Raw genomic sequence first — 54,930 nt, forward strand, 5'->3', positions numbered from 1 at the left:
AGCTCAAGGAGAAGGGCCTCCTGGTGGAGGACTAGGAGCATCTGTCAGGGCCGGTCACGCATCGTTGAAAGACGAGGTGGCCGGCCCCTTTGGCGTGTTCTTCAGAGCACAACAAAAGGCGCCTTGCCCGGACTCTTAAGTCTCTACGGGCAGGGCGCCTCAGTGGGTGCAGCTGAGGGGGAGTACGACGGCGGGTGGCCGGGTTGTGTGGCTACGCCCGCCGGGGCTGTTGGCTGGCGGCGTCAGTGGCTGGCTTAGTCCAGTCCGGAGTGCCCTGGCCGGGTATCCACCAAATGCCATTCGATGCTGTTGCCTGCGTGGGTGGGCATCAGGCTGCCTTCAAAGACGAACAACGGCTCGCCGATCCCGCCGAGCGGACGCCAAAAACCATTCCGGGGGCAATGGAATCCGGTCCGTGCGCTGACAGTTCCGCGGGTTGGATTCGACACCCATCCGGCTGTGCTGATCTTTTTCACCGTTGTTTCCTTTGAACTTGCCCGCAGAATCCGTGGGCTGGTTTCGAATTGTTTGCTAATTCGATATTAGGAAATTAAAACGGTCTTGAATAAGACCAAAGCTGTCTGTCCGGATAAGGCTTTGTTATGGATGGGCCGGGAGTTGCACGGGGTCGGTCCCGTACTTGTTGATCAGTTGTTGATGCAGCATCTCTTTGACCACCAGCAGTACGGCAGAAGCAGCCTCGGACAAGGGCTCGTGGTCCGGGGTGCACAGGGCGATCTTGCTCTGCAGGCCAGGTTCCACGATCCGCAACACTTTGAAGTCCTGGTCCGGGAACAGGGCGTCCGCGGCAGACTTGGGCAGAACTGTGCCGCCGAGGTTGGCGCGGATGAGCCGGGTGAGGGAGGGAACGGACTCCACTTCGCCCACCAATTTCAAGGGAAGATCCTGTTCTGCCAGGCCCTTCTCGATGAGCTGGCGCAGGGTGTGGTTCTTTTCCGGGAGGAACAGCCCTACTGTGCTGGCTTCGGCGAGGGTGACGGTGTCCTTGCCGTGATCGATGTCCACATCCGGGTGCACCACCAGATGAAGGTCTTCCACAATCATGGTGGTGAACTGCACGCCCCGAATCTTTCCGGGCTCGTAGATCAAGGCCATGTCCAGGCGGCCGTTCTTGATGGCCTCACTCAGTACGCCGCCAAAGATCTCGGTCAGATGGACCACGATGTCAGGGTACCGCCGGCCAACTTCGCTGATGATCTGGGGCGTCAGGCTACTGGCCATGCTGTAAGGCGCGATCGCAATGGAGACGCGGCCGGAGGGTGCGGCTCCGGAGGAGGCGACGTCCTGCCTGGCCTGTTCCACAAGTCGAAGAATCGACTGCGCGTGCCGGTACAGCGTGTGCCCGGCGGCGGTGGGCTCGACTCCTTGTTTGCTGCGGATCAGCAAACGCTGCTTGAGGTCGTTCTCCAGTGCCGATACCTGCTGGCTCAAGGCCGGCTGGGCCACGTGGAGCGCCGCCGCAGCCTTGGTGATGCTGCCGGAATCAACGATCTGCACGAAGTATGAAAGCTTGCGCGTATCCATGGGTCTGCCTTCCTGGAGGGCCACGTCCCCGGGTGGCATGCGTTAGGGAAATTCTATCCGGGCGACTGTGGGACCCAAGACACAGTACAGGGTGGTGCAGGTCATAACGGAGAGCTATCACGGGATAGCTATTAGGTCTTTGTGCAACGTGGTTGACCGGTGCGAGACTTTTGGAAAGAACTTCAGGCGACGCTTTGGGAATCCACTGGCGTTCGGTATTTACCGGAAATTCAATTCCACTGCAAAACCACGGAAAGAGAAACACGTGAACCCGACAATTGATCTTGTAGCGGATCTTGGAGAGGGATTTGGCGCCTACACCATTGGCGACGATTCCGAACTCCTGGAAATCGTTTCAAGTGCCAATATCGCATGCGGGTTCCATGCCGGTGATCCGGACATCATGGCCGCCACTGTTGCTGAATGCGTTCGCCGCGGAGTAGGCATCGGGGCTCACCCGAGCTTCCCGGATCTGCGGGGGTTCGGACGCCGGGACATGGGCCTCACTGCCACCGAAGTCCAAAACGATGTCTTGTACCAACTGGGTGCCCTGAACGGTTTCGCGTCCTTCCACGGCACCAAGGTCACGCACCTCGCTCCACACGGCCGGCTCGGCAACCTCGTCGCTGTCCGCTCCGACTATGCCCAGGCTGTGGCTGAGACCGCGGCCCGTGTGGACAACGAGCTGATCGTGGTGGCCCAGGAAGGCGAACTGGCCGTTGCTGCACGCAACGCCGGGCTGGACGTTGCGATCGTTGGCATCGTGGACCGGGCTTACCAGGAAGACGGCACGTTGGTTCCCCGCAGCCAGCCCGGTGCTGTGCTGCATGATCCCGCAGAGATCGTGGACCGCACGCTTCGTATGGTGATTGATGGCAAGATCCGCTGCGCCAACGGCGTGGACATGGACATCGACGTCGACACCGTCCTCCTTCACGGAGACAACCCCGGCGCTGTTGAGCTGGCGCGCCGGATCCGCTCCGAGCTCATCTCCGCCGGCGTCAGCATCGCACCGCTGGCCGAGGTCATGGATGCCAAGAGGAAGGCGGCCTGACATGTCCGTTCTTGCAGCGGCCCCCACCGAGATCTACGAATCGGGAGACTCCGCACTGCGTGTTGTCGCGATCTCCGAAGCCAGCGAACTCAACTGGCTGACCGTCCACGGACTGGCCGACTGGCTGGAAAGCTGCGGCGCTGAAGGCCTGCACGGCGCAGTTCCCACCTATGACTCCGTGCTTGTTGAGTTTGATCCCATCCTCGTTTCCGCACGCCAGGTGCGCGCCTTCGTCAAGCTTGGTCTTCTGGAACTCGGACGTTCCGCCGCCTCGGCTGCCGCTCCGCGGGAGTTCGACGTTCCCGTGGTCTACGGAGGCGAGTACGGTCCGGACCTGGAGCGCGTCGCCGATCACCAGGGCATCTCCGTGGAGGAAGTCATCCGCCTCCACACCGGGAAGACCTACACCGTTCGCTGCCTGGGCGCGCCTGCAGGCTCACCCATGATGGACGGCCCGGCATTCCCCAAGCCGGTGCCGCGCCTCAAGGACCCACGGCTCAGCGTTCCAGCTGGTGCAGTGGCCGTAGCCGGGCGACAGGCAGTCATCGCTCCCGCGTCGGCTCCCGGAGGCTGGTGTGTCATTGGACAGACCCCGCTTTCGGTCCTGAACATTCGCCGCGAACCGTTGGTGCCCTACAAGCCGGGTGACATCCTGCGTTTCCGGCAGATCCGAGCCGAAGACTTCAGCGGGTTCGTGGGCATGGAACTCGAGCCCCGCGCAGTGGAACCTCACGCGCTCGAACCCCTCACATCAGGGGCTCAGCCATGAGCGGCGAAATCCTGATCCAGCAGCCCGGTAACGCCGTCGTCACAGACCTCGGCAGGACCCGCGGCCCCCGCTTCGGTCTTCCCGTCAACGGCGCACTGGACCAGTACTCGGCCCGTGCCGCCAACATCCTGGCAGGCAACCTGGACAACCACCCCCTGGTGGAGATCACGGCACTCGACTTCCGGATGAAGGCCACCACCGACATCCTGATCGCCGTCACCGGCGCTCCGCTCACGCTCACTGTTGGTGGCCGCCCGTCCAGCCAGTGGGAACCGGTGTCAGTCCGTGCAGGAGAAACGGTCTCCATCCGCGGAATCCACCGCGGCCTCCGCGCCTACCTGGCCATTCACGGCTCCATCGAAGCTGAGACACTGCTGGGCAGTGTAGCTCCGGACACCGTGGTGGGCTTCGGGCTGCAACTCAAGGAAGGCACCCGCCTCCTGACCCGCAGGAGCGTTGGCCCCGTTCGTCAGCCGTACTTTGATCTTCCGCTCTTCCGGCTGGGCCTTGACCGGCCCCGCATGGACTCAGACTTGTTGGTCGATGTGACCGACGGGCCGGACGTCGCCGAGTTTGGCGAATCCGGTGAACTGCTCTTCACCTCGGAATACGCCGTCAGCGGCCGCAGCAACCACATCGGCCTGCGGCTCGGCGGGGAACTTCCGGAAAGAACCTCAAGCGGCGAAGTCCTTTCCCGCGGAGTGCCAGTGGGCGCCGTCGAGGTTCCTTCACGGGAAGAGCTGCTGGTACTGCACCGGGGACGCGGCGTCACCGCCGGGTATCCCGTCCTGGCAGTAGTCACCAGCACCGGACTGGATGTCCTGGCCCAAGCGAGGCCAGGGGACAAAGTCCGTTTTCGGAAAACCACAGTGGCAGAAGCAACTGCCGCCCATAGGCGCTCGCGGGCCCACCTTGAAACCCTCCGCGAATCCGTCAACACCGTCTTCGGACTCCTCGGCATCGGATGCCGTCCCCAGTGGCAGGACCTACCAGTTGCGGCATGCAGCTAAAACCCTGTCGTCACACCAGTAGGCGTTGCTACGCTCATCTCAGTAAGGAAAAGTCATGACCGCAAGCACCAACGCTGCGCCAGTGCAGCATGAGCGGCTCACCAGCCGCCAAACCCGCAAGGTTGTCACCGCAGGTTGTGTTGGCATCTTCGTGGAACTGTACGACAACGGCATTTTCGCCTTCATGGCGGGAACGCTGGCGCTCGTCTTCCTGGCCCCGGGCAACCCGGACAACGCCCTGCTCTTCGTTTTCGCCGGTTACGCGGTCTCGTTCTTCGTTCGTCCGCTCGGCGCCGTGGTGTGTGGCTACCTCGGAGACCGGATCGGCCGGCAAAAGCTACTGGTCTTCGTCATCCTCCTGATCAGTGTTGCCACCGCCGGTATCGGTTTGCTGCCCCCCTTTGCGGCCATCGGCGTGGCAGCCCCCATTCTGCTGGTCCTCCTGCGCCTCCTGCAGGGCTTCTCCGTCGGTGGCGAGGCTGCCGGCGCCATGACCTTCCTCGCTGAGCACGCCCCTGAAGGCAAGCGCGGCATCATTACCTCCTACGCCCAGATCGCCTCCTTCGCAGCACTGCTCACCGGTACTTTGGTGGCCTACTCCATGTCCCCGTGGCTCACCCAGGCAGCGATCGACGGCGGCGGCTTCGGTTCGTTCGCATGGCGCATCCCGTTCCTGGTGGCCATCCCCATGGGCATCATCGGCTGGTACATCCGCAAGGCCATCAGCGATACCCCCAATTTCGAGAAGCTGAAGGAAGAGGGCGGCCTCTCCAAGAACCCGCTCAAGGAAGCCTTCCAGTCCAAGGAACACCGCCGTGCCATGCTCCTGGCCCTCTTCATCCCGCTGATGAACGGCTCCGGCTACTACGTCCTGTTCTCCTACATGCCCACGTTCCTCAAGGGCAAGCAGCTGAACTTCACCATCGGCGAAGCCCTCCTGGTCACCGCCTGCAGCCTGGTGGTCATCTGCATCGCCATCCCGTTCATGGGCGCCCTGTCCGATCGCGTTGGCCGCAAGAAGGTCATCGCAGGCTCCGCAATCGCCATGGCAGTCCTCGGTATCCCGTCCTACGCCCTGATCGCCACCGGTCAAATGGGCTTGGCCATCCTGGGCGCCTGCATCATGGCCATCGTCTTTGCCGGCCACACCGCAGTCATCCACATCCTGATCGTTGAACTGTTCCCCACCCGTGTCCGCTACTCCGCCTACGGCCTCGGCTACAACATCTCCTCGGCCCTCTTCGGCGGCACCGCCCCGCTGCTCATGACCTGGCTGATCGGCAGCACCGGCAACATCTACATGCCGGCCTTCTACGCAGTCATCACGGCGCTGGGCACCCTCATTGCGGTCAGCACGGTCAAGGACCGCGCCCACGAGCCACTGCGCGACGCCTAGCCTCCACCCACCTCCGGCAAGTGCGCCGGGCTTCCACGTCCGGCGCACTTCGCTCACCGATTCCCCACCTTTTGGAGAACCCCATGTCTTTTTCTGACTACACCACCGCCCTGGTCACCGGAGCATCAACCGGTATGGGTGCAGCCATTGCTGAACGCCTCGCCAAGCGCGGCCTGACCGTTCACGCCGTGGCGCGCAACGAGGAACGCCTTGCCGAGTTGGCCGACCGCACCGGAGCCATCCCGCACGTAGTGGACCTGACCGACACAGCCGCGTTGGCCGCCGTCGTGAGCGACCTCAAGGTGGACGTCCTGGTGAACTGCGCCGGGGTTTCCCGGCCGGGCAACATCCTGGACTCGTCCGAAGAGGACATTGACGAACTGGTGGACGTGAACCTCCGCGGTCTCCTGCAGCTCACCCGACTGGTCCTGCCGGGCATGGTGGAGCGCGACCTCGGCCATGTCATCAACATCAGCTCGATCGCCGGCGTCTACAACTTCTACGGCCACACGGTCTACCACGCCACCAAGGCTGCCGTGCACCAGATCTCCCGCCAGCTCCGTAACGATACCGTCGGCAAGCGCATCCGTGTCACCGAAATCTGCCCGGGCCGCGTGGAGACCGAGATCTTCGGACGCAACATGGGCGGCACTCCCGAGGCCATGGAAGAAGCCTGGCAGACCTACTACGAGGGCTACGAGTCGCTCACCACGGACGACATCGTCAATGCCCTGGACTACGCCATCGAAACGCCGCGCCACGTCAATGTAGGCATGCTCGAACTCATGCCGACGTTCCAGGTGCCTGGTGGCCTGACGTTCGACCGGCGCTGACGTTCCACCGGCGCTGACCCCTCTCGGTCCAGGCGCCCCACAAGTTCCGGTGACACACACTCCCGTCACCGGATATATAGGCTGGCGGCCGCGTTAATCGCGGCCGCCAGCACCCGTATAAGCGCTGTTTACTACTCGAAAGCCACAGCCGATGAGAAGGGCACTGTGCCTCGCTGACCGGAAAGACTGGGATGCCGAGGACTTCGATAACCTCGACGATTACCGGCAGGAACCGCGGCGGCAGCAGCTGGTCTGCCTGGCGTGTGGGGGCAAGGCAATGTTCCGCTCCGCAGGGGTTGGCCGGAAGGCGACCTTCAGTGCACGGCATACCGCCGACTGCTGTCTGAACTCCCGGACGTGGACGGTGTTCCGGTACCTGCAATAGTGCCGTTGCCGCACGGGTAATGCCTGCCCTGAACCAACGCTGCGCGGCACTGAAGCGCCCGACGGCGCGTGGTTCAGTCTTCGTCGAGCGTTTCCGTCAGGTGGTGCGTGGGGATGCGGTCCCGGTCGTAGGTGATTTCTGTGTAGCCATGAGGCTGCGGGCGGCCGTCTGAGCCGAGGTTCACGAAGACGATTTCCTCGATGGTCAGGATGGCCTGACGCGTGATCATGTTGCGGACCTCCGCGCGCATGGTCAGCGAGGTACGGCCGAAGCGTTTCGCCGTCAGCCCCATCTCGATCAGGTCGCCTTGGACCGCCGAGCTCACAAAGTTAATCTCCGAGATGTACTTGGTGACTGCCCTGCCGTTGCCCAGCTGGAGGATGGCGTAGATAGCGGCCTCTTCATCGATCCACTTCAGCAGGCTCCCACCGAAGAGTGTGCCGTTGGCGTTGAGGTCCTCGGGCCGCACCCATTTACGGGTGCGAAAGGTGATGTCTGCTTTTTCCATATTCCGAGATTATCGAACTGCCGCGGCCTCCGCTTGATATTGCGTCCCCATCCCAGGCTCCTCCGCTACGCCATTGCTGTGTGCGAGGCACTGTGCGAATCGAGTCGCTTGGAGTAGCAATACGATTCGTTGACGCCTATGTACGGGCCGAAGTTCGGTACAGGGGCAAAACCGGCACTTTCGTAGAAGCTCCGGCCATCTGACTGTGCTGATCCGGCTTCGGCTGCAATCACGGTGGATCCGTGCGAATGAGCCTGGGCTTCGAGGGCTGCCAGAATGGAGCTCGCCACTCCCGAGCCCCGGGCGTAGGGGACCACATACAGCCTTTTGATTTCGGCCGTGTTCTCGTCCAGCATGCGGAGCCCGCCACATCCCAGTGGCTGTCCCGAGCATTTCTCATAGGCCACCACGAAGACCGCAGTGTCCGCTTCCGACGGTGGGGGTCCGGGCTCATGGTCGGTGCTTCCGAAACGTGAATCCAGTTCTGCCTGCTGCGCGGCTCGGAGGTCAGCGCCCACGGGGTTGGCCCACGTGACCTGCCGAATGTTGAGCCGTGGGTTCGTCTGCATTTGTGCCTCAATTCGCCGGGTTTCGTCGGAGGTGTCTATGCGACTTAAGCCTAGGGAGCTGTGGTTACCGTGGTGTTTCCTGCGCGTAAGCGTCGGGAGAATTGCTGCTGCCCCTGGGTTGGGGCGCAGAGAGGGCCTCGCAACGTCTCTTGCAGTACCTCTTAAAGCGCCTCGCCGGTTGGGTCGTCTACGGTTTGATCGGCCAGGGCCAAGCCGCCCACGGGAATTTGATCCCAGTGCAGTACCTTCCAGCCGTTCTTGGGATTGCCTTCAAGAGCCACGATGCCCGTGTTGGGGAGCTGATGCGTCTCGGCGAACACGGTGTCGATGTCCGTGGCCCGCCGGCCCGCCCAGCAACGAATGGCCGCGCCGTGGCTGACAATCGCGGCCGTCTGGTGTCCTGCGGCCGCAACTTTCTCTACGGAAGCATCGAAGCGGGCGAAGAAGTCGTGCCCGTTGAAAGCTCCGGGCATCCGAACGTCCAAGTCGCCATCCGTCCAGGCGAACACTGTGCTCATGTACCGTACGTGTGATTCGTGATCGGTCTTCTTTTCCAGCGCCCCCGCCTCGATTTCGTGGACTCCGTCCAGAATTTCCGGTTCCAATCCTGTTGCTTTTGCCAAGGGTGCAGCTGTCCGCTGGGTTCGCAGCAACGTCGAGGTGTACAAGGCTTGGATGCCTTCGTCAGCCAGGGCTTCCGGCAGGGCCGCCGCTTGACGCTCGCCCAGTTCGGTCAGTCCCGGTCCAGGGAATGCAGTGTCCAGCTGGCCTGCAACATTGCCGGGTGTTTGTCCGTGCCTGATCAACAGGAGCTTCATGGTTGCTCCGCTCCTCTACGTCGTAGCTGTTCGGCCTCTGGACGCTTTGCGCTCCTGCCCGGTTACACCAGCCAATCAGTCGTCTCAGTCCGGGAACAGCCCGACACGCCGTGTCGCGAACCCTCGGACGGGATGCTGAGGAAAGCAACTGGGAAGGAACGCACCTCTGCCTGCCGAGCTAGGCCTCCACCACGGGTTAAACGCCGACGGCGGGTTAAACACCGACGGCGGGCCGAGGCACCCTGCCCCGGCCCGCCGTCGTCGCGCGTTGTGAATTACTGCAGGTGATCCACCAACTTGTCGGCGATGCCCGTGTACTTACCCGGGGTCAGCGCCAGCAAGCGGGCCTCGGCGTCGGCCGAGAGGCCCAGGCCCTGGACGAATTCCTGCATGCGGGCGCCGTCAACGCGCTGGCCGCGGGTGAGGTCCTTCAGGCGCTCGTACGGGTTTTCCATACCTTCAACGCCGGCGATCGCTTCAGCGCGCATGACCATCTGGATGGCTTCGCCCAGTACTTCCCAGTTGGTGTTGAGGTCTCCGGCGAGGACTTCCTCAGCGACGTCCAGTGCCTTGAGTCCCTTGGCGACGTTGGAGATGGCCAGCAGCGAGTGCCCAAAAGCCACGCCGATGTTGCGCTGGGAGGAGGAGTCGGTGAGGTCGCGCTGCCAGCGGGAGGTGACCAGCGTTGCGCCCAGGGTATCCAGGAGCCCGTTGGAGATCTCCAGGTTGGCTTCGGCGTTCTCGAAGCGGATCGGGTTGACCTTGTGCGGCATGGTGGACGAACCCGTGGCACCGGCAACCGGAATCTGGCGGAAGTAACCGATGGAGATGTAGCTCCAGATGTCCGTGCAGACGTTGTGCAGGATGCGGTTGAAGCGTGCGATGTCGGCGTAGAGCTCGGCCTGCCAGTCGTGGCTTTCGATCTGCGTGGTCAGCGGGTTCCAGGTGAGCCCCAGGCCCTCCACGAAGGACTTTGCGACGGCTTCCCAGTCAGCGGTGGGGACAGACGCGACGTGTGCGGCGTAGGTGCCGGTTGCGCCGTTGATCTTGCCCAGGTATTCGGTCTTGGCGATGCGTGCAAGCTGGCGGTTCAGGCGGTGCGCAATGACAGCGAGTTCCTTGCCCAGCGTGGTGGGGGTGGCGGGCTGGCCGTGGGTGCGCGACAGCATTGGCACCGAGCGGTTGGCTTCTGCCATGTCCTCGATCTGCTTGACCAGGGCGGAGGCGTTGGGCAGCCAAACGTCCTCTACGGCACCCTTGATGCCCACAGCGTAGGAGAGGTTGTTGATGTCCTCGGAGGTGCAGCCGAAGTGCACCATGGCCGTCAGGTTCTCGATGCCGATGGCGGGCAGCCTGCGGCCGATGTAGTACTCAACAGCCTTGACGTCGTGGACGGTCACGGCTTCGATTTCGGCAAGTTCGTTGACCGATGCGGCATCGAACCCCGTGACGATGGCACGCAACTGCGCGTTCTGCTCGTCCGTCAGCGGGCCTGCACCCGGGAGTACGGACTGGCTGGTGAGGTGAATCAGCCACTCGACTTCGACGTGAACACGATCGCGGTTCAGGGCCGCCTCGGACAAGTAGTCGACCAGGGGTGCGACGGCGGCACGGTAGCGGCCGTCAAGGGCGCCAAGGGCGAGGGGTTCGGAAGCGAGGGAGACGCGGGGGGATTCAGCCATAGTGCCTATTCTTTCATGCTCCGCATCGAGGCCGGGAGTTGGTGACGGGGCTATGTGGAAGGTTGGCCAGGTTATCCACATACACGACAGCACCGCTTCCGTCCGATTCCAGCACTCCGTAGCGTCGTAGGGACCGATCACAGAACAATCAATGGAGTACACGGACATGAGCGTCGGCTTGATGCCTGCAGCCAACCCGCCCACCTTCGACCCCCTGGAATGTGCTTCCCGGAGCCATGAAGTCCAGAGGCTCGCCTGGCGTGTAAAGGCTTGCGTAGACCAGGCAGACACGGTTCTTGCTTCGCTGCGGCGGGCTCAGATGGACCACTGGCTCTCTCCCGCTGGACGTGCCTACCGCACCACCATTGCTTTGCACGCGTCAGCGCTGATGCGCGCCCGGGAGTCCTTGGATGCCGCAGTCGCCTCGGTGCTCCGGCACTCCCAAAACGTGTCCGTCTCGGGGGAGAGGGGTCCCTGATGTCTGACTCAGCTCCCGTCGGTGCCGGAGAAGCACCCCGGCCGCTGCCCCCGGCACCGGACGGGATCCTGGCCATCCGGGGAGGGGTGGCGGGGATGTCGTTCCAGCTCGAGGAACTGCTTCGGGGAGCCGGCCAGCTTGATGAAGTGGTCCAACAGCTCATCGGTATCGAAGAGGCAGCACGCCGGGTCCAGGACGAGTTGGAACCGTACCTCTACGACTCCTATGGCACAGGCTGCAGCGCGATCAATGCGGTGGCGGAGAGCCGGAAGGAAGTGGGACGGGTGCGTGAGGAGTTGGTGGAAGTAAGCACGAGCGTGCGGGCAAGCCACCGGGACTACATGCAGGCGGAGGACAAAAACGCCCGGCCCCACGCCCTGCGTCTCGACCAACTTAAGGGATCCGGCGCGCCTGGCCTCCTGGCGCTGGGGCGAGACCTCACTGAGGAGAACTACAACCGGTTCATCCCTGACGACTATATGGCGGCCGACCTCATACGCCCCCTTCTGGATTCGCCACTACTGGCCCAGTACCAACCCCGTCCGGTAAGCATCGAAAAAATGGATGAAACCGCCGAAGACGTGCAGCCGACTATGGCCGAAAGCCTCCGACGTCTCGAGAGGCTCCATGCCCGGAATGACGGTGAAATTGAGGTCATTCAATTCGATAACAACGGGTCGCCGTCATGGATGGTCCTGATTCCGGGAACCCAACCCAAGTCACCCGCCACAAACCCCTTTGATATCCAAGGAATCGGCGAAGCGCTGGGCTACGACTCTGAAGATGTCGTCCCAGCCGTTGGCCAAGCGCTCCGTGAGGCGGGTGCTGCCGCTGGGGACCCAGTAGTGGCAGTGGGGCATAGCCAGGGCGGCGTCCACGCCATGAATCTCAGCCAGAACAAGGCGTTTCTCAGTGAGTTCGACCTCAAGTACGTGCTGACCGCCGGAGCTCCTGTTGGTGGCATCACAGCTGAGCCGGGCATCAGTTCACTCCATCTGGAACACGTTCAGGACTGGGTCCCGGGAGCAGATGGCAGGAGAAACCCCGATACCAAGGACAGAGTGACTGTGACCCTGAAGGATGGGGTCAGGACACCAGCCGGGGAAGATCCGGGTTTGGGCCCGGGGCATGACCAGGAGAATTACGCGGCAGGGGCCGAGTTGGTCGCCGCCAGCCACGACGAGTCACTGGCAACCTCCACTGCTGCGTTCGCGGGTGTCGTGGGCGCCGGCGGGGTAGCCAAGGTGACGCGCTTCAAACTGGAAAGGGCGCCCATGCCAGGACCGTCGTCCGCGGCGCGGCCTGGTCCGCCTCCAACGGTCCGGGACACAAAGGCGGACGCTGGAACCCGGTAGGTGCTTCAGATTGCGGCGGACGTATTCCTGGCGCCGCCGTTAGCGCTTGCGGGCGCCAGGGATGAGTCCAGCCACCATCGAGATGATGCTGATGATGATCGAGGCCAGGATGGCCGTCCAAAAGAAGGAGTCGAGGGTGAGGTGCACCGGTGTGAAGGTGCTCAGCCATGCGGTCAGGTACAGCATGGCTGCATTGATCACGATCGTGAACAGGCCCAGCGTCAGGATGGTCACCGGAAGTGACAATAGCCTGACCAACGGACGGACGAAGGCATTCACGACGCCGAAGATCAGTCCGATGAACAGGTACGCGAGAACGATGCCGGCGGTGTCTGCGCCTTGGGTGAGGCCCGCGTTGGTGGCTGCCTTCTCGGTTGCCGTGGTGGTGATATCCATGCCTTGCAGCAGCCAAGTTGCCACCCACAGGGCAAGCCCGTTAATCAGGACGCGAATGATGAATGAACCCATGACCCCATGGTTTCATACGCACCTGTTAAACGGCTCGGCGGAGGCCGTGGGTTGGCAAGTAGGCTTGAAGCCATGACTACTACTGACAACGCACCGGAGGGCGTACTCCCTCGTCCGGTCGTGGACAGGCTCCCGAAGTACGCCGCAGGCAAACCGCCCGCTGCGATTGAGGGCCTCACCAGCTACAAATTGTCGTCCAACGAGAACCCGCTGCCCCCGATTCCTGCAGTGTTGCAGGCAATTGCGGACCAGTCCGATATCAACCGCTACCCGGACCCGCTCGCAACCAAGCTGCGAACGGCACTTGCCGGCTTCCTTGGTGTCCCGGCTGACGACGTCGTCACCGGTGCCGGCAGCCTCGGGGCGCTGAACCAGATCCTCGCCACGTTCGCCGGGCAGAATGATGACGGCAAGGCGGATGAGGTCATTTACGCTTGGCGTTCCTTCGAGGCGTACCCCATCTGCGTAGGTCTTGCCGGTGCCGTCAGTGTGCAGATCCCGCTGCTGGCTGACGGACGCCACGACCTCGAGACCATGGCGTCGGCCGTCACGGTGCGCACCAAGGTGATTCTCCTGTGCACTCCTAACAACCCCACTGGTCCAATCCTCACCGCAGAGGAAACGGAGCGTTTCATCCAGTCGGTGCCACCCAACGTAGTGGTGGTGATAGATGAGGCGTACCAGGAATTCGTGCGGGACCCGGATGCGGTGGACGGTATCAAGCTTTACCGCGACTATCCCAATGTGGTGGTCCTGAGGACCTTCTCCAAGGCGCACGGTCTGGCCGGGCTCCGTGTCGGATACAGCGTCTCCGGCCCCGCACTGACCCAGCACCTGCGGGTAACGGCAACCCCGTTTGCCGTTTCCCAGATCGCCGAGCGCGCCGCCGTTACCTCCATCGAGAATTTCGACCAGGTTGTGGAAAGGGTACAAAGCCTGGTGGACGAGCGCGACCGCGTCACAGCGGGCCTGCGCGAACTCGGGTGGTTCGTTCCGGAGGCCCAAGGCAACTTCGTTTGGCTCAATCTTGGCGAGCACAGTGCCGGGTTTGCAGCCTTGGCGGCGGAGCAGGCGTTGTCCGTCCGGGCATTCGCAAATGAGGGCGTCCGGGTAAGCATTGGCGAGGTGGAGGCCAACACCCGGTTCTTGAATCTCTGTGCAGGTTATACAAATGCTCCGCAGGGTTCCTAGCGGTTAACAAATGCGCCAACCTTACTTACTGCCGATAAAGTAAGGGACGAAAGCCAAAAGTATGCCCGCTCCGGAATACATTCCGGAGCGGGCATATATCCCAGCGACAGACATTGCCAGGCGCCCCCGCCACGGCAAGCAAGGAGACGGAATGGGCTCGACACAACTGCCCCCCGGGACGGAAGAAACTCTCGCGGCAACCTCCGCGGCAGCAGCCGCGCCAGGCGAACCGGTGGAAATGGTTCAGTTGCTAGGCCCTGACGGAAAATTGGGAAGCGATCCCGTCTTCTCGGATTACGCCAAGCGCATTGATCCGGAGAAACTGCGCGTTTTTTACGCCGATATGGCCCGGATCCGTCGCTTCGACCAAGAGGCTACCGCACTGCAGCGCCAAGGCGAATTGGCGCTTTGGGTGCCGCTCACAGGTCAAGAGGCCGCGCAGATCGGTTCCGGCCACGCAAGCCAGCCCCAGGATTACATCTTCCCCACGTACCGCGAACACGGCGTAGCGCTGGTCCGCAATGTTGACCTGGCTGAACTGCTCAAGCAGTTCCGCGGTGTATCGAACGGCGGCTGGGATCCACGGGAGAACAACTTCCACCTCTATACGCTGGTCCTTGCTGCCCAGACCCTCCACGCAGTGGGCTACGCCATGGGCATCCAGCGGGATCAGAAGCTCGCCGCCGCCACGGACTCCAACGACCCCAAGGCCGCCGTCATCGCCTACTTCGGCGATGGCGCCAGCTCCGAAGGTGACGTCCACGAATCCATGGTGTTTGCTGCCTCCTACGAGGCCCCCGTGGTGTTCTTCTGCCAGAACAACCACTGGGCCATTTCCGTGCCCACCGAGGTCCAGACGAAGGTTCCGCTGGCCAACCGCGCCAAGGGGTACGGTTTCCCGGGAATCCGCGTGGACGGCAACGACGTCATCGCCGTCCATGCCGTCACGGAGTGGGCGCTGGAGCATGCCCGTGAGGGCCGTGGGCCGGTGCTGATTGAGGCTTACACCTACAGGGTTGGTGCACACACTACTGCCGACGACCCCACCAAATACCGGGAGTCCGCCGAGGAAGCGGCATGGCGGGAGAAGGATCCGCTGGACCGCCTCGAGAAGTACCTGCGGGCAGAAGGCCTTGCCGACGAGGCGTTCTTCGAGCAGGTCAAGGCCGACGGCGACGAGTTGGCCACGTATGTCCGCAGTACCACCCATGGCCTCGAGGTCCCGGACATCCGTGAGGCGTTCGCCAATGTCTATGCCGAACAACACCCGCTGATTGCGGAGGAACTGGCTTGGTTCGAGGAGTACTCGGCCGGCTTCGAAAGCGATGAGGAGGCAGCCAACTGATGGCAACAATGACCATTGCCAAGGCCATTAACGAGGGTCTCCGGGCATCGCTGAACAGCAATCCCAAGTCCCTGCTGATGGGCGAGGACATCGGACACCTCGGCGGTGTCTACCGCGTTACCGATGGCCTCATCAAGGAGTTCGGCGACGAACGCGTTGTGGACACCCCCCTGGCCGAGTCCGGCATCGTGGGTACGGCCATCGGACTGGCCCTGCGCGGATACTCGCCGGTTTGCGAGATCCAGTTCGACGGTTTCGTCTTCCCCGCCTTTAACCAGATCACCACGCAGCTGGCCAAGATCCACTCCCGCAGCCTCGGCAAGCTGAGCGTTCCCGTGGTCATCCGCATTCCTTACGGTGGCGGCATCGGCTCCATTGAGCACCACTCCGAGTCGCCGGAAGCGCTGTTCGCCCACACTGCCGGCCTGCGCATCATTTCGCCTTCCAACGCCCATGACGCCTATTGGATGATCCAGAAGGCCATCGAGTGCCAGGACCCGGTGATCTTCTTCGAACCGAAGCGCCGCTACTGGTTGAAGGGCGAGGTGGACGTCCAGAACCCCGGTCTTTCTGAGGACCCCTTCAAGGCACACGTCGTGCGGGAGGGCACGGACGCCACCATCGTGGCTTACGGCCCCTTGGTGCCGGTGGCCCTCGCGGCCGCCAACGCTGCCACCGAGGACGGGCGCAGTATTGAGGTCATCGACCTCCGCTCCATCTCACCCCTGGATTTCGACACCGTGGAAGCCTCCGTCAAAAAGACCGGCCGCTTGATCGTGGCTCACGAGGCCCCCACTTTTGGCGGTATCGGCGGAGAGATCGCTGCACGTATCAGCGAGCGGGCGTTCCTGCACCTGGAAGCCCCGGTGATCCGCGTGGGCGGATTCCACATGCCTTATCCCGTTGCCAAGGTGGAGGAAGACTACTTGCCGGACATCGACAAGATCCTCGAAGCGCTCGACCGCTCCCTGGCCTACTAACCGCCCTGATCCAGCCCGGCTTCACCGCCGGGTAACCGGAAATCGAGGACCACTGTGACTGTTAAGAAATTCAACCTGCCGGACGTTGGCGAAGGCCTGACCGAAGCCGAGGTAGTGGCTTGGAAGGTCAAGCCCGGCGACGTCGTTGCGATCAACGATGTCCTGTGCGAGATCGAAACCGCCAAATCCCTCGTGGAACTCCCGTCACCATTCGCGGGCACCGTCACGGAGCTGCTGGTGGAAGAGGGCATCACAGTGGAGGTCGGCACAGCGATCATTGCTGTCTCCGAAGGCCAGGCCGGTGATGCAGGGCCAGCATCGCAGACCCCCGCCGCTGCGCCGTCTGCCGATGACGTCTTCACGCCCGTCTACGGAAAGCTCCCTGCGGAGGCCGGAGAGCAGCCGGCCGGCGGTCCGCTGGTTGGTTCCGGACCCAAGGCCGACGCCGTCAAGCGCCGTGCGCGTAAGCGCCCCGCTGGCGCAGAGGCGGCCACGGTCGCTGAGAACGCAGAGGGTACAGTGCAGGACAACCAAGCTGTCCTGGAGGCCAAAGCAGCCGAAACTCCGGTGTCCCACCGCACGACGCCGGCCCGCGCCGTCGTCGAACCCGTCACCCAAGCACCTGTTGCCGCAGCGCCGCAAACCGCAGCGCCGCAAACCGCAGCGCCGCAGGCCGCAGCTTCGCGCGGGGCGGCGATCAGTGGAACCATCAGCGGTCTGGTCAACAAGGTCCTGGCCAAGCCGCCGGTGCGCAAGTTTGCCCGCGATCTGGGGATCGACCTCGCAGATGTCGTGGCCACCGGCCAGCGTGGTGAGGTAACCCGCGAGGACCTGGTGAGCTACCAGGCACAACGCGATGCCGAGCACGACCAAGCGGACTCGTTCTGGGGCGCTTCAAAGAAGCCGCAGGACCAGCGCGTTGAGCGCATGCCGGTCAAGGGTGTGCGCAAGGCTACGGCCAAGGCCATGGTGGAATCGGCCTTCTCGGCTCCCCACGTCAGCATTTTCGTGGACGTCGACGCCAGCCGCACCATGGAGTTCGTCAAGAGGCTCAAGGTTTCCCGGGACTTTGAAGGAATCAAGGTCTCGCCGCTTCTCATTCTTGCGAAGGCCGTGATCTGGGCCGCCGCGCGCAACCCCAGCGTGAACGCAACGTGGGTGGATAACGCGGACGGGAACGGGAACGCTGAGATCCAGGTCAAGCACTACATGAATCTGGGCATCGCCGCGGCCACCCCGCGTGGTCTCATGGTCCCCAACATCAAGGACGCACAGGACCTTTCCCTCAAGGAATTGGCGCTGGCGCTTAACGAGCTGGCTACCAAGGCCCGGGCCGGCAAGACGCAGCCTGCTGAGATGCAGGGCGGGAGCCTGACCATCACCAACATCGGCGCGTTGGGCATCGACACAGGAACGCCCATCATCAATCCGGGCGAGGTAGCCATCATCGCGTTTGGAACCATCAAGCAGAAGCCTTGGGTTCTGGACGGCGAAGTCATTCCACGCTGGATCACAACACTTGGCGGTTCTTTCGACCACCGCGTAGTGGACGGCGATTTGTCGGCACGCTTTATGGCTGACGTCGCTGCCATCCTTGAAGAACCGGCGCTCCTGCTTGACTGACCAGAAGGCCGAACGCGGGCCGGGTGCGAACCCTGGAGCCGGAGTATCCACAGAATCCGGCCATGTGCGTCCCCAGACTCTGACAGGTCCGTGGCGGACGGTTGCTCGCGTCTTGACGGAGGTGTTCCAACCGCCGATTGTGGTGCTGGTCCTGCTGTTGATCAGCCCCTCGATCGAACCCGGATTTCCGGGAACCATGTGGTTCGGCTTGATCGCTGCTTTCTTTGTTTGTGTCCTGCCGCTGGCGTACGTGCTGGTGATGGTCAAACTGGGCAGAATCACCGATCACCATGTCAGCGACCGGCGCCAGCGGCCCGCACTGCTCCTCATGGCGTTGGTGTCAGTGGTGGTGGGCCTGCTGGTTCTGCAGCTGCTGAATGGTCCGGTGAGCGTATCGGTGATGATCATCGCCCTGATCGGTGGCATCGCCGTTCTGGCCGTGGTGAGTGCGTTCTGGAAGATGAGCGGGCATGCGTCGGCGTTAGCTGCTGCGGCCGTCATCGTCGTAGCGATGTTTGGACCCGCATTCCTGCCTGTGCTGCTCCTGGTGCCGGCAGTGGGGTGGTCGCGGCTGGTCCTGCGTGCCCACACACTGGGCCAGGTCATTGCGGGATCATTGTTTGGCGGAGTAGTGATCGCCGGACTGTGGTGGCTGCTGCGTGAGCTGATGCTCTAGTCCCTGCACTACAAGGCCAGCGTTCGGCCACCACGAACAACCCGTAGCGGGGAGGGCCTGTCAACCACCAACTCTGGAATGGAGTTTGCGGCAAATTCGAGCCGGTCAGCCGAACAGGTGCCGGAGAAACCGCTCACCACTTCTGCGCCCACAAGTTCCGCCCCTGCCGTGGTGGCAATCCGGAAACAGCGTTCCAGTTCGGTGTCGGTCAGAGCTCCGGTGCGATACCCCAGAAGGTGCGCCCGGTCCATCATGCTGCCCGTACCAAACGGAGTCCACGCATCCCGGACGCCGTCAGACCCGAGGACAACCTTCACCCCATGCCTTTCCATGAGGTCCAGCATGGGTACGGGATCGGCTCCCAGGGCGCAGGTCGCCATCCAGATTCCAGCTTCGGCCATTGCATCCAGGGTGGGTCCAAGCTCAGGTTGGGACACATCGCAGAGAGCAAAACCGTGCCCAATGGTGACGCGACCCTGCATGCCCTCCGCCATGGTGCGCTTCGCGATGACGTGAAGCTGCGCCAGGCCTCCCGGTCCTTCGTCATGCAGGTGGATATCCAGGTCCCTCCCGTGCCTGTTCGCCAGCCCGAAGACAGCATCAAGATGGCCGTGAAGATCGCCGTCCACTGATTCCGGGTCTATGCCGCCCACCAGATCGGCGCCCTCGGACAGGGCGGCTTCCATGAGATCCAGCGTGCCCGGATTGGTCAACAGGCCGAACTGCGGGAACGCGACGATTTGTACGTCCAGGCAGGAAGCCAGCCGTTCAGCGGCTGCCCTGACGCCGTGGATGTTCTTCAATCCGATCTGCGAGCCGACGTCCACGTGCGCCCGCATCGCCATGGTCCCCGTGAGAACGGCGTGCTTCATGAGGGCATACGCACGGTCCTCAACGGCATCCTCGAACGAAAGCTGGGCCTTGAGGTCGTTCCCGATAAGATCCGCCAGATCCTGCGCCGGTGGGCGGGAGAGCCAGCCGGATCCCCACGTCGTTTTGTCCGGATGAATATGCGCGTCTACAAAGCCTGGGGTCACCAAAAGGGACTGAGCGCCGGCAGGATTCTGAGGGTCGCGTGGCGTCGAACAGGCGGTCATGGGGTTCCTATCTTCAGGGCGGGCATTGGTATACCAGATGCAATTCAAGTTGGGCAGAACCCAACCCCAATCAGCGATTCTAGGCCAATATGGCGAGGCCGCAGCCTGTCATGGAGGAATCTGGGATACCAAAAGCTGTACATCGCATCAGTTGCCCCCTAATCTAATGAACATCATTCATTTATGTGATGCGGATCGCATCGAGGAGAACGCCATGTACACCAGCCCCACCAGCGCAGCGGAGGCCCCGGCATCGGGCCCCACGCTTAAGCGCGTCCTTGGCTTGCCGTCACTCATCGCCTTCGGCCTGACCTCCATGGGCATCCTGTCCGTGGTGGCCGTGTATGGCGCAGGAACGGAGATCAGCGATGGGCATTTGCCGGCAGCCTACGTCGCAGCCTTGATTGCCATGCTGTTCACGGCCCACAGCTATGGCCAGATGGCGCGGCATGTTCCAGTGACCGGTGGCGCGTACGCCTACGCCTCCCGAGCCTTCGGCAAGCCTGTGGGATTCCTGGTGGGGTGGGCCATGATGCTGGATTACCTGTTCTTGCCCATGGTGAACTTCCTGCTCTTCGGGCTCTATCTCAACAGCCTGCTGCCCGGTATACCGCCTCAGCTCGCAGTTCTGGTCTGCCTGTTGGTGGTGGGACTGTTCAGCGTGATCGGCGTTGCCTGGATCAAGAAGATGAATTTCGTCGTCGTAACGGCTTCGGTTCTGGTCATTGTTGCCTTCGTGGTGATGGCAATCCTCAATGCGCCGGATCCCACCATCGAAAGCGTCGTCCGCCCGCTGTCACTGGGCGGGGGAGGGATAGCGCCGGTCATGGCTGCTGCCGCCATTCTCGCCTTCGCGTTCCTGGGATTCGACGGCGTCTCCACTCTGTCCGAGGAAACGCGTCACCCCAAGAGGGATGTGCCGCGTGGCATCATTCTCTCCACCCTTTTCGCGGGCCTGGGTTACACGCTGTTTTCGGTGGCGGGAAGCCTCATAGCGCCTGAGTGGCGTTCCATTGTGAACCTTGACGCCGCCGGCACTGAACTGATGCAGCGCGCCGGCGGCGATGTGCTCATGGTGGTCTTCGTGGTGGTGAACCTGGGTGGACTGGTCCTGTGCGGTACTGCAGCCCAGATGAGCGTCAGTCGCGTCATCTATGCCATGGGCAGGGACCGGATCCTGCCCGGGGCCCTCGCCAAGCTGCAGCCGCGATTCCGTACTCCCTACGTAGCAGCTTTGCTGGTGTCGGCAGTCTCTCTGGTTGCCCTGTTCATCACGCTGGAGCAAGCCGTGTACATGATCAACTTCGGGGCCTTGATCGCCTTCGCCGTGGTGAACCTGGCGGCCATCAAGGTGCTGTTCTTCGACCTGCGAAAGCGTGGAAAGGCGGGAACCCTCCGGAATCTGGTGATGCCGGTGCTCGGCTTCGCCTTTATCGCGTGGTTGTGGACGTCGCTCGCGTGGTTCACGTACCTGCTGGGAGCCGCGTGGCTGGCCGTGGGGTTGGCGGTTTTCATCGCACGGCGCCGGAAAGTGGGTGGGCAGTTGGACCTCACCTTCGACGACGGCGCACGCGGTGAGGAGGCCGCGCAGCCGTCCGGGGTGGCTGGCAGCCGCTGGAACGCCGGGTAAGAAGGCCGGGCTAGAACGCCGGGTAGTTGACCAGCAGGGCCTGGAGTTCGGTAGTGGACATGTGATTCGCCATCTCCACGCTGATTCCCATGGCTACAGCGGCAACCGTGATCATGGCGACGCAGGCAACCGACAGGAACCGCCAGTCCTTGCGGAAAACGCTGCCGATGGTCTCCGGCATATCAAGGCTGGGGGAGATCATATTGGGGGCGCTGTCCCAGGAACCGTCGTCCAGCATCGCGATGATGCGGTCGTTGGCGCGGTCGAAGCGCATGGTGCTGATGTTGTTGCCGTGGCGGGCAAGCAGGATGTCATGTCCCACGCGTTGGCGCGGCTGCAAAGTAAGCAAGAAAGGATCCCCTGAAAATCGAGAGTGAAGGTGGCGCACGCCATTGGGGGCATCTCAATTTTATAACGGTTGGATCCTCGGGAAGGCTCAAAAGACGCCGAACGCCGGGTGAGTCTCCCCACCCGGCGTTGTGATTCAGCTCGCTTTACGGCTGGTCTGTCTTGGCAATGTACACGTCGCAGGGGGCGGTGTGGGCAACAGTGTTGGCCACACTGCCCAGCACGCGGCCCAGCCCCTGCATGCGTCGGTTGCCCACGACGATCAGACGGGCATCCTGCACCTCGGCTTCCTTCACCAGGGCTTCTCCCGGCTTGCCGCGGGCGGCCGAGTAGGTCACCTCCAGGCCGTCATGAGCCAGGCGTTCTGCCACTGTGCGGGCTACGGTTTCCGCCTCGGCGGCGTCGGACACGATCCATTTGTCGGTGCCGATTTCCACCACCTCAGTGCGGTTGCTGTCGAACGCGCTGACCACGCGGAGGCCGGCTCCGAGGCCAATGGCCAGCTGTTGGGCAGCCTTTGCCGCCCTCATCGCCGTCTCGCTGCCGTCTACTCCGACAATCACAACTCCGGTCATTGTGCTGCTCCTTCAGTGGTGGCTTTGATGGCTTCCGCGAGGACGGGTGCCAGGCGGCGGACGCCTTCGGCTATCGTATCCGGGGGTACGGCGCTGAAGGCGAGGCGAAGCTTGTTGGACGGACCGTCCGCCGGAGAGAATGCAGCCCCGGGGATAAAGACGACGCCTGCATCGATCGCTTTCGCGAGCAACGGATAGGTGTCGACGCCTTCAGGCAGCGTAACCCAGACGAAGAATCCGCCATCCGGCCGTGTCCAGGTGAGGCCCTGGGGCATGTACTCGTCCAGCGCGGACAGCAGAGCCTTGCATCGCTCCGAGTAGAGCTCGCGGTAGGTGTCGATCTGGCCTTCCCAGTTGTACTCGCGGAGATATGCCGAGACGAGCATCTGGTTCAGCGGCGGCGGGCACAGCGTCACGGCTTCGGAAGCGAGGTAGAAGCGCCGCTGCAAGTGTGCGGGAACCAGCGCCCAGCCGATGCGAAGTCCCGGTGCGAAGATCTTGGAGAACGAGCCGAGGTAAATGACATCGTCCGGGTTGGCAGCCCGCATCGGTTCGATGGGGTGGCCGTCGAACCGCAGCAGCCCGTAGGGGTTGTCCTCAAGCACAATAATATTCGCTTCACGGCATATATTGACGATCCGCTGCCTGCGCTCCGCCGCCAGGGTGATCCCGGAAGGGTTGTTGAAGTTGGGGATCGTGTAGAGGAACTTAATGTTCTTGCCCTCTGACTGGAGAGCAGCGATCCTGGCCTCCAGAAGCTCCGGCACCAGGCCGTCGTCGTCCATTTCGATCGGCTCCACCTGCACCTGGTACGCCTCGAACGTATTCAAGGCCCCCACGTAGGTGGGGTTCTCCACCAGAACCACATCGCCAGGGTTGCAGAAGACCTTGGTGGCCACGTCCTGGGCCGACTGGGATCCGGCAGTGATGACCACGTTTTCGGGGAGGGCGTTGGTGATTCCTTCGGCAGCCATGATGCCGCAGATCTGCTGGCGCAGTTCTTCGGTGCCTTGGCCGCCACCGTACTGGAGGGCGGTCATGCCTTCTTCGGCGATGATCCGGGCGGCCGTCTGGCCGAGCTTTTCCAAGGGCAACGACTGCAGGTACGGGTTGCCGCCGGCGAGGGAGACCAGGCCGGGCCGCATGGAGATGTCGAAGACATCCCGGACGGCAGACTGTTTGATGTTGGCGGCCCGCGCGGAGAACAGTTCCTCGTGCGGGTGGGCGGCCGTGGCGGCCCGCTCAATGGCGTCGATGGCTTCAGCGGGCAGCGTTGCGCCGGCATCCAATGTTTCGTGGGTCACAGTGACAGGATACTCCTCGATGTTGCTAAAGAGGCAACAGTTGTTTTCACAATCCCTCCAGTTTCGCAGGTCACGCTTTACGCCGTGATCGGGAAGGGCTGGAATGTAGCTATGACAGCGCACCGGGGATCCGTGACCAAGGCCGAACAATTCCACAAACTCCACGACGCCGGGCCCACGCCCCTGGTGCTCGTGAACGTCTGGGACGCGGCGTCCGCCCGAGTGGTCCAGGAGGCAGGTGCTACGGCGATTGCCACTTCAAGCTCGGCCGTCTCCTGGAGCCTGGGGTTCCGCGACGGGGACCACGTGCCGTGGGGCCTGGCCATGGCCGCCTTGGGCCGGGTTGTGGGGGCAACCAAACTTCCCGTCACGGCCGATATTGAGACGGGCTACGGACGCACCGACGACGAACTTCGCGTGACGGTCCATGCGGTCCTTGACGCGGGTGCCGTGGGGATCAACATCGAAGACTCCGCCATGGAGCCCCTCACTGACATCGCCGAACAGTCGCGCCGGATCGCCCTTATCCGTGCCGCTGCGGACGATCGCGGCATCCCGCTGTTCATCAATGCCCGCACTGACACGTACCTTTCGGGCCAGTTCCCGGACACGGCCTACGACCAGACGCTGCGGCGTGCCGAGGCCTACCTCACGGCGGGTGCTGACGGAATCTTTGTGCCCGGAGTGGTGGATTTACACGTCCTGCACGAGCTTTCCAGCCGGATTCCGGCGCCACTGAACGCGCTGGCGGGCGTCGGAGCGCCGTCGCCCCTGGAACTGCACGACGCCGGTGTCCGGCGCGTCAGCATCGGTGGCAACGCGGCCAAGGCCGCCTACGCCAAGGTTGCCCGGGTTGCCAAGGAGATCCTTGGCGACGGCAATTGGGCCGGGCTCGCCGGCACGCGCAGTCACGACGAAATGGACGCCCTGTTCGCGCCGGGCCCCAAATACAGTCTGTGACCCAGTACGAGCGGTGAACTGATGCCACGTACGACGGCGGCACCCGGCTTTAATGTCGTACCTCGCCGATAGCTTGGGTTGAGTGGAAGACGGAGGGAGCGTCCATGGCACGGCGAAGTGTTCAGTTCTGGCGAATCGAGCAGTTGAACGGTGATGAGCTCAGCCGCCCGTTTCCTGCGCGACGCGTGGCCGAAGTACTGAAGAAGGCCCAGGATGCCGGGACGGACAGGCGCTTCACCAGCGTGGATGGCACAGTGCTGCTCGCCCAGGCACTGGCTTCTTCGCCGTATCCCGTGGTGCTGCTGGACAGGGTCCGGGATACCAACCTCCCGAGCGTCGGAGACGCACTTGGCCGGCGCAAACCGCTGCCGCTGGCTCCAGGAGATCACCTGCTGGAGACCACATATTTTGCCTTCATGAAACGCAACGTCATCGCCGTGCTGACCAGCGGAAACGGCCCCCGGGCGTCCCGGATGGGGGAGTACCTCGGCGGAATGCTGGGGCTCGAACCAAGCTTGGTGCCCGTGGTCAGGGAAGATATTGAGGAAATCCTCAGGCGGCTTGAGGTGAGCCGCTTCGAGTTCGCGCTGCCCGCTGAACGGCTGTCCGGGAAGCTCATGGAAGGCGAGTGGGCCGATGTTCTGGAGAGTGCCTCGAGGCTCGTGAATGAGGGAACGTTCCGTATTTCCCTGAGCGTGGGAAGGTCCGGGAAGGCCGAGGACAAGCAGCGGATCCGGGACCGGATTCAGCAGCTGATCGATCTTTTCCGCCAGGCTGGCTCCGTAGAGCATTTCGACTATGTGGTGGCGGAGGGCAAAGACTCCCTGACGGGCGACCGCGAAGTGGTGGACCTGTTGAAGGAACGGTTCATTTCCCACATTGAGGTGGATCCGGACGTCTTCAATGATCCCCAAAAGTCTGTGGCGGAGGCGGTCTCCATCCTCACTAAGCAAGCCAGGGACAATGAGGCATTCTTCGCCAGGACTTTGCCGGACATCAAGGGTTCCGCTGATCCGGGCCAAGTGCCGGAGATGGTTGCGGGAGGAATGGCTGCAGCGCGGGAAGCTGTTGCGGGAGCGAGGGGCAAGGCGGAAGCCCACGAAGGAGCGGGTCATGAGCTTGTACGGGGTTGAACTTGTACGGGGTTGAACTCGAACACGCTGGACGCCGCCGGACCCTGTGGCGGTGGTTCCTCTTGCATCCCACTGCCGACTACCTGTGGGCCGTGGCGGCAGTCCTGCTGTGGTTGGGGATCGCAACGCTGGCACGCCAACCGCTGTTGCTTGAGGGGGTGGATACCGGTGCGCGCCGGACACTCTTCCAGACTCTGGCCACCCTGGCAGGCGCGACGGCAGGCCTGACGCTCACCAGTGTCTCCATGCTGATCAATGTCTTGGGCAAGAAGGCCGCGCCGGGCCAGCGGGAACTCCCCCTGGAGAAGCTCACTGCCACGCATCGGCGCCAGATCGGTGAGGTCTTCCTTTTTGCCATTCCCGGGCTGGGCCTGCTGGTGGTTGCCGCCTTGGCGACGATTGTCCTGGAGGGAGGGGCGCCCACTGGGCTGTGGATACCCGAGGCTGTGGTGTTCGTGCTGGCATTTGCCTCGGTGCTGGCTCTGTTGCGGGTAGCGTGGGCTCTCCGGAGAGTCCTGGCGATCGCGACTGCGTAACCGCCCCGGACAGCAGGAATAGGCTCAGCGCACGCTGAGTGCCTCCGTCAGTGTCCTGCCGTTGACGTAGATCTCGGCCCGCGTGGCCCCGCTGGCCGACACTATGGTGTGCGTCAGCTGCGCCTGGATCCGCGGAATATCGCACACGCCACCGGGACGCAGAGATCCGCTGAGATTCACCACCACGGTGGAGCCGTTCATGTATCCGGAGAGGTACCGCAGCGAGGAATTGGCCAGGGCGTCGTACAGTGCGGCGTCGCTGTCCAGTGGCATTCCGGCGCCCAGCAGTCGTCCCAAAGCTACGCTCAGGGGATCTCCGGGAACAGCCACTCCCCGGATCGGAACCAGGCTGTCATTGCAGCCGAACCGCACGCCGCGGGAGCCGCCGTCGTCGATTGCCACGTAGTAGACCGCAGGCCCGGAGGCATCCACCGGGATGAGGTTGGCGGTTATGGAAGGTTCGGGCGCGCTGGTACCGGGCTGCGGTGATGGCTCGACGGCGGGTCCCGGCTCAGCCGCGGACGGCGTCGGAGCGCGGGGAGAAGTTGGCGTCGATGCGGGAACCGGAGAGGGTGATGCGGCCGGGACGGCAACAGACGGAGTGCCCGGCCCTGAGGTACTGGAGCCCAAACTGGGTACCGAAGTGTTGGGCCCCGAAGCGATGGGCGCCGAATCGCCAGGCGATGCACCATCCCGCGCTGGACCACCAGAGACCGGAGCACCAGGTGTCGAGGCCGCCGGAGCCGAAGTGGTCGGCGCGGAAGGAGAAGGCACCGTGACCGTCGGAACGGGTCCGGTTCCCTGGGGAGTGCCTGCTGCGGTGCAGCCGGCCACCCAGAGACTGGCGGCGAGGCAGGCGGCCGCGATCGCCGTCGTACTCCTGGGTCCCCGTCCGGCACGCATGACAGCCCCACGCTCCTGTCCGTCCATCTGTAGTTAAACGTTAGGCCGGTGCGGCGGGGAGCAACATGCCGCTACGGTGACGGTTCGGACAAGAGTTGGTCACGCCGCACTGCCAGTAAAGCGAAAGCCCCCGTCCCGCGAGGTAGCGGAACGGGGGCTCGGCAGCGATGTGGCTAGGCTGCTGCTTCTTCGTCCTGGACGGCGGTGAGGGGCTCAAAGATGCCCTTGATCTGCTCAACGACCTCTGCGTCGTCCTTCGGGTGCAGTTCAGCGAAGCGGATCATGGAACCCGGGACGGCCAACTTGACGTCTTCCAGGACCTTGGCGCCGGCGATGCCTACGGCCTTGCGTGCCTCGTCCTGCGCCCAGACGCCGCCGTACTGGCCAAAAGCCGTACCGACGACGGCGGTCGGCTTGCCGGAGAGGGCGCCGGCGCCGAAGGGACGGGACAGCCAGTCGATGGCGTTCTTCAGCGAAGCCGGAACGGTGCCGTTGTGCTCGGGGGTGACCAGCAGGATGGTATCGGCGTCGGCTGCTGCGGCGCGGAGGGCTGCAGCTTCAGCGGGGACCTGGCCTTCAACGTCGATGTCCTCGTTGTAGAAGGGGATGTTGCCCAGGGAGTCGTGGATCTGGACGTCAACGTTCTCCGGCGCGTTCAGCTGGATGGCTTCGGCGAGCTTCTTGTTGTGGGAATCGGCGCGGAGGCTGCCGACGAGGGTAAGAACGGTGCTCTTGGACATGGTGTCTCCTTGGTGTCTGCCCACGTGCCGTGCGGTACTGGGCCTGCTTTGTCTCTGGGCTTTGGAGCCTTCACTGATACTAAACGGACCACGGTCCGCTTTCTATTCCCGGGTCTAGAATGTTTTTTGTGAGCTCCATCCCCCTCCAGCCGGACGTGCCGCTCGGCCCGCCGCATGAGCGCAGTGACGCCGCGCGGAATCGTGAGCGCCTTCTCTGCGCTGCCCGCGAGCTGGTGGACGAGTTCGGGGCCGAGTCGCTGACCATGGACGCGCTCGCGTGCAAAGCCAACGTGGGCAAGGGGACCGTGTTCCGTCGCTTCGGCAGCCGTGCCGGGCTCATGATGACCCTGTTGAGCGACTCTGAGTCGGAGTTCCAGCGCGGCTTCATGTTCGGACCGCCACCCCTGGGCCCTGGAGCCCCGCCTGCAGAGCGGCTGGTGGCGTTTGGTGAGGGTCGGATCTACTTCGTCCTGGAAAACGGGGAGCTGCTGAAGGCGGCTGGTTCCTCAGCCCACAACCGCTTTGACGTCCCGGCAACCATCCTTGCGCACCGGCACATCGAGCTGCTGCTCCGTGAAGCCGGTGTTGGTGATCCCTGGGTGATGGCCATGTCCCTGATGGCGGCCCTGGACCCCGAGCGGATTGTTAACGACGTCCGCGTTCATGGGATCTCACCCAAGCGACTCACGGATTCCTGGAGCGAGTTGGTCACCCGGCTACTGCGCGCGGTCTAGCAACCCAACGCCGCCCATGGCCTGGCAACCCAACGCCGCCCGCAGGAATCGAACGCTGGAGCAATCGAGCGGGGCAAGTATCGAATGCTGCCGGCTTGGACCCTGTTGTCGCCCCCCTTGGTGCGCTTGTGCGCGTATTAGTGTCGCCGTCGTCGTAAACATGACGCAGTCTGCACATAACAATCTGGCCGCAGGCGCGAAACTGGCCGCCGTGAAGCAAAACGTGAAGCAGTTATTGTGGTAGTTTCCTCTTGAATGTGACGCATGCCATACAGGGCTGGTGATCACTGAAGGGGTGCGGGGGACCCAAGAATCCACTGCACCAATTCGTAGCTGACGCCGGCCACAGCCGGGAACCGCGGAAGGACGAGCATTGAGTTTTGCCACGATTCGGGGCAGCCACCCGACATGCTGAAATATCTGATGAAGCGGTCGGGCATCTACCTGATCATGATCTTCCTGACCACCAGCGCCGGGTACTTCCTGGCAGTCTCATCGCTCAAGCCGGCGGTTCTCGAGCAGGAAAAGATCCCGCGGCCAACTCCTGAACAGGTAGCAGCGTCCTTCCGGGGACTCGGACTGGATCCGGATTTGAACCCATGGGAACGGTACATTCAGTGGCTTGGCGGCATCATCACCCGCTGGGACTGGGGCCGCAGCCCGAATGGCGCCTTCGTCAACGCCGAATTCGCGGACCGCGTGTTGGTGTCCACTCGCCTGTTCATCGCCTCGATCATCCTGACGCTGATCATCGGCGTCGCACTGGGTGTCTATTCCGCCGCACGGCAGTACAAGTTCCAGGACCGCGTCATCACGTCCTACAGCTACCTGGTCCACATCCTTCCCGCACCCATCGCCTACTTTCTGGTGCAGTTGGGCGCCATCGGCATCAACGAGGCCGTGGGGGAGCGCATCTTCTTCGTCACCGGCATTTCGACGCCGGGAATCGACCCCGGTTGGCCGGCTTTCGTTGACATGGTGGCGCACTACGCCGTGCCCACGTTCGCGATGACCATCTTCGGTTGGGCTGGATACCAGATCGCCCAGCGCCAGTACCTTCTGGACAACGTCAACGCCGACTTCGTCAGGACCGCCAGGGCCAAGGGATTGACCCGCAACCAAGCCATCAGGAAACACGCCCTGCGGGTTTCCTTCATCCCCGTGGCCCAGAGCATCGCCTTCACCATCCCGGCGATCTTCACCGGCGGCTTCTTTGCCGAGGCCATCTTCGCCTGGCCGGGCATCGGCCTCTGGAGCATCCAGGCCATCAGCCTGCAGGACGTCAACGTCGCCACTGCCACGCTGGCTTATGGTTCAGTGATCTTCGCGATCGGCGCCATCCTTGCCGACTTCGCCACCACGCTGGTCGATCCACGAGTGAGGGTCCAGTAATGACCAACATCATCGATCCCATTGCGGAAATTGACGAGGCCCGGGTAGCCGACCAAGACGTCGTTATTGGCAAGTCCCGCATCATCTTCCGTCGCTTTATGCGGAACCGGACCGCCGTCGCCGGCCTCTTTATTTTCCTTGCGTTGTTCCTGTTCTCCATCTTTGGCGGCTTCCTCACCTCGTGGGACAAGGACACCATTGATCCCCTGAACATCGGCATGCCGCCATCGCCGGACCATTTGCTGGGTACCACCCAGGCCGGCATTGACCTCATGGCGCTCATCGTCGATGGCACCCGGACATCGATCCTCATCGGCCTGATCGTGGGGGGCGTTTCCGTGCTGATCTCGGCGGTATACGGCTGCACCATGGCGTTCTTCGGCGGCAAAGTGGACGCCACCATGCTGTTCATCCTCGAAGCGCTGATCATGATGCCCGCCATCCTGGTGGTCGCGGTTGCCACCAGCGGCAGCGGCGGGCTCAAGGACCTCCCCAGCTGGCTGCTGCTGATCGTCGTCCTGCTGTTCTTCAGCTGGATGGGCACCGCCCGACTGGTGCGCTCGCTCTCCATGTCCCTCATGCAGCGCGACTACGTCAAGGCAGCCAAGTACATGGGTGTCCCTTCCCGCCGGATCGTGTGGCGCCACCTTGTTCCCAACATTGGCTCGTTGCTGGTGCTCGACTTCACCCGCGGCATCACCGGCGCCATCCTCGCCGAAGTGGCGTTCTCCTTCATTGGCATCGGCATCAAACTCCCGGACATCAGCCTGGGCGTCCTGATCGGCCAAGCGACGGGCCAGGTGTCCTCCTTCCCGTGGATGTTCTGGGTTCCGTTGACCGTCATGTTCCTCCTGACAGGCTCGCTGGCCATGATGAATGACGGCCTCCGTGACGCCTTCGACCCCAGCTCCAGCTCCATCGGCCGGGCGAAGACCAAGATCGCAAAGAAGACCAACAAATGAGCACCAACATCACACCCGCCGAGCGTCTTCGGGACGCAGGACTCTATGCCCCGGGTGACGCCGTCCTCAGCGTCCGCGACCTCAACGTCCGCTTCAACTCGGAGAACGGCGTAGTCCACGCAGTCCGCGGCGTGGACTTTGACCTCATGCCGGGCAAGACCTTGGGCATCGTGGGCGAATCCGGCTCCGGCAAGTCCGTGACGTCCATGGCCATTATGGGACTCCTCCCGGAAACCGCTGACATTTCCGGTTCGGTGCGTTTCAAGGGCAAGGAACTCCTGGGCCTCAGCGACAAAGCCATGTGCAAGCACCGCGGCAACGACATCGCCATGGTTTTCCAGGATCCGCTGTCCTCGCTGACGCCCGTCTACACGGTGGGCAACCAAATCATCGAGGCATTGACGGTCCACAATCCCACCATGAGCAAGCAGGCCAAAGAAGCCCGCGCCGTCGAGCTTTTGCGCATGGTGGGCATCCCCAGCCCCAAGGACCGGCTGAAGGCCTTCCCGCACGAATTTTCCGGCGGCATGCGCCAGCGCGTCATGATCGCCATTGCGATCGCCAACGATCCGCGGATACTCATCGCCGATGAACCCACGACGGCGCTGGACGTCACCATCCAGGCGCAGGTGCTGGAAGTCCTGCACACCGCGCAAGAGGAGACCGGCGCCGCCGTCGTCATGATCACGCACGACCTCGGAGTCGTTGCGGGCATGGCCGACGACATCATGGTGATGTACGCGGGCAAGCCTGTGGAAACCGGCACAGTGGAGGACATCTACTACAACCCCCGGATGCCGTACACCCTGGGCCTCCTCGGTGCCGTACCGCGCGTGGATACCTCGGACAAGCAGTCGCTGGTCCCCATCGAAGGAACCCCGCCCAACCTGGCGCTGCCCGTGCTGGGCTGCTCCTTCGCCGCCCGCTGCCCCATGGTCAGCGACGCCTGCCTGCACGGGGAGCCGGAGTTGATCCCGGTGCCCGGTGTTGAGGCGCAGACCTTGGGGCATAAGGCTGCCTGCATCAAAGCTGAGGAACTCTCCGGCAACGCCGACGCCCACAAGATCTTCCACGCACCTCCCAAGCCTGTTTCAAAGTTCGACGGCGTCGCCCGCGTCGAGCGCCAAAAGGTCCTGGAACTCAAGGACGTGAAAAAGCACTTCCCGTTGCTCAAGGGTGCCTTGATCAAACGGCGGATCGGCACGGTCAAGGCCGTGGACGGGCTGAGCTTCGATATCCGCGAGGGCGAGTGCCTGTCCATTGTGGGCGAGTCCGGTTGTGGCAAAACCACCACCTTGCTGGAAATCATGGAGTTCCACCCGGACCAGGTGGGCGAGGTGGTGATCGGCGGCGTCAGCAACAAGGTTGCCACGGACCACAAGACCACTATGGCCATGCGCAAGGAAATGCAGATGGTCTTCCAGGACCCCACCGGCGCCCTGGATCCGCGTTTCACCGTATACGAGGTCCTTGCCGAACCCCTGGAAAACCTGGGCATGCCCAAAGCTGCCATCAGGAAACGCATCATGGAGCTCATGAAGCTGGTGGGCCTGCAACCGGACCACGTGAACCGCTTCCCTAACCAGTTCTCCGGAGGACAGCGCCAGCGCATCGGCATCGCCCGAGCGCTCGCCGTCAACCCGAAGCTTGTGGTTCTGGATGAGCCCGTGTCTGCGTTGGATGTGTCGGTTCAGGCCGGTGTCATCAACCTGCTGGACCAGCTCCGCGCCGAGCTGGGACTGAGCTACCTGATGGTGGCCCACGACCTCTCGGTGGTCCGGCACATTTCAGACCGTGTGGCCGTGATGTACCTGGGCAAGATCGTGGAAACCGGAGACGTGGATGACGTCTTCGACAATCCCCGGCACCCCTACACCCGCGCCCTGCTCTCCGCCATACCGGTGCCGGACCCCAACCTGGAACGCACCCGCGAACGCATCATCCTGCAGGGCGACCTGCCCAGCCCGCTTGATGCGCCCAAGGGATGTAACTTCGCTACACGTTGTCCCGTGTTTGCCGCGCTGCCTGCCGCAAAGCAGGAGAAGTGCCTTACTCTGGAGCCGCCACTGGCTTCGGAGGGAGCGCAGGACTTCGCATGCTTCTTCCCGGACGGAGAGATAGATGCCGACATGCTGGTGGTGCATGCCTGACGACACATGACGCATTGAATAAATCCCTGGTCTCAACTCGCAAAGATATTTCAGTCGTAAAACATGAAGGGCAAACCATGAAGAAGTACACGACGATCGGCGGCGTAGCGCTCGCAGCAACGCTCATGCTGACCGCTTGCGGCGGGGGAACGCCGTCGGGTCCGGCCTCCCAGAAGGCCGAAGAGGCAGGTGGCGATATCAGCAAGCTGATCAGCGTCAATGCCAAAGAAGCGAAGGATCTGGAGCAGGGTGGCACGGTCACGCTTGCTGTAGGCAGCATTGGCCCGGACTTTAATGGCTTCTCCAATGTGGGCAACAGCGCGGACACCTCTGCCGTCATGACTCCCGTCAACACCGCTGCCATCAGTAGCGGCGGCATCGGTGGTTGCTGGAAGCTGGACTTCAACGGTAAGGCCGAGCCCAACAAGGACTTCTGCGAAGAGGTCAAGAGTGAAGTCAAGGATGGCAAGCAGACCATCACCATCAAGGTCAACGACAAGGCGACCTGGAATGACGGCACTCCGATCGACGTCAAGACCTTCGAGAACACGTGGAAGATGCTCCGCGGCGAAGACAAGTCCATCGACATCGTCACCGCCGGCAACTACGCCTACGTTGATTCCGTTAAGGCCGGCGCCAACGACAAAGAAGTCATTGTCACCACCACTCAGCCCGTTTATCCGCTGGACTCCCTCTTCTTCGGCCTGATCCACCCGGCCATCAACACGCCTGACATCTTCAACACCGGATTCGCCGGCGACATGCACCCCGAATGGATGGCTGGCCCGTTCAAGGTTGAGAACTACGACACCACGGCCAAAACGGTCACCATGGTCCCCAACGACAAGTGGTGGGGCCAGAAGCCGGTCCTTGAAAAGGTTGTTTGGCGCCAGATGGAACCGAGCGCAACCATTGCTGCGTTCAAGAACGGCGAAATCGATGCCATTGACGCTCGCACCCTTGGCCGTTACAAGCAGGTTGAAGGAACCAAGGACGCCGATGTCCGCCGTGGTCAGCGTCTGTTTGCCGGTGGCTTGAACATCAATGCCAAGAAGCCCGCGCTGACGGACGTGGCTGTGCGTAAGGCAATCTTCGCAGCGGTCGACCGCAAGGCCATCCGCGACGTCCGCTTCAACGGCCTGAACTGGTCCGAAGAAAGCTCGGGCTCCATGATGCTCATGCCTTTCTCCGAGTACTACCAGGACAACTACCCCGTGAAGGAAACCGGCGCGGACGCTGCCAAGAAGGTCCTCACCGATGCCGGCTACACGGCCAACGACAAGGGCATCATGGCCAAGGACGGCGTTCCTGTCTCCTTCAAGGTCACGTACTTCGGTGACGACCCCACCCAGGCTGCTACGGCCCAGACGCTGCAGAAGCAGCTGCAGGCCGCAGGCATGGACGTTGCCATCGACCAGCGCGGCGACGCCGACTTCGGCAAGGTTGTTGGCACCCGCGACTTCGATCTGACAATCTCCGGCTACACCGTTGGCCCGGATGCGACCGACGCCGTCAAGCAGTTCTACGACTCCGAAACCAACGAAAACGGCTTGGGAGATGCGGAACTGGACGCCGAAATCAAGCGCCTCACCACCATCGCCGATGACGCGGAACGCAACAAGGCCGCCATGGAGGTAGAAAAGAAGCACATGGAGAAGTACTTCTCCATGGGTGTGCTCCTGAACGGCCCGGAGATCCAGTTCGTGCACAAGGGCCTGGCCAACTACGGCCCGTCCCTGTTCAAGAGCCTCTCCAACGTTCCGGACTGGACCACCATCGGCTGGGAAAAGGGCGCCAAGAAGTAGCCTCCCCGCTGTAGTTTCCTGAAGGCCGGGAACCACCCCCAACTTTTCACAAGGTTCGGGGGCGGTTCCCGGCCTTCTCCGTCCGTGACGCTCTCTCACCTTTCGTGTGTTTGGGGGTGATGCTCTCTCACCTTTCGTGTGTTTGGGGGTGATGCTCTCTCACCTTTCGTCTGTTTGGGCGTGACGCTCTCTCACCTTTCGTGTGTTTGGGCCTGACGCTCTCTCGAAAGTCGTAGCGGCCGCCCGCCGGCGCGAGGTCTCCTGATCTAGCCTTGGGTCATGACTTCCAAGCAACCGATCCGTACCGCCGTCGCAGGTTTCGGACTCTCGGGCAGCGTTTTCCACGCGCCGTACATTGCCGGCAACCCGGCCTACCAGCTCGCTGTCATCGCAACATCGGACCCAGCACGCCAAGCGAAAGCACGGGAGAGGTACCCGCAGGCAAAGATCGTAGAAACCCCGCAGGATATTTTGGCCCTCGCTGACGAGCTGGACCTCATCGTCCTGGGCACGCCGCCCGCAACGCACTACCCGCTCACGAAAGCCGCGCTGGAAGCGGGGCTCGACGTCGTCGTCGATAAACCGTTCGTGGTTCACAGCGCCCAAGGCGAGGAACTGATGGACCTGGCAGCGAAGCTGGGCCGCGTCCTCACGGTTTACCAGAACCGCCGCTGGGACGCCGACGCCCTCACCGTGCAGAAACTTCTCGACGCCGGGACGCTGGGTACCGTGACCCGCTTTGAGGTTGGCATGGAGCGTTGGGCGCCGGAGATCGCCAAAGCGTGGAAAGCGGGCGCCACGGCAGAGGAGGGTGGCGGCGTCCTGTTCGACCTCGGAACCCACGTCCTTGACCTCGCGCTCCGGTTCTTCGGCCCGGCAACGGTCACGTACGCAGAAATACAAGCCCGACGCCCCCAGGAAAGCGCCGATGACGATGTCTTCCTGGCATTCCGCCACGAATCGGGCGTGGTCAGCCATGTCACCATCAACCTCAACAGCCACCTTCACGGCCCACGCTTCCGGGTTCTGGGTACCGCAGGAGGATTCGTAAAGTTCGGCACGGACCCGCAGGAACCCTATGTGCTGGGCGGCGGGCTGCCTACGGACGCCGAGTACGGCGTCGAGCCTGCCGAAAACCATGGAACGCTGGAACTGAACGGCCAGCGCACCACCGTCCCCACCGAGCGCGGCGCCTACCCCGAGTTCTACCGGCTGCTGGCAGAAAAGCTCGACGACGGCGGTACGGCTTCTGCGCTTCCGTTGCCTGTAGACCCGGCAGACTCAGTTGCGGTCCTGAAGCTGATCGAGCAGGCTAGGGCGCTGGCGTGACATCGGCGCTGGCAACCACCGAGTAGATGGCCTTGAGGTCGTGGTTACCGTCCACTGGCTGGCAACTGCCCGTCAGCTGGACGATATCCGCGGCGGCATGGTGCTGGACCACCGTGACGGCGGTGAACTGTGCCAAAGATCCGGCCTGCGGGTGCGTGTAGCGCGCCTCCCGCACGTGCCAGTCGCGGCCGTTGATGACCACGGGCTCGGTGCCGAGCAGCACAGCGTCGGGCAAGGCAGCCAGGAACTGGTCCACGGAGGCAGCGATGTCCTGGAGCCCGTAGCCCGGCAGGCGGCGCGAAACCGAGATGACCACATTCGCGGTGTAGCTGCCTTCTGCGGTGGGAGCCATGAGTGCTCCCACGGCGTCGGGAACCACTTGCTGTGTCCACCCCGGCGGCGGGGTGAGCTTGATTGAAGGGTAGGCAGGAAAAGCGTCGGACGGAAAAACCTGGTGCGAAGTCATGTGGGTCCTTTTCGGAGCAGTGTCTGTTCAGGAGGCTATTTGTTGAGGAAATCGACGAATCCGGTCACGGAATCCACGAATCCGGAGGGACTGATAGTGATTTGACCTCCGGCGCCAAGTCCAAGTTCTGCGGTGATTTTCGCGCCTACGCCCAAGGTGAATCCATCCTCATCCATGGACGCGTTGAAGAAGTAGCCCTCGCCCGCGCCGGCGGCGACTGTCTCTGATGTGGACAGCTTCTGGCCGAGCACTTCAATGTACTGGGACGCGGTCAGCTCAGCACCGGCGCCGGCACTGGCTGCCTTACCGGTGACATCATCGTCTTTGACGCTGACTTCCCCTTCTCCAGCGCTGGCCCAGGCTCCTGCACGCAGCTCCGCTCCTTGTCCGACGCTGAACAACCCTCCGGCGAACTCCGTCTCATTGCCAAAGGTGACCTTCTGGCCGGCAAACGCTTCGCCGCCTGCACCGAACAAGAAGGGGGTGTCCGCGCTTGCATGGGCTGATGCCTCGGCCCCCGTCATCCCCCTGACGGTGGACGTGTTGGTTGCCCATCCGTCAAAGAATTCGCTTTTGGTTGTGGTGGTGTTCTCCACGCCTACAAACGCTTCACCTGTGGCTTGGACGCTGGGGAGTCCCAGGCCAAAGGGAACCCGGGCGTCGATCTTTCCATCTCCACGGGCTCCAGAGAATGTTTCATTGGTTGTGGTGGTAGTGACGGGGCCGAAACCGGATGTGGCGGTCCAGGTCATCTCCGCTCCGATCTTGCCGTCAACGGAGGCTTCAAAAGCTGCTCCACCGGGACCGACGGATCCGTTGGCCTCTCCGTTGGCCTCGGCCACCAGGGACCCTTCGCCCTCCACCGTGACCGGACCGTACTGAGTGGGGCCAACGGTGAAACCGGGCATTCCCGCCGGGCTCTTGCCAACCCCCGGGCCCGGTCCGCCCTTGGAACCGCCAGTTCCGCCGGTTCCGCCCGCGCCGCCAGTTCCGCCGGTTCCGCCCGGGCCGCCAGTTCCGCCGGAACCGCCCGCGCCGCCCAGCGAGGCTTGCTCTTGCTGCTCGGCGTTGAGCTTCAAGGCACGGGCATTGGATTTCAGGCACGCAGCAGCCGCTCCCAACCGTCCCTGAAGGTCGCTGTGCCAGGCACTGCGAAACTGGTCAGCATCATTTCCGCGCCAGTAGTGGCCGTTCTGAATCAATCCGTTGAGCTGCCGCTTGAGATCGGTGATCTTCTCCGCCTCAGCGTCCATCACAGCCGAGAGCCGCCGGAGATCTCCGACGTCCGCGCCTACCAATCCTTGTCCCATTACTTAGCCGGCCCCATCACGTATCCCCTGAACGTAGTGACATGCCTGGGGTCCAGGGCGGCGCCAGGCGTTTCCTGAGCATAGTTGGCCGTTGCTGGCACGGCCATGGGGACATCTAGCCACGTGAAGAATGCGGTGGACGCATTGCTTGAAAAGAATTTCAGGCAATGCGTAACCTCGCCGGTGCCCTCAGCGATGTAAGGGGTGTGCGGGCCACGTCCGCACACCGATCATCCGGTGGCCGCCCAACAGCTGCCGGGGCAATCCCAACATCGTTTTTGTCGGAGGGTTTCATGTCCTTTTTCACTGTCCTTGCCACCAGCAAAGTCGCCGCAGGCGTCCTGGCCGCCGGAGCTGTAGCCGCCGGTGGAACCGGTGTCGCCGCCTTTAATGGCGCCCTTCCCACCGAACTCCAGCAGACCGCCCACCAGTTGGTAGGCGCACCGGCCCCGCTCGACGCGAACACCGCTGAAGCAGCCGAGGCCGCCCAAACCGGTGCGGCCAAGGCCACTGACGCCGTCGGGAACGTCCAGTCGAAGGCGACTGACGCTGCTTCAGATGCGAAGGCGAACGCCAACGACGCCGTATCTGCCGCTCAAGCCACGGCCCAGGACGCCACGTCACCGGATGCTTTCGGCCTTTGTGCAGCCTTCCTCAGCGGTGGCCTGAAGCCTGACACCAAGGTCCCGGGCTTCGAGTCCCTGACCATCGCTGCCGGTGGCGAAGCCAAGGTAGAGGCTCACTGCGAGGCCGTGGTCCAGGCCGGTAAGGCTGCGGGCCTGAAGGCGGACGGCTCGGCCAAGGTAAAGGCCGACGGCGATGCCGGCGTCACGCGGGAACTGCCGGCTACGCCTGCGGTTCCGGCAGCCCCGGCCACTCCGGAGGTACCTGCCACCCCCGCCGTTCCCGCGGTGCCGGCGACCCCGGCCGCACCTGCCCTCCCGTCGCAGGTTCCTACGGACGTACCGGCCGTTCCAGGAGCACCGCTCGATTCTGTCCGCTAAGCGGGCAGCAGCTACGGTTTAATGGCGGGGCTCCTTGGCTTAGGACAAGGAGCCCCGCTACGTAACGTGGGATGGAGGCGTCCACGGGTGCTTGACCCTTTGGCGGATGAAGATGTGCAGGTGGATCAGGACGATCCTGGCCTGCTCTTCACGGCTGCCTACAACAGCTTCGCCGGACCGGTCTTTGGTTACCTTAGGGCCCGTGGTGTGGATGACCCCGAGGCCGTCACCCAGGACGTTTTCCTGGCGCTCTACCCCAGGCTGGACTCCCTCCAAGGCGGGCTTCAGGGTGCCAGGACCCTGCTGTTCTCCATTGCCCACGCACGCATGGTGGACCACTACCGGAAGCGCGAAAGAAGGCCCGATTCCACACCCTATGAGTCGGAGCTGGACGCCCGGCGCGCACCGTCGGCGGAGGACCAGGCATTCGGGCGGGCCTCCGGTGTGGGGGTTACGGAACTTCTGGAAGGCCTGGCGGACGACTACCGGGAAGTCCTTGCACTGAGGGTTGTTGCAGACCTTTCCGTGGAAGAAACAGCGGCCATTATGGGCAAGTCCCAGGGTGCCGTGAAGCAATTGCAGCGCAGGGCATTGAGTGCACTGAAGAAGCGGGCACATCGAACGAACGGCACATCATGAGCGAAAACATTCCGGAGCGCGGACGCCACCATCAGGAGGCTATTGACCAGCTGCTGGCCGGTTCCGGCCACGAAGGCGACGCCGCGCTCCGCACCGAACTGCTGGAGCTCCGCTCGCTGGCCAGCACTGTGCCTCTGCCCTCCGACGCCGTCCGGGCACTGATGAGCGGCAGCCCCGCTGACGCAACCCGGCAACTCACGACGACGGATGGCCCCGCCGCGCGGTCGGGGGCACCGGCCGCGGTTCCCGCCACGGTTGAGCCAAGCCATGGCCCAGGCCCTGTAGATGAGCTGGCTGCCCGGCGGCGGAACAAACGTCGCGCGGCAATCGCCGGCCTTGCTGTAGCCGTGACTTTGGCCGGAGGTGCCACAGCAGCTGCTGCGTCCGAAGGCGGAATTCCGGGTGCCTTCCAGCATCTTGGGGCAGCCATCGGATCAGTGGTCTCGCAGCTGGCGCCCGGCTCCGGCACTGCTCCCCAGCAGGGCGGCTCTGGTGGTTCAAACCCGCAGCCACCACTGGATGAAACCCGGACTGTTCCTGCCCCGAATCAACCCGTGCCGGCCAACCCAAGTCCCGGCACCCCTGGGCACGTTCCGCAGCCCCATCCCGGCGGGGAAGGGTCATCGCAAACACCCAAGGCTCCCCAACACGATGTGCCAGGCAAGGGAGTCATTCCCACTCCGCCAGCGGTTCCTGTGACGCCGCCTGCCCTGGATGCTCCGAAGATCGATCCGTCAGAGCTCCGGCCGTCGGACCTCCCCGTGCCTGTTCCCACTCACGTGGTTCCGAAGGTCCCGAACACGCCGTAGGCAGGTCCACCACGGGTTCATGGCACGGTCCCCGGAAAAACATCCCCCCATGTGTAACCATCCGTGGTGTCCCGGACAATACAGGGCATGGAGAACGTTCAGCTGGGGGATGACGTCCTGTGGGCGGAGAGCTTAAAGGGTGATGCCGAGGCGTTTGGCCTTTTGTATGACCGGCACCGCGGTCGCGTCTTTCGGCATGCTTATCGTTTGACTGGCGGAAAGCACGACGCCGAAGATGCTACGGCCGCGGCCTTCTTTGAGTTGTGGCGCCGCAGGGAGCGCGTGAGGGTGGTTGAGGGCTCGATCCTTCCGTGGTTGTTGGTGACAGCGACCAACAGTGCCAGGAATCTTCAGCGGTCAAAGGTCCGGCACCGAAGGCTCCTGGCCGCAATCCCTCGACGCAGCGAGGCCGAGGCGGAACTGGACCCGGCTCATTCGAACCACGACTTTTCGATGACTGACGAGGTAGCGCAAGCCTTGGCTGTTCTCAAGCCATTGGACCTGACGCTGGTCAGCTTTGTGGTGTTCGAAGAGTTGCCATTACCGGCGGCAGCTGAGGCAGTTGGCATTTCACCAGGGGCAGCCAAGGTCCGCATGCACCGTGCTCGCCAAAAGCTCAAGGCTGCGCTGCCACGGTCCTTTCACCATGTACATTCGCCAGCCTTGAAAGGAGATCCGTCATGAACGACGTTCGCATTGATCCGCAGTTCGACCGGGCGCTCCGCGAGGTACTCCTTGCCCAGGTTCGAACCACCGTACAACGCCGGCCCTATAAGCGACGGTGGTTGTTGTTCGCCGGCACCTTGGCCGGAGCAGGCATGCTGGGTGGCGTCGGCGCTGCGGCGGCGGGACTCTTTACCTTGCCCGGCGTGCCGACAACCACTGTCCTGTCTTCCCCATCGACGGCCGTTTACAGCGGCACAGCAACAGCTGACCTTGGACCGGCTCCGGCAGGGGCGACGGGTATTGAGGTGGAGCTGACCTGCCTCACCGCCGGTACGTTCACCTTCCCGGATGGTGCCAACGTCACCTGCTCTTCGACGGATCCGGGAACTAACGGTGCCTGGTCAAAATATGTCCTCGCCCTGAATCCTTCAACACGAGGGGTGACCATCACCACCGAACCAGGAAACAGGTGGCAGATCAGCAGCAGCTACATCTCACAGGTGGCCACCGCGTGGGAAGTCAACGCCAAGGGGGAGACCTATGGTGTTGAGGTACCCGGGCGTGGAGCCCCGGACTTGCTCGCAGTCATAGCCACCAACGGGGCAAAGGGATACGCCTACTCGGTCCAGATGAAAGGGACCGATCCGGCCAGTCCAGAAGAAGCAGCAAAGAACTTGCCTAAACCGCAACGGAAAATTCCGGTTTATCTCAGCGATGGCACCACACAAGTGGGCGTATTCATGGCACCAGGATGAGGCCGGCGACGTGCATTAATTGTGGAAAGCCCGCTGTTCCGATGCTTTGCAGCAACGGAACAGCGGGCCAACGACGTTCAAACGCTAGGCGGAGACCAGGCTGTGCCAGTCGTTGACGAGGGGCAGATTGTGCGCCTCGGAAACGGAGTGGTGTGCCACGTGGCCCGCGGCGATGTTGAGGCCGGCGGCGAGAGCGGGGTCGCGGTCGAAGGCGGCCTTGACGCCCAGGTTGGCCAGTGCCACGGCGTAGCGCAGGGTGACGTTGGTCAGTGCGTACGTGGACGTGTTCGGAACGGCGCCAGGCATGTTGGCAACGCAGTAGAAGATCGAGTTGTGGACCTTGTACGTCGGTTCCTGGTGGGTGGTGGGGTGCGTGTCCTCGAAGCAGCCGCCCTGGTCAACAGCGATGTCCACCAGAACCGAGCCCGGCTTCATGCGGGAGACGAGTTCGTTGGTGACCAGCTTGGGAGCCTTGGCACCCGGGATCAGGACGGAGCCGATCACGAGATCTGCGTCGATGACTGACTTCTCGATCTCGTAGGCGTTGGAGGCGACGGTCTTCAGGCGGCCCTGGTAGAGGGCATCCAGTTCGCGCAGCCGGTTGATGTTGATGTCCATGATGGTGACATCAGCACCGAGTCCCAGCGCCATGGCAGCGGCGTTGGTTCCCGCAACACCGGCACCGAGGACAACAACTTTGGCCGGACGGACGCCCGGTACCCCGCCCAGGAGGACGCCCTTGCCACCGGCCGGAGCCATCAGGGAGGAAGCGCCGACTACCACGGACAGGCGGCCTGCTACCTCTGACATCGGGGCGAGCAGCGGAAGGGTGCGGCCTTCCTGCACGGTTTCGTAAGCGATGGCCGTGACACCGGAGTTGATGAGCTCGGCGGTGAGCTCGGGCTCCGCGGCGAGGTGCAGGTACGTGAAGAGGATGAGGCCCTTGCGGAAGCGGTGGTATTCGGCCGCGATGGGTTCCTTGACCTTCATGACCATGTCCGCACGGCCCCAAACATCGTCTGCTTCGTTGACGATTTCAGCGCCGGCGATCGAGTATTCCTCGTCGGTGATGCCCGAGCCGAGGCCCGCGCCGCGCTCAACCAGAACGGTGTGTCCGTGGGTGCGGAACTCGTGGACACCTGCGGCCGTGATGGCTACGCGGAATTCGTTGTTCTTGATTTCTTTGGGGACGCCGATGATCATCTGTGGGCTCCATCGTTAGCGGCCTCTTCGGCCGAAAATGTGTTGCGGGCTGTGATTCCAGAATAAATCCGGCTGTGAGGCAGGCGACATGGATTCCGGCACCTGCATCTGCGGAAACCCCGGAAATTCAAGGGTCTCCGTGGCTGTGGCTCGACATTTGTCGAGAGCTGGAGCGTCAGGTGTCGCCTGCTGTTGGTACGCTTTCTGGATGCAGCAGGACGTGGAGCAGATCGTTGAACGCGTGGCATTGAAGCTGGGCCGGGGCCTGTCGCTGGAAGACCTCGACGGCGTCCTGCTGGCCTACAGCTCCAACCAGTCGCACGCCGACCGCGTCCGGGTTAATTTCCTGCTCAGCAAGCGCGTCCCCAGCGATGTCAGCGTCTGGCAGCTCTCCCACGGAATCGCCACAGCGGTGCGCCCGGTGGTGGTCCCCGCCAATGAGGAGCTCGGCATGTTGGGCCGCGTGTGCGTTCCCCTGCTGGTGCGTGGTTTCCGCGTGGGCTACTTGTGGGTGCAGCTGGACCTTGAGGAGCAAAGCGCGACGGCGATACTCGCCGAATTGCCTGGCGTGCGCGACGAACTGGACCTGCTGGCGGGCTTGCTCCTTGACTCCAATACCGCAGAATCAGAGTTCCGCCGGAGGCGTGAGCAGGAGTTCCTCTCGGCCTGCGGCGGAGAATCAAACGCCGTGGCTGCCGTTGCCGGGTGGAAGGAAATCCAGGGGCGTGGGCCGTGGCAGCTGGTGACCATCCTCGACGCGGACGGCGCGCGTTCCGACGTCGATCCTATTGCCGCAACCCTCACCCATCGATCGGCGGCGCTGCAATCCACCATCGGGGTAAATGCGGCCTTGTTCAGCGCCGGAACCGAGACGCATTCGGTGGTCCTGTTCCGTGAATCCGGAGGGAGGGCGGACCACGCACAGGTTCTGGTGCACTATCAACTGGAGCTCGCCAAGCGGGCCGGCAGAACTGTGGACCGGATAATCCTGGGTATCAGCGAACCGTTCCAGGTCATCCGGCAGCTCGGAGGCGCGTACCGGCAATCGAAGGTGGCAGCGCAGGCAGCGGCGGTAGACCGCCCGCTCGGGGAGCTTGTGGACAGCCGGTCCGTGGGCGTCTACCAACTTTTCGACCGGCTGCTGGCACCGGGCGGCTGGGACGATACCGGATCTGTGCACTTCCGCACTTTGGAGGGCCAGGACAAGAACGGGGAACTTCTGCCGGTGCTGGAACTGCTGTACGACAACGACAGTTCAGTGCAGGACGTCGCGTCCAAGCTCCACCTTCACAGAAGCAGCATCTACAACCGGCTCGGCCGTATCCGCCAACTCATCGGCGCCGATCCATTGAGTGGCGCCATCCGGCTCGAACTGCACGCGGCCCTGAAAGCACGGCGCTGGGCGGGGCGGCCACGGATCTGACGCATGGACAGAAGGAGACAGGCACCCGCGCTGGGTGCCTGCCTCCTTCTGCACGTTCCTTAAGAGTCTGTAGGGAGCCTACGAGCGCTTCAAGCGTTGGCAACTCCAACGCCCCAGCCGGCGTCGGAACGTGGCTGTCCTGCTACTGCTGCAGTACCGGCTGTGCCACCCTGCGTGAGTGGTGGTGCGGGGCATCCGCGTGCTCACTGGATGGCCTTCTTGGCCGCGTCAAGGAGCTCCTGGAGGGCCGACCCGGTGGGCTGCGGTGTGGTGCTGGCGTTCGGGTTGCCCGTGGGCCGGGGTTTGGACGTTGCCGTCTCCGTCGGTGTGGGAGTTGGAGTCGGCGTCGGCGTGACCGTTGGCGTGGGGGTTGTTGTAGGCGTCGGCGTAGTGGGCGGCGTGGTGATGGTGTCCGACGGCACGTCGCTTGGCGCTGGCGCAGGTACGGTCGGGGCCGGGGTTGCTGCACCCGGGACGGCCGCAACGGCGGACGGTACCGCCGAGGGGACCCACACCGGATCGGCCAATGAGATCCGGGGTGTCGGGACCGACGACGGCGATACTGCTGCGGGTGCCTCAGGTACGGTGGCCGGTTGGCCGGCCTCGGAGGACGCCGACCCCGACGGTGAGGGCGCCGACGCGGTGGAGTAGGAAGCCCGGGGAGCCGGGGACGCCGAAGCCGACTGGCGATCCTCGCCGGCCTTGCTGCCACTGGCTTCCTGGGCAGGAGTTTCCTGGCCGAAGAACGGAAGTTCCAGGGCCTGGCCCACCGTTCCGGCCGTCAGAACCAGCCCGAGGGCACCCGCCACCACGGCCATGCGCTGGCTCATGTGCTTGACGGATGCGGCCTTCAGCAGAACTGTCTTCGGTTCCCGGCCAAACGTGGATCCACCCAGGGCTGACTTGGCAGCAGCGGGCGGGGTCGATTGATTCCGGACGTCCTTACGGCTGGCAAGGGATGCCGAGGCCGTTGCGGCCGCCGCAACCTGCGCCGCGGACTTGCCGCGCGGAGACGGAGGCGTCGTAGGCGCGGGTGACGGAGTGACGGGCGTCTGTTCCTCGCGGGCGGCTACTACCGGAATGGCTGCGGTGGCCGGCTCGGGGGAGGCAGGCGCGGGAGCGGCCTGCACCACTGGGATGGCAGAGGTGGGCGGTCCAGGCGTGGTTGATGTCGGAGCGGCGGCCTGCGCGGACTGAACTGTCTGTGGGGCGTGCACTGTCTGTGGGGCGTGCACTGTGGGTATCGCTGCCGTTGCCGGCTCCGCGGGCTCGATCACGGCTCGTGCCGCCCGCTCCCGCTCGGCCGCGCGAACGGCCGCGCGCGTGGTGGGCGCCGCAACGGTGGGGATGGCCGCAGTGGCGGGTTCCGGCGTCGTGCTTGATTCCGGCCTGGCAGACTCTGTGGGTGCGCTGATGGGGGATCCGCTGGGTTGGGCCCGACGGCGTCCGGTTGGCTTGGTGCGCTCGCGTTCGGTGTGGTCGCGGCGCGGCTGATCCATGGTTGGGGACATGGTGGTTGCCTCTCAACGCCTTCGAGGTTAGCTGTCGGGTTCGGACGAGGCCGTCCGGCCGCACAAGGCGGCTTCACCCCAAGGACTTGTGGAAAACAAGCCCGGGAACTCTGGGTCCCCCGTCTCTGCCGCGGGTCTGGCGGATCCCGGATTGCGGCAGAGCTCGGCGTCAATCCGGAAGCGGCCCAGCGGAGATTCGGGTCGCCCTACGACCGTACATGAGCCGGAAAGTAAAGTCACATTAATGTAACGGGCGGTAGGCCTGCCTCAGTGAGGGGCGCCTATCGCTTAGGCTTCGGGGCCGGAGCTGGAGCCGGGAGCTCGTGCTGGATCTTCTGGATCTGGTGCGCTTGGTGGGTTTCGGGCCGGAAGATCTCATCCGCAATTCCCAGCATGCCGCCCGCCGCGGCGCGCCGAACCCCGCGGCTGTTCTGGCGCGCGATCCAGTACCAGAGGCCGGCCAGAAGGGCCGGGACGCCAAGTACGGCCGCCAACACGGCCAAGATATCCATCGCCTAAGACTAGCTTCGGCGTGCACCGGCAGGTAGACAGGTCCTATGGACCTGCCAGTGATGCCGCCCGTCTCGCCCATGCTCGCCAAATCGGTGCCCGCCATCCCCGACGTTGGGCACTATGAACCCAAATGGGACGGATTCAGGACCATCGTCTTCAAAGACGGCGACGAAATCATCCTGGGCAGCCGCAATGAGAAGCCGATGACCCGATACTTTCCCGAGCTGGTGGAGGCGCTGAGGAAGAATCTTCCGGACAAGTGCGTGATCGACGGCGAGATTGTCCTGATCCAGGAAAACAGGTTGGAATTTGAGGTGCTCCAGCAGCGGATCCATCCCGCGGACAGCCGGGTCAGGATGCTCGCCGAGAAGACCCCTGCTTCCATGGTTGCCTTTGACATCCTTGCGCTGGGCGATGACAACCTCATGGACCGGCCCTTCTCTGAACGCCGCGCCATCTTGGAACGCGCACTCGCCAAGGCAGAGCCGCCCGTCTACGTGACCCCGGCGGTGACTGACCTTGAGCGCGCGCAGGAGTGGTTCGTGCAACTCGAAGGCGCTGGCCTGGACGGGGTGCTGTCAAAGCCGCTGGAGGGGACATACCAGCCGAACAAGCGCGTGATGTTCAAGACCAAGCACGAGCGCACGGCGGACTGCGTGGTGGCCGGCTTCCGCTGGCATAAGACCGCGAAAGTGGTGGGATCCATGCTGCTCGGCCTCCATGACGACGGCGGACGACTGCACCACGTGGGGGTGGTGGCGTCATTCCCCATGGCCAAGCGGGAGGCCTTGGTGGCAGAGCTTGAGCCCTATCAGGTGGACCTCAGTGAGCACCCGTGGGGCGAGTGGGCCAGTCAGGCCGATGGTGCAGGCGGTTCCAGGATGCCCGGTGCCCAAAGCCGGTGGAGCGGGGGCAAGGACTTCTCCTTCGTGCCGCTGCGCCCCGAGCTGGTGATCGAGGTTGCCTACGACTACATGGAGGGCGACCGGTTCCGGCACACCACGCAGTTCCGCAGGTGGCGGCCGGACCGGACGCCGGAGAGTTGCACGTATTCACAGCTGGAGGAACCGGCGGACTATGACCTCGGGGAGATCCTGAGGCTGCCCTAGCCGGTTGGCCACGGGTTTACTCCCCGTGCCCTTGGTCGCTGCTCATGCTGCCCTCGGCCGGAGGAGTTTCTCCCGGAGGTACTCCGCCTCCGGGTTCCAGCCCTGTGACATTTCCGTCGAGGGGATCGGGATTGGCGGACGCGGCGGGGTCCTGGTCCTCATCCTGGCGCAATTCGGGATCGGCGTTGACGCCGCCCGTGCCGGCCGGGGGTGTCGGTGCGGCACCGAACGGCCCGGTAGCGCCGGTCACTCCGAAGCCCTGCTCGTCCTGGGGGTCCTTGGTGGTCATGATCAGCCCTTTCGTAAGCAAACTTACTAATGCGCTTGCTTCGTCAGCCTAGCCGGGACCCGCCAACCCATCAAGGCCGCCTAGCCGTGGAGCGACGTCGCGGTCACGAAGCTCCGGATGGCATCTGCAACTGCGTTCGGACGCATATGCTGTGCCACGTGCCCCACCCCGGGGATCTCCACCAATCGCCCCTGTGGGACTGCCCGGGACAGCCGAAGGGACCACTCCGGGCCCGCCACATTGTCGCGGCTTCCCCGCAAAACCAGCACCGGGACCCTGATTCCAGCCAGGCGTTTTTCCGTGGGGTACGTCATCATCACCGGCAGTTCGGTGAAGTACCAATGAGGTCCGCAGCGGAGGTAGTCGGTGATGACCAACCAATTGGACGAGGGACTCTCGCGGAGCAGCCCGTCCAGCGTCAGGGCAAGCGACTGGCGCATGACGTTCTTGTGCCGTGAATCAACAACCGGGCCCATCAACACCAGTTGCCTGGCCCGTTCCGGCGCATGCAAGGCCGCTTCGATGGCAAACTGCACACCCATGGAGTGGCCCACCAGAACGTAGGAATCGATGCCGCGGGACGCGAGGGCCTCCGCAATGAACGCACCATAGTCCTCGGCAGAGAGCTGGTGGCCAGGCTTGGGAGTGCCCGCGAAGCCCGGAAGGTCCAGGGAATACGTGGGTGCGCTCGCCGCAAGGACTGAATGCAGCCGGGCCAGGTATCGGTGGGAAACCCCGATGCCGTGAATGAGCACATATGCGGGCTCGGTGCCGTGATCAGCCCCAGGGGCAGGAAAAGGCGTCCCCTTGCTCCAAACGATCCGGCCCTTCAAGCCCAATACTTCGACGTCGTCTGACAGCAGCGCAGCCGGTTTCCTCCGCGTTTTCATCAGAGTTTCCGCTGCAGGAACACCGCGGCGCCGGGGCCGCTCAGTTCGCTCTCGAGTACCGGCCGGCCGGACACCGCGAGCAGCAGCGACATGGCGGGGCCTTCAACAGCCGGACCGTCCCCATGGTCGAAGGCAGTATCCGTGGCAATCAGGCGCCAGCCCTCCGCGATCTCCTTGCCCCCACCCATTTTGGTGGTGGTCCGCACCTGGTAGCCGAGGGCGGTGGCTACGTGCTCGGCGGGGTAGTCGCGGCGTATGCCCAAGGGGCGGCGAATGTCCTCGCCATGAACGAACGCTTCAACCAAACGCGTGGCAAGTCCCGCCGGAGGTCCGGACGTCCGGGAAAGAACAGCACGGAATTGCGTCAGGGTCTTCCCCGGGTCCCCGGCTTTTTCGCGCTCCACCCCCAATGCGTTGTCGCGGTCGAAGTCCATCCGGGCCGCGATCATCCGGCGCATGAAACCAAGACGGGTGGTTTTGGCGCTGTCGATCACATGGGCCAGGACATCATGGATGTCCCAGCCCGCACACAGGGATGGTGTTTGCCATTGGGCCGGCTCCAACGGCTCCAGATCCCGGATCAGGGCACGTCGCTCCTCATGAACCACGGGCCAAACGGTAGAGGGGGAAGTTGAAGCCATACCGCTATTGAACAGCATGGCGGCAGTTCCGGGAGGGCTATTCCCTGGTCGCGTCGTCTGATTCCGTGGGGTCCGCTGCCGGGTGTGCAGCATCAGGTGCGGAGGCTGCTTCAGCTGCGTCCCGGCGTCGGGCAATTCTCGATTCCGTCCACATGGCCACAGCCACGAACACCGTGCACGCGAACATGAAGGTTGCCACGAAGTTCAATCCCATGGCAGAGCCCAAGGGTGCGGCAAGGGCCATAGCGGCCAACCCGGCCACGATATGCCACCCTTTGAAATTGCCCACCGATCAAGCGTAACCCCGGCCTTAAGGGGTGCTGGCCCGTTGCGTGGGATCGTTGCTTGATCCTTATCACTCCGAAACTTTTAGCCGGCGTTCCCGTCATCCCTGACGGTTTCTTCGTCCTGTTTCTTCTTCTGCGTTTCCAGCCACGCCATGATGGCGGCCTGCCGGATCCGGCGATGCGTACCGCGGTACTCCACGGGGATTTCACCGCGGTCGGTCATATTGCGCAGGTACGTGTGAGAAATGCCCGCGAGTTCCGCGGCCTGCGACGTAGTGAGCATTTCCTCCACGCTGCTGACCGTCACGGTTTCGCCCCTCCCCAGTCTCGCAAGGAGGTCGACGACGGCGTTCCTCGCCTGATCGGGCAGGCGGTGGACGGTGCCATCCACGAACACGGTGATGTCGTTGCTGTCCGCAAGGGAGCGCGCCAGATTCCGGGCGTCGTCGGCGGGGAGGCCGGCCGTGACGCGGGGAGCTATCAATGCCATGGCAGAAGCCTAGCCTGTGGCTCACCCCGATTCGGGGGTTCCCTGCAGAACATGCCGTGCGCACGGCACCGCTGGCAGGGAACCAGCGAATCGGTGAGGCCGTTACTCCGCGTCCAGGTCCGTCTCCAGGAGCTTCACCAGTGCGTCCAGCGCAGCCTCGGCGCCGTCGCCCTCTGCCCGCAGCACAACGACGTCGCCCTTGGCGGCACCGAGGGTCATGAGCGAGAGGATGCTGGCGGCGTCGAGCGCGTCATCGGCAGGTTCGCCCTGCATGGAAATGGTGACCTCCACGGGCTGCTCGCCGGCTGCCTCGGCGAACAATGCTGCGGGGCGGGCATGCAGGCCGGAGCGGCTGGCGATGGTGGCTGTGCGTTCGGGCATGGATTTCTCCTAAAAGTCGGAAGCGAAAAGTTAGAGGCCGAGTTCTTCGAGCACGGGGAGTTTGGCGCGCACCCAATCGCGGGCCTCAAGGGCGCTGGGGGCCGACAGAGCCAAGCGGGCCAACTCCTGCGCCTGCTCCAGCGTGACGGTTTTCAGCACGGTCCCGACGGCGGCCAAGGAGCGCGCTGTCATGGACAGTGTGGTGACACCCAGTCCGGTCAGGACGACGGCGAGGGCGGGGTCCGCAGCTGCCTCACCACAGACGCCAACGGGCTTGGGGTCGCCTTCGCGGCCGGAGCCCTCCTGTGCCGCGCCTTCCACGGTGAGCTGCACGAGCCGGAGGACGGCGGGCTGCCAGGGTGTGTTGAGTTCGGCGAGGGGGCCCAGCTGGCGGTCTGCGGCCATGGCGTACTGGGTGAGGTCGTTGGTTCCCAACGAAGCGAACCCGACCTCGCGAAGCACCGTGGCGGAGGTCAGGGCAGCGGAAGGAACTTCCACCATGACACCGGGTGTCTCGATACCGGCAGCGGCGCAGAGTGAGGCGAAGCGTCCCGCCTCGGCAGCCGTGGAGATCATGGGTGCCATGACCCACACATCGGCCTCGGATTCTGAGTCTGCCCGTGCAATGGCTTCGAGCTGGCGCTCCAGCACACCTGGAGTGGTGAAGTCGGTGCGGTAGCCGCGAACACCCAGGGCGGGGTTGGGCTCCGTGGCGTCGGTAAGGAAGGGGAGGGGCTTGTCGGCGCCGGCGTCCAGGGTGCGGAGGACAACCTTCTTGCCCGGGAACGCATCAAACACGGCCTTGTAGGCTGCGGCCTGCTCATCCACGGAGGGCTCAGTATCGCGCTCCAGGAAGCAGAACTCGGTGCGGAACAGGCCAACACCCTGGGCTCCCAGGGCAGCAGCTGCCACGGCGTCCTTGGCTCCACCGACGTTGGCGAGGAGCGGCACCAGGTGGCCATCCGCCGTCGTGCCGTTTCCGTCGAATTCCGCGAGTGTCGCGGAGGTTTCGGCCCAGGCTTTGGCGGCTGCGCGCTGCTCGTCGGATGGCGCTACAGCGACGAAACCAGCCGCGCCATCGACGTAAACTTCGGACGCATCGGCAAGGTCATCAACGCCGTGCGCGGCAACCACGGCCGGCAAACCGAGCGAACGGGCGATGATCGCTGTGTGGGACTGCGGGCCGCCACCGGACGTCACCAGGGCCAGCACCACGGCGGGATTCAGCGTTGCAGTATCGGCGGGCGCGAGGTCCTCGGCCACCAGGATGAACGGCGTGTCCGAGGCAGGAATACCAGGGGCAGGGACTCCGCGGAGCTCGGCCACAATGCGTGCCCGTACGTCCAGGACGTCCGTGGCGCGCTCGGCCATGTAGCCGCCCAGGTTGTGCAGCATTTCGGAGACGGAGGCGCCGGCTTCCCAGATGGCCCGCTCAGCAGAGGAACCGGCGTTGATGAGCTTGGCCGCCGATTTCAGGAGCATGGTGTCCTTGGCCATGAGGGCAGTGGCCTCAAGGACGGCCTTACCGTCGCCGGAGGCAGTATCTGCGCGGCCCTTAAGTTCGTCGTGGACGGATTGCGCGGCAGCTTTCAGGCGCGCGACGGCGTCTTCCGGACTGATTCCCTCGGCCAACCGCTCGCCCGACGGCGGTTCGCTCACCGGCTTGGGCATTTGGCGGACAGAACCAATGATGCGGCCAGGGCTTACCCCTACTCCTTGGAAATTCTGCACTGAATCCTCTGTTCCTGCTTGTTGGTTCAGGCCCGCCGGCGACGGCACCGGGAGCCTCGAAAACTAGCCTACAAAATTCCTTTGTGAGCCACTTCATATAGCAACGCTATAGGTGCTAGGGTAGCGGTTATGAGTTTCGATGACCAGCTTCCGCCCAAAATTCGGTTGCTTCGCGCAGCTGCTGAATTGCTGGCGAATTCGGAGGGGTCAGCGGTCTCAACGCGCCAGATCACCAAGCTTGCCGGGGTCACGGCGCCTACGCTCTACCACCACTTTGGCGACAAAGAAGGGCTGTTCGACGCCGTCGTGTCAGCCGGCTTTGAAGAGTATGTGGCGGGTGAGCGTGACTTTGCACCGTCCGGGGAGCCCTTGGAAGATGTCCGGCGGATGTGGGATAACCACGTCCAGTTCGGACTGAGCCAACCCCATCTTTATCTGGTCATGTTCGGCAACATCAGGCCGGAAAGCCGCCCAGCAATCGTGGCCGATGCTGAAGCGCTTCTGGAAGAAATGCTGAACAAGGCCGCCATCGCCGGCCAGATCAACGTGCCTCCCCGTGAGGCGGCACGCAGCATCCTGGCGGCCAACGTGGGCGTCACGCTCATGTTGATCGCCGAACCGGTGGAAGAACGGAACCTCGAGCTCTCAACCATGACCCGGGATTCCATGGTTTTTGCTGTCTCCACGGAAACCGCCCGTGGCGCCGCAGCGGAGGACTCCGGTAAGTCCTCTGTAGTCGTTGCGGCAATCGCCCTGAATGCGGCACTGCAGGCCTCGCATTCGGACCAACTTTCCAGCTCTGAATTGAAGCTCTTCCTTGAATGGCTTCACCGCATTTCCAGCAGCTCCTAAGGCTGTTCTCTCTCGATCTATATCGACTGACCCCGCGCCGCCGCGGGACACACGTTAGGAATTCACATGGCAACAGAGACAGTTGCGAAGCCCCGCACCAGCGCCCGCGTTGGTGTCCAAAAGTTCGGAACATTCCTGTCCGGCATGATCATGCCCAATATTGGCGCCTTCATCGCCTGGGGCCTCATCACAGCCCTGTTCATCGAAAAAGGTTGGATTCCCGTGGCCGCGCTTGGTGGCTTCGGAACTGACGCCGAGGGTGTTCCCAACGTGGGCATCGTTGGCCCCATGGTCACGTACCTGCTTCCGATCCTGATTGCCTACACCGGCGGCAGGATGGTCTATGACGTCCGGGGTGGCGTGGTTGGAGCTATCGCCACCATGGGTGTCATCGCGGGTACGGACTCTCCCATGTTTATCGGCGCCATGATCATGGGCCCCCTGGGCGGCTGGACCATGAAGAAGATCGATGCCATCTGGGACGGCAAGATCCGTCCCGGCTTCGAGATGCTGGTCAACAACTTCTCCGCCGGCATCTGGGGCGCAGCACTGGCTCTTGGTGGCTTCTATGGGCTGTCCTACGTTGTCAAGATCTTCACTGACGGCGCCGGAAACGTGGTCCAGTTCCTGGTCAACAACGGCCTGCTGCCACTGACCAGCATATTCATCGAGCCCGCCAAGGTCCTCTTCCTCAACAACGCCATCAACCACGGCGTACTGACCCCGCTGGGTATCCAGCAGTCCCTGGACCAGGGCAAGTCCATCCTGTTCCTTCTGGAAGCGAACCCCGGCCCGGGCTTCGGCATCCTGCTGGCCTACATGTTCTTCGGGCGCGGCGCTGCCAAGGCGTCAGCTCCGGGCGCGGCCATCATCCACTTCCTCGGTGGCATTCACGAGATCTACTTCCCGTACGTCCTCATGAAGCCCATCCTGATCCTCGCGGCCATTGGCGGCGGCATGACGGGCATCGCAACGCTCGCCATCACCAACTCTGGTCTGGTGGCTCCCGCCGCGCCGGGTTCCATCATCGCCGTGCTGGCCCAGACCGCCCGTGACAGTTATGTTGGCGTGATCCTCGCGGTGGTGCTGGCCACAGCAGTGTCCTTCCTCATTGCCGCCGTCATCCTGCGCACGTCCAAGGACAAGGGCGACGATGATCTCTCCGCAGCCACGTCCCGCATGGAAGCCATGAAAGGCAAGAAGAGCTCCGTTTCCTCGGCACTGGTGGGCGACCGCGCAGGTGCACAGACCGGAACCGTTTTGACCCGCCCCGTCCAGAACATCGTGTTCGCCTGCGACGCCGGCATGGGCTCCAGTGCCATGGGCGCCTCGGTCCTGCGCAACAAGATCAAGGCGGCAGGCTTCCCGGACATCAAGGTCACCAACTCCGCCATCGCCAACCTGAACGACAGCTATGACGTTGTGGTCACCCATGAGGATCTGACTGAACGCGCTCAGCCGCGCACCTCCAGCGCCGTGCACTACTCGGTGGACAACTTCATGAACAGCCCGCGGTACGACGAAATCGTGGAGCTGGTCCGGAGCAGCAACAGCGAAACCGCTGCCGCCGTCGCTCCCGAAGCCGCGGCCCATGGTGCGCACGCCGCTGAACCGGCTGCCGCCGTCGAAGGTAAAGGGGTCCTCCTCCGCGAGAGCGTGATCCTGAACGGCACCTCCC

Annotated in this window: 59 protein-coding genes and 1 riboswitch (2 of these 60 only partly in view); of the genes, 34 read left to right on the plus strand and 25 right to left on the minus strand. The window is 63.4% G+C overall.

Annotated elements, in window-relative coordinates; all coding sequences use genetic code 11:
• Positions 1-35, plus strand: partial view of a 4-carboxy-4-hydroxy-2-oxoadipate aldolase/oxaloacetate decarboxylase gene (locus BLW08_RS17605; RefSeq protein WP_091326745.1) — the 3' portion only. 640 nt of this gene lie to the left of the window's left edge; 35 of the gene's 675 nt are visible here — the last part of the coding sequence; its start codon lies beyond the left edge, outside the window; it ends in the stop codon at positions 33-35.
• Between the two features lie 219 nt (positions 36-254).
• Here BLW08_RS17605 and BLW08_RS17610 read toward each other — a convergent pair whose 3' ends face one another.
• Together BLW08_RS17610 and BLW08_RS17615 are read right to left on the minus strand one after the other, a co-directional pair.
• A complete protein-coding gene (locus BLW08_RS17610; RefSeq protein WP_090824211.1) occupies positions 255-476 on the minus strand; it encodes a hypothetical protein in 222 nt (73 codons plus the stop codon).
• Between the two features lie 124 nt (positions 477-600).
• Positions 601-1,545, minus strand: coding sequence for a LysR substrate-binding domain-containing protein (locus BLW08_RS17615; RefSeq protein ID WP_090824213.1), 945 nt, complete (start codon positions 1,543-1,545; stop codon positions 601-603).
• A 265-nt stretch (positions 1,546-1,810) separates the two neighbouring features.
• Here BLW08_RS17615 and BLW08_RS17620 point away from each other — a divergent pair, with 265 nt between their 5' ends.
• From BLW08_RS17620 to BLW08_RS17645, 6 genes are all read left to right on the plus strand, one after another.
• Positions 1,811-2,599, plus strand: a complete 789-nt coding sequence (locus tag BLW08_RS17620) for a LamB/YcsF family protein (RefSeq protein WP_090824215.1) — start codon at positions 1,811-1,813, stop codon at positions 2,597-2,599.
• Between the two features lies 1 nt (position 2,600).
• On the plus strand, positions 2,601-3,368 hold the full coding sequence (locus BLW08_RS17625; protein WP_090824217.1) for a 5-oxoprolinase subunit B family protein: 768 nt from the start codon (positions 2,601-2,603) through the stop codon (positions 3,366-3,368).
• Complete coding sequence (locus BLW08_RS17630) at positions 3,365-4,378, plus strand: 5-oxoprolinase subunit C family protein (protein ID WP_090824219.1); 1,014 nt, start codon at positions 3,365-3,367, stop codon at positions 4,376-4,378. The genes BLW08_RS17625 and BLW08_RS17630 overlap by 4 nt, the downstream gene beginning before the upstream one ends.
• A 55-nt stretch (positions 4,379-4,433) precedes the next feature.
• Complete coding sequence (locus tag BLW08_RS17635) at positions 4,434-5,774, plus strand: MFS transporter (RefSeq protein WP_090824221.1); 1,341 nt, start codon at positions 4,434-4,436, stop codon at positions 5,772-5,774.
• Between the two features lie 83 nt (positions 5,775-5,857).
• A complete protein-coding gene (locus BLW08_RS17640; RefSeq protein ID WP_062072587.1) occupies positions 5,858-6,607 on the plus strand; it encodes an SDR family oxidoreductase in 750 nt (249 codons plus the stop codon).
• Positions 6,608-6,758: 151 nt separating this feature from the next.
• Positions 6,759-6,992, plus strand: coding sequence for a hypothetical protein (locus BLW08_RS17645; protein WP_090824224.1), 234 nt, complete (start codon positions 6,759-6,761; stop codon positions 6,990-6,992).
• 73 nt (positions 6,993-7,065) lie between these two features.
• Here BLW08_RS17645 and BLW08_RS17650 read toward each other — a convergent pair whose 3' ends face one another.
• The 4 genes from BLW08_RS17650 to purB all read right to left on the minus strand — a co-directional run bounded on the left by BLW08_RS17650 (position 7,066) and on the right by purB (position 10,569).
• A complete protein-coding gene (locus BLW08_RS17650) occupies positions 7,066-7,500 on the minus strand; it encodes an acyl-CoA thioesterase (protein WP_090824227.1) in 435 nt (144 codons plus the stop codon).
• 65 nt (positions 7,501-7,565) lie between these two features.
• Positions 7,566-8,069, minus strand: coding sequence for a GNAT family N-acetyltransferase (locus BLW08_RS17655; RefSeq protein WP_091326755.1), 504 nt, complete (start codon positions 8,067-8,069; stop codon positions 7,566-7,568).
• A 161-nt stretch (positions 8,070-8,230) separates the two neighbouring features.
• Positions 8,231-8,887, minus strand: a complete 657-nt coding sequence (locus BLW08_RS17660; protein ID WP_091326759.1) for a histidine phosphatase family protein — start codon at positions 8,885-8,887, stop codon at positions 8,231-8,233.
• A gap of 275 nt (positions 8,888-9,162) precedes the next feature.
• A complete protein-coding gene (gene purB / locus BLW08_RS17665) occupies positions 9,163-10,569 on the minus strand; it encodes an adenylosuccinate lyase (RefSeq protein ID WP_090824232.1) in 1,407 nt (468 codons plus the stop codon).
• A 166-nt stretch (positions 10,570-10,735) separates the two neighbouring features.
• Between purB and BLW08_RS17670 the strand changes: the two genes are divergently transcribed.
• Positions 10,736-11,047, plus strand: a complete 312-nt coding sequence (locus BLW08_RS17670; protein ID WP_090824233.1) for a hypothetical protein — start codon at positions 10,736-10,738, stop codon at positions 11,045-11,047.
• On the plus strand, positions 11,047-12,402 hold the full coding sequence (locus BLW08_RS17675; RefSeq protein ID WP_254779943.1) for an alpha/beta fold hydrolase: 1,356 nt from the start codon (positions 11,047-11,049) through the stop codon (positions 12,400-12,402). Before BLW08_RS17670 ends, BLW08_RS17675 begins: the two co-directional genes overlap by 1 nt.
• Before the next feature lie 39 nt (positions 12,403-12,441).
• On the opposite strand, the gene BLW08_RS17680 is transcribed toward BLW08_RS17675, so the two are convergent.
• Complete coding sequence (locus BLW08_RS17680; RefSeq protein ID WP_090824234.1) at positions 12,442-12,870, minus strand: phage holin family protein; 429 nt, start codon at positions 12,868-12,870, stop codon at positions 12,442-12,444.
• Between the two features lie 72 nt (positions 12,871-12,942).
• Between BLW08_RS17680 and BLW08_RS17685 the strand changes: the two genes are divergently transcribed.
• From BLW08_RS17685 to BLW08_RS17705, 5 genes are all read left to right on the plus strand, one after another.
• Complete coding sequence (locus BLW08_RS17685) at positions 12,943-14,061, plus strand: histidinol-phosphate transaminase (RefSeq protein WP_175538749.1); 1,119 nt, start codon at positions 12,943-12,945, stop codon at positions 14,059-14,061.
• 151 nt (positions 14,062-14,212) lie between these two features.
• Positions 14,213-15,406 (plus strand): pyruvate dehydrogenase (acetyl-transferring) E1 component subunit alpha, encoded by a 1,194-nt coding sequence (gene pdhA, locus BLW08_RS17690; RefSeq protein ID WP_090824238.1) that lies wholly within the window; start codon positions 14,213-14,215, stop codon positions 15,404-15,406.
• Positions 15,406-16,386 carry an alpha-ketoacid dehydrogenase subunit beta gene (locus BLW08_RS17695; RefSeq protein ID WP_090824240.1) on the plus strand — a complete coding sequence of 327 codons (981 nt, stop codon included), beginning with the start codon at positions 15,406-15,408 and terminating at the stop codon, positions 16,384-16,386. The genes pdhA and BLW08_RS17695 overlap by 1 nt, the downstream gene beginning before the upstream one ends.
• Before the next feature lie 54 nt (positions 16,387-16,440).
• The gene (locus tag BLW08_RS17700; protein ID WP_090824242.1) at positions 16,441-18,009 is read left to right on the plus strand and encodes a dihydrolipoamide acetyltransferase family protein; all 1,569 of its coding nucleotides are present in this window, start codon (positions 16,441-16,443) and stop codon (positions 18,007-18,009) included.
• A 79-nt stretch (positions 18,010-18,088) separates the two neighbouring features.
• Positions 18,089-18,685: a phosphatase PAP2 family protein gene (locus BLW08_RS17705; RefSeq protein ID WP_090824514.1), complete on the plus strand. Its 597-nt coding sequence runs from the start codon at positions 18,089-18,091 to the stop codon at positions 18,683-18,685.
• Positions 18,686-18,693: 8 nt separating this feature from the next.
• Here the strand turns inward: BLW08_RS17705 and BLW08_RS17710 are convergent, their stop codons facing one another.
• Positions 18,694-19,782: an amidohydrolase gene (locus tag BLW08_RS17710; RefSeq protein ID WP_090824244.1), complete on the minus strand. Its 1,089-nt coding sequence runs from the start codon at positions 19,780-19,782 to the stop codon at positions 18,694-18,696.
• A 166-nt stretch (positions 19,783-19,948) separates the two neighbouring features.
• On the opposite strand from BLW08_RS17710, the gene BLW08_RS17715 reads away from it, so the two are divergent.
• Entirely contained in the window at positions 19,949-21,412 is a 1,464-nt protein-coding gene (locus BLW08_RS17715) for an APC family permease (protein ID WP_254779944.1), read from the plus strand.
• Between the two features lie 10 nt (positions 21,413-21,422).
• On the opposite strand, the gene BLW08_RS17720 is transcribed toward BLW08_RS17715, so the two are convergent.
• The 3 genes from BLW08_RS17720 to BLW08_RS17730 form a co-directional block, all read right to left on the minus strand.
• The gene (locus tag BLW08_RS17720) at positions 21,423-21,734 is read right to left on the minus strand and encodes a hypothetical protein (protein ID WP_090824516.1); all 312 of its coding nucleotides are present in this window, start codon (positions 21,732-21,734) and stop codon (positions 21,423-21,425) included.
• A 172-nt stretch (positions 21,735-21,906) separates the two neighbouring features.
• Positions 21,907-22,335: a universal stress protein gene (locus BLW08_RS17725; protein ID WP_090824248.1), complete on the minus strand. Its 429-nt coding sequence runs from the start codon at positions 22,333-22,335 to the stop codon at positions 21,907-21,909.
• Positions 22,332-23,639, minus strand: coding sequence for an aminotransferase-like domain-containing protein (locus BLW08_RS17730; RefSeq protein WP_090824250.1), 1,308 nt, complete (start codon positions 23,637-23,639; stop codon positions 22,332-22,334). Before BLW08_RS17730 ends, BLW08_RS17725 begins: the two co-directional genes overlap by 4 nt.
• A 111-nt stretch (positions 23,640-23,750) precedes the next feature.
• On the opposite strand from BLW08_RS17730, the gene BLW08_RS17735 reads away from it, so the two are divergent.
• From BLW08_RS17735 to BLW08_RS17745, 3 genes are all read left to right on the plus strand, one after another.
• Positions 23,751-24,599 carry an isocitrate lyase/PEP mutase family protein gene (locus BLW08_RS17735; RefSeq protein ID WP_090824252.1) on the plus strand — a complete coding sequence of 283 codons (849 nt, stop codon included), beginning with the start codon at positions 23,751-23,753 and terminating at the stop codon, positions 24,597-24,599.
• 104 nt (positions 24,600-24,703) lie between these two features.
• Positions 24,704-25,732 (plus strand): hypothetical protein, encoded by a 1,029-nt coding sequence (locus BLW08_RS17740; RefSeq protein ID WP_091326770.1) that lies wholly within the window; start codon positions 24,704-24,706, stop codon positions 25,730-25,732.
• The gene (locus BLW08_RS17745) at positions 25,729-26,268 is read left to right on the plus strand and encodes a hypothetical protein (RefSeq protein WP_090824256.1); all 540 of its coding nucleotides are present in this window, start codon (positions 25,729-25,731) and stop codon (positions 26,266-26,268) included. Before BLW08_RS17740 ends, BLW08_RS17745 begins: the two co-directional genes overlap by 4 nt.
• Positions 26,269-26,292: 24 nt before the next feature.
• Here the strand turns inward: BLW08_RS17745 and BLW08_RS24185 are convergent, their stop codons facing one another.
• The gene (locus BLW08_RS24185; protein ID WP_254779945.1) at positions 26,293-26,700 is read right to left on the minus strand and encodes a GerMN domain-containing protein; all 408 of its coding nucleotides are present in this window, start codon (positions 26,698-26,700) and stop codon (positions 26,293-26,295) included.
• Between the two features lie 19 nt (positions 26,701-26,719).
• On the opposite strand from BLW08_RS24185, the gene BLW08_RS24190 reads away from it, so the two are divergent.
• Complete coding sequence (locus BLW08_RS24190; protein ID WP_254779946.1) at positions 26,720-27,208, plus strand: hypothetical protein; 489 nt, start codon at positions 26,720-26,722, stop codon at positions 27,206-27,208.
• Positions 27,209-27,344: 136 nt separating this feature from the next.
• Here BLW08_RS24190 and BLW08_RS17755 read toward each other — a convergent pair whose 3' ends face one another.
• On the minus strand, positions 27,345-27,911 hold the full coding sequence (locus BLW08_RS17755; RefSeq protein WP_090824260.1) for an NAD(P)H-dependent oxidoreductase: 567 nt from the start codon (positions 27,909-27,911) through the stop codon (positions 27,345-27,347).
• A 128-nt stretch (positions 27,912-28,039) separates the two neighbouring features.
• Here BLW08_RS17755 and BLW08_RS17760 point away from each other — a divergent pair, with 128 nt between their 5' ends.
• The 6 genes from BLW08_RS17760 to BLW08_RS17785 all read left to right on the plus strand — a co-directional run bounded on the left by BLW08_RS17760 (position 28,040) and on the right by BLW08_RS17785 (position 36,283).
• Positions 28,040-28,645, plus strand: a complete 606-nt coding sequence (locus BLW08_RS17760; protein WP_175538750.1) for a TetR/AcrR family transcriptional regulator — start codon at positions 28,040-28,042, stop codon at positions 28,643-28,645.
• A 408-nt stretch (positions 28,646-29,053) separates the two neighbouring features.
• Positions 29,054-30,037 (plus strand): ABC transporter permease, encoded by a 984-nt coding sequence (locus tag BLW08_RS17765; RefSeq protein ID WP_090824262.1) that lies wholly within the window; start codon positions 29,054-29,056, stop codon positions 30,035-30,037.
• Positions 30,037-30,999, plus strand: a complete 963-nt coding sequence (locus BLW08_RS17770) for an ABC transporter permease (protein WP_090824264.1) — start codon at positions 30,037-30,039, stop codon at positions 30,997-30,999. Before BLW08_RS17765 ends, BLW08_RS17770 begins: the two co-directional genes overlap by 1 nt.
• A complete protein-coding gene (locus BLW08_RS17775; protein WP_090824266.1) occupies positions 30,996-33,149 on the plus strand; it encodes an ABC transporter ATP-binding protein in 2,154 nt (717 codons plus the stop codon). The genes BLW08_RS17770 and BLW08_RS17775 overlap by 4 nt, the downstream gene beginning before the upstream one ends.
• A gap of 77 nt (positions 33,150-33,226) precedes the next feature.
• Positions 33,227-34,954: an ABC transporter family substrate-binding protein gene (locus BLW08_RS17780; protein WP_090824268.1), complete on the plus strand. Its 1,728-nt coding sequence runs from the start codon at positions 33,227-33,229 to the stop codon at positions 34,952-34,954.
• A 279-nt stretch (positions 34,955-35,233) separates the two neighbouring features.
• Complete coding sequence (locus BLW08_RS17785; RefSeq protein WP_091326775.1) at positions 35,234-36,283, plus strand: Gfo/Idh/MocA family protein; 1,050 nt, start codon at positions 35,234-35,236, stop codon at positions 36,281-36,283.
• Here BLW08_RS17785 and BLW08_RS17790 read toward each other — a convergent pair.
• On the minus strand, positions 36,267-36,749 hold the full coding sequence (locus BLW08_RS17790; RefSeq protein WP_090824272.1) for a hypothetical protein: 483 nt from the start codon (positions 36,747-36,749) through the stop codon (positions 36,267-36,269). The two genes, BLW08_RS17785 and BLW08_RS17790, sit on opposite strands and share 17 nt — an antisense overlap.
• A gap of 35 nt (positions 36,750-36,784) precedes the next feature.
• Positions 36,785-38,059 (minus strand): hypothetical protein, encoded by a 1,275-nt coding sequence (locus BLW08_RS23930; protein ID WP_175538747.1) that lies wholly within the window; start codon positions 38,057-38,059, stop codon positions 36,785-36,787.
• Positions 38,060-38,352: 293 nt separating this feature from the next.
• Between BLW08_RS23930 and BLW08_RS17810 the strand changes: the two genes are divergently transcribed.
• From BLW08_RS17810 to BLW08_RS17830, 5 genes are all read left to right on the plus strand, one after another.
• Positions 38,353-39,063: a hypothetical protein gene (locus BLW08_RS17810; RefSeq protein ID WP_091326781.1), complete on the plus strand. Its 711-nt coding sequence runs from the start codon at positions 38,353-38,355 to the stop codon at positions 39,061-39,063.
• A gap of 87 nt (positions 39,064-39,150) precedes the next feature.
• Positions 39,151-39,702 carry an RNA polymerase sigma factor gene (locus BLW08_RS17815; protein ID WP_091326784.1) on the plus strand — a complete coding sequence of 184 codons (552 nt, stop codon included), beginning with the start codon at positions 39,151-39,153 and terminating at the stop codon, positions 39,700-39,702.
• Positions 39,699-40,511 (plus strand): hypothetical protein, encoded by an 813-nt coding sequence (locus BLW08_RS17820; protein WP_091326787.1) that lies wholly within the window; start codon positions 39,699-39,701, stop codon positions 40,509-40,511. The genes BLW08_RS17815 and BLW08_RS17820 overlap by 4 nt, the downstream gene beginning before the upstream one ends.
• Before the next feature lie 87 nt (positions 40,512-40,598).
• Positions 40,599-41,195 carry an RNA polymerase sigma factor gene (locus BLW08_RS17825; protein ID WP_091326972.1) on the plus strand — a complete coding sequence of 199 codons (597 nt, stop codon included), beginning with the start codon at positions 40,599-40,601 and terminating at the stop codon, positions 41,193-41,195.
• Positions 41,192-41,932: a hypothetical protein gene (locus BLW08_RS17830; RefSeq protein WP_091326790.1), complete on the plus strand. Its 741-nt coding sequence runs from the start codon at positions 41,192-41,194 to the stop codon at positions 41,930-41,932. The genes BLW08_RS17825 and BLW08_RS17830 overlap by 4 nt, the downstream gene beginning before the upstream one ends.
• An 84-nt stretch (positions 41,933-42,016) precedes the next feature.
• Here BLW08_RS17830 and ald read toward each other — a convergent pair whose 3' ends face one another.
• On the minus strand, positions 42,017-43,135 hold the full coding sequence (gene ald, locus BLW08_RS17835; RefSeq protein WP_018780201.1) for an alanine dehydrogenase: 1,119 nt from the start codon (positions 43,133-43,135) through the stop codon (positions 42,017-42,019).
• A gap of 208 nt (positions 43,136-43,343) precedes the next feature.
• Here ald and BLW08_RS17840 point away from each other — a divergent pair, with 208 nt between their 5' ends.
• Positions 43,344-44,558, plus strand: coding sequence for a PucR family transcriptional regulator (locus tag BLW08_RS17840; protein ID WP_091326793.1), 1,215 nt, complete (start codon positions 43,344-43,346; stop codon positions 44,556-44,558).
• A 203-nt stretch (positions 44,559-44,761) separates the two neighbouring features.
• Here the strand turns inward: BLW08_RS17840 and BLW08_RS23935 are convergent, their stop codons facing one another.
• On the minus strand, positions 44,762-46,069 hold the full coding sequence (locus tag BLW08_RS23935) for a hypothetical protein (RefSeq protein ID WP_091326796.1): 1,308 nt from the start codon (positions 46,067-46,069) through the stop codon (positions 44,762-44,764).
• A gap of 2 nt (positions 46,070-46,071) precedes the next feature.
• Positions 46,072-46,221, minus strand: a riboswitch (cyclic di-AMP (ydaO/yuaA leader).
• A 129-nt stretch (positions 46,222-46,350) separates the two neighbouring features.
• A complete protein-coding gene (locus BLW08_RS17850; protein WP_090824294.1) occupies positions 46,351-46,581 on the minus strand; it encodes a hypothetical protein in 231 nt (76 codons plus the stop codon).
• Positions 46,582-46,626: 45 nt separating this feature from the next.
• On the opposite strand from BLW08_RS17850, the gene BLW08_RS17855 reads away from it, so the two are divergent.
• Positions 46,627-47,691, plus strand: a complete 1,065-nt coding sequence (locus tag BLW08_RS17855) for an ATP-dependent DNA ligase (RefSeq protein ID WP_091326800.1) — start codon at positions 46,627-46,629, stop codon at positions 47,689-47,691.
• A gap of 16 nt (positions 47,692-47,707) precedes the next feature.
• Here the strand turns inward: BLW08_RS17855 and BLW08_RS17860 are convergent, their stop codons facing one another.
• The 7 genes from BLW08_RS17860 to ptsP form a co-directional block, all read right to left on the minus strand.
• Positions 47,708-47,980 carry a DUF6480 family protein gene (locus BLW08_RS17860; RefSeq protein WP_091326801.1) on the minus strand — a complete coding sequence of 91 codons (273 nt, stop codon included), beginning with the start codon at positions 47,978-47,980 and terminating at the stop codon, positions 47,708-47,710.
• 80 nt (positions 47,981-48,060) lie between these two features.
• On the minus strand, positions 48,061-48,870 hold the full coding sequence (locus BLW08_RS17865; protein WP_091326804.1) for an alpha/beta fold hydrolase: 810 nt from the start codon (positions 48,868-48,870) through the stop codon (positions 48,061-48,063).
• On the minus strand, positions 48,870-49,529 hold the full coding sequence (locus BLW08_RS17870) for a maleylpyruvate isomerase family mycothiol-dependent enzyme (protein WP_091326806.1): 660 nt from the start codon (positions 49,527-49,529) through the stop codon (positions 48,870-48,872). The genes BLW08_RS17865 and BLW08_RS17870 overlap by 1 nt, the downstream gene beginning before the upstream one ends.
• A gap of 19 nt (positions 49,530-49,548) precedes the next feature.
• Positions 49,549-49,800, minus strand: coding sequence for a hypothetical protein (locus BLW08_RS17875; RefSeq protein WP_091326808.1), 252 nt, complete (start codon positions 49,798-49,800; stop codon positions 49,549-49,551).
• 80 nt (positions 49,801-49,880) lie between these two features.
• Positions 49,881-50,288 (minus strand): helix-turn-helix domain-containing protein, encoded by a 408-nt coding sequence (locus BLW08_RS17880; RefSeq protein ID WP_091326811.1) that lies wholly within the window; start codon positions 50,286-50,288, stop codon positions 49,881-49,883.
• A gap of 102 nt (positions 50,289-50,390) precedes the next feature.
• A complete protein-coding gene (locus BLW08_RS17885) occupies positions 50,391-50,669 on the minus strand; it encodes an HPr family phosphocarrier protein (RefSeq protein WP_090824309.1) in 279 nt (92 codons plus the stop codon).
• Positions 50,670-50,699: 30 nt separating this feature from the next.
• Positions 50,700-52,400 carry a phosphoenolpyruvate--protein phosphotransferase gene (gene ptsP / locus BLW08_RS17890; RefSeq protein WP_091326975.1) on the minus strand — a complete coding sequence of 567 codons (1,701 nt, stop codon included), beginning with the start codon at positions 52,398-52,400 and terminating at the stop codon, positions 50,700-50,702.
• 129 nt (positions 52,401-52,529) lie between these two features.
• Here ptsP and BLW08_RS17895 point away from each other — a divergent pair, with 129 nt between their 5' ends.
• Entirely contained in the window at positions 52,530-53,252 is a 723-nt protein-coding gene (locus BLW08_RS17895) for a TetR/AcrR family transcriptional regulator (protein ID WP_090824313.1), read from the plus strand.
• A 66-nt stretch (positions 53,253-53,318) separates the two neighbouring features.
• Positions 53,319-54,930, plus strand: partial view of a PTS mannitol transporter subunit IICBA gene (locus BLW08_RS17900; protein ID WP_091326814.1) — the 5' portion only. The gene runs 386 nt beyond the window's last position; 1,612 of the gene's 1,998 nt are visible here — the first part of the coding sequence; the start codon lies at positions 53,319-53,321; its stop codon lies off the right edge, out of view.

Origin of the sequence: Arthrobacter sp. cf158, from assembly GCF_900106835.1 — a bacterium.
Lineage (GTDB): Bacteria > Actinomycetota > Actinomycetes > Actinomycetales > Micrococcaceae > Arthrobacter.

Bases quoted from the DNA above. Each gene is read 5' to 3' on its own strand.
- BLW08_RS17840 (WP_091326793.1), top strand. From the start codon at position 43,344: ATGCAGCAGGACGTGGAGCAGATCGTTGAACGCGTGGCATTGAAGCTG.
- BLW08_RS24190 (WP_254779946.1), top strand. From the start codon at position 26,720: ATGGAAGGTTCGGGCGCGCTGGTACCGGGCTGCGGTGATGGCTCGACG.
- BLW08_RS17660 (WP_091326759.1), bottom strand. From the start codon at position 8,887: ATGAAGCTCCTGTTGATCAGGCACGGACAAACACCCGGCAATGTTGCA.
- BLW08_RS17615 (WP_090824213.1), bottom strand. From the start codon at position 1,545: ATGGATACGCGCAAGCTTTCATACTTCGTGCAGATCGTTGATTCCGGC.
- ald (WP_018780201.1), bottom strand. From the start codon at position 43,135: ATGATCATCGGCGTCCCCAAAGAAATCAAGAACAACGAATTCCGCGTA.
- BLW08_RS17770 (WP_090824264.1), top strand. From the start codon at position 30,037: ATGACCAACATCATCGATCCCATTGCGGAAATTGACGAGGCCCGGGTA.
- BLW08_RS17825 (WP_091326972.1), top strand. From the start codon at position 40,599: ATGGAGAACGTTCAGCTGGGGGATGACGTCCTGTGGGCGGAGAGCTTA.
- BLW08_RS17670 (WP_090824233.1), top strand. From the start codon at position 10,736: ATGAGCGTCGGCTTGATGCCTGCAGCCAACCCGCCCACCTTCGACCCC.
- BLW08_RS17865 (WP_091326804.1), bottom strand. From the start codon at position 48,870: ATGAAAACGCGGAGGAAACCGGCTGCGCTGCTGTCAGACGACGTCGAA.
- purB (WP_090824232.1), bottom strand. From the start codon at position 10,569: ATGGCTGAATCCCCCCGCGTCTCCCTCGCTTCCGAACCCCTCGCCCTT.
- BLW08_RS17650 (WP_090824227.1), bottom strand. From the start codon at position 7,500: ATGGAAAAAGCAGACATCACCTTTCGCACCCGTAAATGGGTGCGGCCC.
- BLW08_RS17880 (WP_091326811.1), bottom strand. From the start codon at position 50,288: ATGGCATTGATAGCTCCCCGCGTCACGGCCGGCCTCCCCGCCGACGAC.
- BLW08_RS17685 (WP_175538749.1), top strand. From the start codon at position 12,943: ATGACTACTACTGACAACGCACCGGAGGGCGTACTCCCTCGTCCGGTC.
- BLW08_RS17740 (WP_091326770.1), top strand. From the start codon at position 24,704: ATGGCACGGCGAAGTGTTCAGTTCTGGCGAATCGAGCAGTTGAACGGT.
- BLW08_RS17710 (WP_090824244.1), bottom strand. From the start codon at position 19,782: ATGACCGCCTGTTCGACGCCACGCGACCCTCAGAATCCTGCCGGCGCT.
- BLW08_RS17855 (WP_091326800.1), top strand. From the start codon at position 46,627: ATGGACCTGCCAGTGATGCCGCCCGTCTCGCCCATGCTCGCCAAATCG.
- BLW08_RS17850 (WP_090824294.1), bottom strand. From the start codon at position 46,581: ATGGATATCTTGGCCGTGTTGGCGGCCGTACTTGGCGTCCCGGCCCTT.
- BLW08_RS17695 (WP_090824240.1), top strand. From the start codon at position 15,406: ATGGCAACAATGACCATTGCCAAGGCCATTAACGAGGGTCTCCGGGCA.
- BLW08_RS17755 (WP_090824260.1), bottom strand. From the start codon at position 27,911: ATGTCCAAGAGCACCGTTCTTACCCTCGTCGGCAGCCTCCGCGCCGAT.
- BLW08_RS17830 (WP_091326790.1), top strand. From the start codon at position 41,192: ATGAACGACGTTCGCATTGATCCGCAGTTCGACCGGGCGCTCCGCGAG.
- BLW08_RS17810 (WP_091326781.1), top strand. From the start codon at position 38,353: ATGTCCTTTTTCACTGTCCTTGCCACCAGCAAAGTCGCCGCAGGCGTC.
- BLW08_RS17775 (WP_090824266.1), top strand. From the start codon at position 30,996: ATGAGCACCAACATCACACCCGCCGAGCGTCTTCGGGACGCAGGACTC.
- BLW08_RS17895 (WP_090824313.1), top strand. From the start codon at position 52,530: ATGAGTTTCGATGACCAGCTTCCGCCCAAAATTCGGTTGCTTCGCGCA.
- BLW08_RS23935 (WP_091326796.1), bottom strand. From the start codon at position 46,069: ATGTCCCCAACCATGGATCAGCCGCGCCGCGACCACACCGAACGCGAG.
- BLW08_RS17645 (WP_090824224.1), top strand. From the start codon at position 6,759: ATGAGAAGGGCACTGTGCCTCGCTGACCGGAAAGACTGGGATGCCGAG.
- BLW08_RS17780 (WP_090824268.1), top strand. From the start codon at position 33,227: ATGAAGAAGTACACGACGATCGGCGGCGTAGCGCTCGCAGCAACGCTC.
- BLW08_RS17790 (WP_090824272.1), bottom strand. From the start codon at position 36,749: ATGACTTCGCACCAGGTTTTTCCGTCCGACGCTTTTCCTGCCTACCCT.
- BLW08_RS17680 (WP_090824234.1), bottom strand. From the start codon at position 12,870: ATGGGTTCATTCATCATTCGCGTCCTGATTAACGGGCTTGCCCTGTGG.
- BLW08_RS17735 (WP_090824252.1), top strand. From the start codon at position 23,751: ATGACAGCGCACCGGGGATCCGTGACCAAGGCCGAACAATTCCACAAA.
- BLW08_RS23930 (WP_175538747.1), bottom strand. From the start codon at position 38,059: ATGGGACAAGGATTGGTAGGCGCGGACGTCGGAGATCTCCGGCGGCTC.
- BLW08_RS17785 (WP_091326775.1), top strand. From the start codon at position 35,234: ATGACTTCCAAGCAACCGATCCGTACCGCCGTCGCAGGTTTCGGACTC.
- BLW08_RS17655 (WP_091326755.1), bottom strand. From the start codon at position 8,069: ATGCAGACGAACCCACGGCTCAACATTCGGCAGGTCACGTGGGCCAAC.
- BLW08_RS17765 (WP_090824262.1), top strand. From the start codon at position 29,054: ATGCTGAAATATCTGATGAAGCGGTCGGGCATCTACCTGATCATGATC.
- BLW08_RS17820 (WP_091326787.1), top strand. From the start codon at position 39,699: ATGAGCGAAAACATTCCGGAGCGCGGACGCCACCATCAGGAGGCTATT.
- BLW08_RS17625 (WP_090824217.1), top strand. From the start codon at position 2,601: ATGTCCGTTCTTGCAGCGGCCCCCACCGAGATCTACGAATCGGGAGAC.
- BLW08_RS17715 (WP_254779944.1), top strand. From the start codon at position 19,949: ATGAACATCATTCATTTATGTGATGCGGATCGCATCGAGGAGAACGCC.
- BLW08_RS17675 (WP_254779943.1), top strand. From the start codon at position 11,047: ATGTCTGACTCAGCTCCCGTCGGTGCCGGAGAAGCACCCCGGCCGCTG.
- BLW08_RS17635 (WP_090824221.1), top strand. From the start codon at position 4,434: ATGACCGCAAGCACCAACGCTGCGCCAGTGCAGCATGAGCGGCTCACC.
- pdhA (WP_090824238.1), top strand. From the start codon at position 14,213: ATGGGCTCGACACAACTGCCCCCCGGGACGGAAGAAACTCTCGCGGCA.
- BLW08_RS17640 (WP_062072587.1), top strand. From the start codon at position 5,858: ATGTCTTTTTCTGACTACACCACCGCCCTGGTCACCGGAGCATCAACC.
- BLW08_RS17630 (WP_090824219.1), top strand. From the start codon at position 3,365: ATGAGCGGCGAAATCCTGATCCAGCAGCCCGGTAACGCCGTCGTCACA.
- BLW08_RS17860 (WP_091326801.1), bottom strand. From the start codon at position 47,980: ATGACCACCAAGGACCCCCAGGACGAGCAGGGCTTCGGAGTGACCGGC.
- BLW08_RS17870 (WP_091326806.1), bottom strand. From the start codon at position 49,529: ATGCTGTTCAATAGCGGTATGGCTTCAACTTCCCCCTCTACCGTTTGG.
- BLW08_RS17885 (WP_090824309.1), bottom strand. From the start codon at position 50,669: ATGCCCGAACGCACAGCCACCATCGCCAGCCGCTCCGGCCTGCATGCC.
- BLW08_RS17725 (WP_090824248.1), bottom strand. From the start codon at position 22,335: ATGACCGGAGTTGTGATTGTCGGAGTAGACGGCAGCGAGACGGCGATG.